Annotated in this window: 52 protein-coding genes, 1 tRNA gene and 3 pseudogenes (1 of these 56 running past the window's edge); 27 read left to right on the top strand and 29 right to left on the bottom strand. The window is 66.2% G+C overall.

What is annotated here, in order from left to right; translation table 11 throughout:
• The 3 genes from ACP69S_RS12635 to ACP69S_RS12625 all read right to left on the bottom strand — a co-directional run.
• On the bottom strand, positions 1 to 720 hold the 5' portion of the coding sequence (locus ACP69S_RS12635; RefSeq protein WP_425997703.1) for a DMT family transporter. Its footprint begins 159 nt before the window's first position; only the first 720 of its 879 coding nucleotides appear in the window; it begins with the start codon at positions 718 to 720; the stop codon falls past the left edge of the window.
• 191 nt (positions 721 to 911) lie between these two features.
• Positions 912 to 2111 carry a sensor histidine kinase gene (locus ACP69S_RS12630; RefSeq protein WP_425997701.1) on the bottom strand — a complete coding sequence of 400 codons (1200 nt, stop codon included), beginning with the start codon at positions 2109 to 2111 and terminating at the stop codon, positions 912 to 914.
• A 103-nt stretch (positions 2112 to 2214) separates the two neighbouring features.
• Entirely contained in the window at positions 2215 to 2493 is a 279-nt protein-coding gene (locus ACP69S_RS12625; RefSeq protein ID WP_425997699.1) for a hypothetical protein, read from the bottom strand.
• A gap of 494 nt (positions 2494 to 2987) precedes the next feature.
• Between ACP69S_RS12625 and ACP69S_RS12620 the strand changes: the two genes are divergently transcribed.
• Positions 2988 to 3500 carry a Crp/Fnr family transcriptional regulator gene (locus ACP69S_RS12620; protein WP_425997697.1) on the top strand — a complete coding sequence of 171 codons (513 nt, stop codon included), beginning with the start codon at positions 2988 to 2990 and terminating at the stop codon, positions 3498 to 3500.
• 36 nt (positions 3501 to 3536) lie between these two features.
• On the opposite strand, the gene ACP69S_RS12615 is transcribed toward ACP69S_RS12620, so the two are convergent.
• Together ACP69S_RS12615 and ACP69S_RS12610 are read right to left on the bottom strand one after the other, a co-directional pair.
• The gene (locus tag ACP69S_RS12615) at positions 3537 to 4190 is read right to left on the bottom strand and encodes a DUF3052 domain-containing protein (protein WP_425997695.1); all 654 of its coding nucleotides are present in this window, start codon (positions 4188 to 4190) and stop codon (positions 3537 to 3539) included.
• 4 nt (positions 4191 to 4194) lie between these two features.
• Positions 4195 to 5019, bottom strand: a complete 825-nt coding sequence (locus ACP69S_RS12610) for a crotonase/enoyl-CoA hydratase family protein (protein ID WP_425997694.1) — start codon at positions 5017 to 5019, stop codon at positions 4195 to 4197.
• Between the two features lie 358 nt (positions 5020 to 5377).
• On the opposite strand from ACP69S_RS12610, the gene ACP69S_RS12605 reads away from it, so the two are divergent.
• Positions 5378 to 5740 carry a response regulator gene (locus ACP69S_RS12605; RefSeq protein ID WP_425997692.1) on the top strand — a complete coding sequence of 121 codons (363 nt, stop codon included), beginning with the start codon at positions 5378 to 5380 and terminating at the stop codon, positions 5738 to 5740.
• Positions 5741 to 5797: 57 nt separating this feature from the next.
• On the top strand, positions 5798 to 6412 hold the full coding sequence (locus tag ACP69S_RS12600) for a pyridoxamine 5'-phosphate oxidase family protein (RefSeq protein ID WP_425997691.1): 615 nt from the start codon (positions 5798 to 5800) through the stop codon (positions 6410 to 6412).
• An 85-nt stretch (positions 6413 to 6497) separates the two neighbouring features.
• Here the strand turns inward: ACP69S_RS12600 and ACP69S_RS12595 are convergent, their stop codons facing one another.
• The 3 genes from ACP69S_RS12595 to ACP69S_RS12585 form a co-directional block, all read right to left on the bottom strand.
• The gene (locus ACP69S_RS12595) at positions 6498 to 6932 is read right to left on the bottom strand and encodes a hypothetical protein (RefSeq protein WP_425997689.1); all 435 of its coding nucleotides are present in this window, start codon (positions 6930 to 6932) and stop codon (positions 6498 to 6500) included.
• Positions 6933 to 7202: 270 nt separating this feature from the next.
• The gene (dksA, locus tag ACP69S_RS12590) at positions 7203 to 7631 is read right to left on the bottom strand and encodes an RNA polymerase-binding protein DksA (protein ID WP_425997789.1); all 429 of its coding nucleotides are present in this window, start codon (positions 7629 to 7631) and stop codon (positions 7203 to 7205) included.
• Positions 7632 to 7866: 235 nt separating this feature from the next.
• Entirely contained in the window at positions 7867 to 8295 is a 429-nt protein-coding gene (locus ACP69S_RS12585; protein ID WP_425997687.1) for a flagellar assembly protein FliX, read from the bottom strand.
• Positions 8296 to 8515: 220 nt separating this feature from the next.
• On the opposite strand from ACP69S_RS12585, the gene ACP69S_RS12580 reads away from it, so the two are divergent.
• Genes ACP69S_RS12580 through ACP69S_RS12570 form a run of 3 tightly spaced genes read left to right on the top strand, consistent with a single transcriptional unit; the run spans position 8516 to position 10403 of the window.
• On the top strand, positions 8516 to 9628 hold the full coding sequence (locus ACP69S_RS12580; RefSeq protein ID WP_425997685.1) for a flagellar basal body P-ring protein FlgI: 1113 nt from the start codon (positions 8516 to 8518) through the stop codon (positions 9626 to 9628).
• A complete protein-coding gene (locus ACP69S_RS12575; protein ID WP_425997683.1) occupies positions 9628 to 9954 on the top strand; it encodes a rod-binding protein in 327 nt (108 codons plus the stop codon). The genes ACP69S_RS12580 and ACP69S_RS12575 overlap by 1 nt, the downstream gene beginning before the upstream one ends.
• A gap of 2 nt (positions 9955 to 9956) precedes the next feature.
• Positions 9957 to 10403, top strand: coding sequence for a flagellar basal body protein (locus ACP69S_RS12570; RefSeq protein WP_425997681.1), 447 nt, complete (start codon positions 9957 to 9959; stop codon positions 10401 to 10403).
• Here ACP69S_RS12570 and ACP69S_RS12565 read toward each other — a convergent pair.
• Positions 10400 to 10786, bottom strand: a complete 387-nt coding sequence (locus tag ACP69S_RS12565) for a DUF1801 domain-containing protein (RefSeq protein WP_425997680.1) — start codon at positions 10784 to 10786, stop codon at positions 10400 to 10402. The genes ACP69S_RS12570 and ACP69S_RS12565 overlap by 4 nt on opposite strands.
• An 84-nt stretch (positions 10787 to 10870) precedes the next feature.
• Here ACP69S_RS12565 and ACP69S_RS12560 point away from each other — a divergent pair, with 84 nt between their 5' ends.
• Positions 10871 to 11455, top strand: coding sequence for an HD domain-containing protein (locus ACP69S_RS12560; RefSeq protein WP_425997678.1), 585 nt, complete (start codon positions 10871 to 10873; stop codon positions 11453 to 11455).
• On the opposite strand, the gene ACP69S_RS12555 is transcribed toward ACP69S_RS12560, so the two are convergent.
• The 4 genes from ACP69S_RS12555 to ACP69S_RS12540 all read right to left on the bottom strand — a co-directional run bounded on the left by ACP69S_RS12555 (position 11452) and on the right by ACP69S_RS12540 (position 15694).
• Positions 11452 to 12717 (bottom strand): DUF3422 domain-containing protein, encoded by a 1266-nt coding sequence (locus ACP69S_RS12555; protein WP_425997676.1) that lies wholly within the window; start codon positions 12715 to 12717, stop codon positions 11452 to 11454. The two genes, ACP69S_RS12560 and ACP69S_RS12555, sit on opposite strands and share 4 nt — an antisense overlap.
• A 122-nt stretch (positions 12718 to 12839) precedes the next feature.
• A complete protein-coding gene (locus tag ACP69S_RS12550; protein ID WP_425997674.1) occupies positions 12840 to 13706 on the bottom strand; it encodes an SDR family NAD(P)-dependent oxidoreductase in 867 nt (288 codons plus the stop codon).
• Between the two features lie 93 nt (positions 13707 to 13799).
• On the bottom strand, positions 13800 to 15380 hold the full coding sequence (locus tag ACP69S_RS12545) for an ABC-F family ATP-binding cassette domain-containing protein (protein WP_425997672.1): 1581 nt from the start codon (positions 15378 to 15380) through the stop codon (positions 13800 to 13802).
• Between the two features lie 134 nt (positions 15381 to 15514).
• Positions 15515 to 15694, bottom strand: a complete 180-nt coding sequence (locus tag ACP69S_RS12540; RefSeq protein WP_425997670.1) for a hypothetical protein — start codon at positions 15692 to 15694, stop codon at positions 15515 to 15517.
• Positions 15695 to 15933: 239 nt separating this feature from the next.
• On the opposite strand from ACP69S_RS12540, the gene uvrA reads away from it, so the two are divergent.
• Complete coding sequence (gene uvrA, locus ACP69S_RS12535; protein ID WP_425997668.1) at positions 15934 to 18843, top strand: excinuclease ABC subunit UvrA; 2910 nt, start codon at positions 15934 to 15936, stop codon at positions 18841 to 18843.
• Positions 18844 to 19020: 177 nt separating this feature from the next.
• Here the strand turns inward: uvrA and ACP69S_RS12530 are convergent, their stop codons facing one another.
• Complete coding sequence (locus tag ACP69S_RS12530) at positions 19021 to 19938, bottom strand: hypothetical protein (RefSeq protein WP_425997667.1); 918 nt, start codon at positions 19936 to 19938, stop codon at positions 19021 to 19023.
• Between the two features lie 175 nt (positions 19939 to 20113).
• Here ACP69S_RS12530 and ACP69S_RS12525 point away from each other — a divergent pair, with 175 nt between their 5' ends.
• Positions 20114 to 20728, top strand: coding sequence for a glutathione S-transferase family protein (locus ACP69S_RS12525; protein WP_425997665.1), 615 nt, complete (start codon positions 20114 to 20116; stop codon positions 20726 to 20728).
• Here the strand turns inward: ACP69S_RS12525 and ACP69S_RS12520 are convergent.
• The 3 genes from ACP69S_RS12520 to ACP69S_RS12510 all read right to left on the bottom strand — a co-directional run bounded on the left by ACP69S_RS12520 (position 20725) and on the right by ACP69S_RS12510 (position 23482).
• A complete protein-coding gene (locus ACP69S_RS12520; RefSeq protein ID WP_425997663.1) occupies positions 20725 to 21600 on the bottom strand; it encodes a hypothetical protein in 876 nt (291 codons plus the stop codon). The genes ACP69S_RS12525 and ACP69S_RS12520 overlap by 4 nt on opposite strands.
• Positions 21601 to 22401 (bottom strand): hypothetical protein, encoded by an 801-nt coding sequence (locus tag ACP69S_RS12515; protein ID WP_425997661.1) that lies wholly within the window; start codon positions 22399 to 22401, stop codon positions 21601 to 21603.
• 142 nt (positions 22402 to 22543) lie between these two features.
• Positions 22544 to 23482 (bottom strand): hypothetical protein, encoded by a 939-nt coding sequence (locus ACP69S_RS12510; RefSeq protein WP_425997659.1) that lies wholly within the window; start codon positions 23480 to 23482, stop codon positions 22544 to 22546.
• A gap of 99 nt (positions 23483 to 23581) precedes the next feature.
• On the opposite strand from ACP69S_RS12510, the gene trmFO reads away from it, so the two are divergent.
• From trmFO to ACP69S_RS12495, 3 genes are all read left to right on the top strand, one after another.
• The gene (gene trmFO, locus ACP69S_RS12505) at positions 23582 to 24988 is read left to right on the top strand and encodes a methylenetetrahydrofolate--tRNA-(uracil(54)-C(5))-methyltransferase (FADH(2)-oxidizing) TrmFO (protein ID WP_425997657.1); all 1407 of its coding nucleotides are present in this window, start codon (positions 23582 to 23584) and stop codon (positions 24986 to 24988) included.
• Positions 24989 to 25203: 215 nt separating this feature from the next.
• Entirely contained in the window at positions 25204 to 25962 is a 759-nt protein-coding gene (locus ACP69S_RS12500) for a TonB-dependent receptor plug domain-containing protein (protein ID WP_425997655.1), read from the top strand.
• A gap of 300 nt (positions 25963 to 26262) precedes the next feature.
• The gene (locus ACP69S_RS12495) at positions 26263 to 28662 is read left to right on the top strand and encodes a TonB-dependent receptor (RefSeq protein WP_425997653.1); all 2400 of its coding nucleotides are present in this window, start codon (positions 26263 to 26265) and stop codon (positions 28660 to 28662) included.
• A 51-nt stretch (positions 28663 to 28713) separates the two neighbouring features.
• On the opposite strand, the gene ACP69S_RS12490 is transcribed toward ACP69S_RS12495, so the two are convergent.
• Both ACP69S_RS12490 and ACP69S_RS12485 read right to left on the bottom strand, forming a co-directional pair.
• Complete coding sequence (locus tag ACP69S_RS12490; RefSeq protein WP_425997651.1) at positions 28714 to 29499, bottom strand: DUF1365 domain-containing protein; 786 nt, start codon at positions 29497 to 29499, stop codon at positions 28714 to 28716.
• The gene (locus tag ACP69S_RS12485; protein WP_425997787.1) at positions 29496 to 30875 is read right to left on the bottom strand and encodes an NAD(P)/FAD-dependent oxidoreductase; all 1380 of its coding nucleotides are present in this window, start codon (positions 30873 to 30875) and stop codon (positions 29496 to 29498) included. Before ACP69S_RS12485 ends, ACP69S_RS12490 begins: the two co-directional genes overlap by 4 nt.
• A gap of 95 nt (positions 30876 to 30970) precedes the next feature.
• On the opposite strand from ACP69S_RS12485, the gene ACP69S_RS12480 reads away from it, so the two are divergent.
• The 10 genes and pseudogenes from ACP69S_RS12480 (at position 30971) to ACP69S_RS12435 (ending at position 40136) form a co-directional block, all read left to right on the top strand.
• Complete coding sequence (locus ACP69S_RS12480) at positions 30971 to 32008, top strand: SAM-dependent methyltransferase (protein ID WP_425997648.1); 1038 nt, start codon at positions 30971 to 30973, stop codon at positions 32006 to 32008.
• Between the two features lies 1 nt (position 32009).
• The gene (locus tag ACP69S_RS12475) at positions 32010 to 32411 is read left to right on the top strand and encodes a DUF2177 family protein (protein ID WP_425997646.1); all 402 of its coding nucleotides are present in this window, start codon (positions 32010 to 32012) and stop codon (positions 32409 to 32411) included.
• 72 nt (positions 32412 to 32483) lie between these two features.
• Entirely contained in the window at positions 32484 to 33038 is a 555-nt protein-coding gene (locus tag ACP69S_RS12470) for a sigma-70 family RNA polymerase sigma factor (protein ID WP_425997644.1), read from the top strand.
• Complete coding sequence (locus ACP69S_RS12465; RefSeq protein WP_425997642.1) at positions 33035 to 33754, top strand: anti-sigma factor; 720 nt, start codon at positions 33035 to 33037, stop codon at positions 33752 to 33754. The genes ACP69S_RS12470 and ACP69S_RS12465 overlap by 4 nt, the downstream gene beginning before the upstream one ends.
• A 176-nt stretch (positions 33755 to 33930) precedes the next feature.
• Positions 33931 to 35169, top strand: a pseudogene (locus ACP69S_RS12460) (allantoate amidohydrolase); the annotation flags it as partial.
• A 131-nt stretch (positions 35170 to 35300) separates the two neighbouring features.
• Positions 35301 to 36524, top strand: a complete 1224-nt coding sequence (locus ACP69S_RS12455; RefSeq protein ID WP_425997785.1) for a pyridoxal-phosphate-dependent aminotransferase family protein — start codon at positions 35301 to 35303, stop codon at positions 36522 to 36524.
• 139 nt (positions 36525 to 36663) lie between these two features.
• Complete coding sequence (gene puuE / locus ACP69S_RS12450; protein ID WP_425997640.1) at positions 36664 to 37578, top strand: allantoinase PuuE; 915 nt, start codon at positions 36664 to 36666, stop codon at positions 37576 to 37578.
• A 163-nt stretch (positions 37579 to 37741) separates the two neighbouring features.
• A complete protein-coding gene (uraD, locus tag ACP69S_RS12445; RefSeq protein WP_425997638.1) occupies positions 37742 to 38266 on the top strand; it encodes a 2-oxo-4-hydroxy-4-carboxy-5-ureidoimidazoline decarboxylase in 525 nt (174 codons plus the stop codon).
• Positions 38266 to 39453, top strand: coding sequence for a urate hydroxylase PuuD (locus ACP69S_RS12440; RefSeq protein WP_425997636.1), 1188 nt, complete (start codon positions 38266 to 38268; stop codon positions 39451 to 39453). The genes uraD and ACP69S_RS12440 overlap by 1 nt, the downstream gene beginning before the upstream one ends.
• Positions 39450 to 40136: a TetR/AcrR family transcriptional regulator gene (locus ACP69S_RS12435; protein WP_425997635.1), complete on the top strand. Its 687-nt coding sequence runs from the start codon at positions 39450 to 39452 to the stop codon at positions 40134 to 40136. The genes ACP69S_RS12440 and ACP69S_RS12435 overlap by 4 nt, the downstream gene beginning before the upstream one ends.
• Before the next feature lies 1 nt (position 40137).
• On the opposite strand, the gene ACP69S_RS12430 is transcribed toward ACP69S_RS12435, so the two are convergent.
• Both ACP69S_RS12430 and ACP69S_RS12425 read right to left on the bottom strand, forming a co-directional pair.
• Positions 40138 to 40824 carry a YceI family protein gene (locus ACP69S_RS12430; protein ID WP_425997633.1) on the bottom strand — a complete coding sequence of 229 codons (687 nt, stop codon included), beginning with the start codon at positions 40822 to 40824 and terminating at the stop codon, positions 40138 to 40140.
• A gap of 93 nt (positions 40825 to 40917) precedes the next feature.
• Positions 40918 to 41735 (bottom strand): annotated as a pseudogene (locus ACP69S_RS12425) (acetamidase/formamidase family protein).
• Positions 41736 to 42105: 370 nt separating this feature from the next.
• On the opposite strand from ACP69S_RS12425, the gene ACP69S_RS12420 reads away from it, so the two are divergent.
• From ACP69S_RS12420 to ACP69S_RS12405, 4 genes are read left to right on the top strand one after another with little or no spacing between them, the layout of a single operon-like run.
• Positions 42106 to 42324, top strand: a complete 219-nt coding sequence (locus ACP69S_RS12420) for a hypothetical protein (protein WP_425997632.1) — start codon at positions 42106 to 42108, stop codon at positions 42322 to 42324.
• Positions 42321 to 43715, top strand: a complete 1395-nt coding sequence (locus ACP69S_RS12415) for an AtzE family amidohydrolase (RefSeq protein ID WP_425997630.1) — start codon at positions 42321 to 42323, stop codon at positions 43713 to 43715. Before ACP69S_RS12420 ends, ACP69S_RS12415 begins: the two co-directional genes overlap by 4 nt.
• A complete protein-coding gene (gene hpxZ, locus ACP69S_RS12410) occupies positions 43712 to 44128 on the top strand; it encodes an oxalurate catabolism protein HpxZ (RefSeq protein WP_425997629.1) in 417 nt (138 codons plus the stop codon). Before ACP69S_RS12415 ends, hpxZ begins: the two co-directional genes overlap by 4 nt.
• Before the next feature lie 9 nt (positions 44129 to 44137).
• Entirely contained in the window at positions 44138 to 45094 is a 957-nt protein-coding gene (locus ACP69S_RS12405) for a nucleoside hydrolase (RefSeq protein ID WP_425997627.1), read from the top strand.
• 15 nt (positions 45095 to 45109) lie between these two features.
• On the opposite strand, the gene guaD is transcribed toward ACP69S_RS12405, so the two are convergent.
• From guaD to uraH, 5 genes are read right to left on the bottom strand one after another with little or no spacing between them, the layout of a single operon-like run.
• Positions 45110 to 46393, bottom strand: coding sequence for a guanine deaminase (gene guaD, locus ACP69S_RS12400; RefSeq protein WP_425997625.1), 1284 nt, complete (start codon positions 46391 to 46393; stop codon positions 45110 to 45112).
• Positions 46380 to 47393: a xanthine dehydrogenase accessory protein XdhC gene (gene xdhC / locus ACP69S_RS12395; RefSeq protein WP_425997622.1), complete on the bottom strand. Its 1014-nt coding sequence runs from the start codon at positions 47391 to 47393 to the stop codon at positions 46380 to 46382. The genes guaD and xdhC overlap by 14 nt, the downstream gene beginning before the upstream one ends.
• Positions 47386 to 49728 (bottom strand): xanthine dehydrogenase molybdopterin binding subunit, encoded by a 2343-nt coding sequence (xdhB, locus tag ACP69S_RS12390; protein ID WP_425997620.1) that lies wholly within the window; start codon positions 49726 to 49728, stop codon positions 47386 to 47388. The genes xdhC and xdhB overlap by 8 nt, the downstream gene beginning before the upstream one ends.
• Positions 49721 to 51193, bottom strand: coding sequence for a xanthine dehydrogenase small subunit (gene xdhA, locus ACP69S_RS12385; protein WP_425997618.1), 1473 nt, complete (start codon positions 51191 to 51193; stop codon positions 49721 to 49723). Before xdhA ends, xdhB begins: the two co-directional genes overlap by 8 nt.
• A complete protein-coding gene (gene uraH / locus ACP69S_RS12380; protein ID WP_425997616.1) occupies positions 51193 to 51540 on the bottom strand; it encodes a hydroxyisourate hydrolase in 348 nt (115 codons plus the stop codon). The genes xdhA and uraH overlap by 1 nt, the downstream gene beginning before the upstream one ends.
• Positions 51541 to 51860: 320 nt before the next feature.
• Between uraH and ACP69S_RS12375 the strand changes: the two genes are divergently transcribed.
• The gene (locus ACP69S_RS12375) at positions 51861 to 54158 is read left to right on the top strand and encodes an NADP-dependent malic enzyme (RefSeq protein WP_425997614.1); all 2298 of its coding nucleotides are present in this window, start codon (positions 51861 to 51863) and stop codon (positions 54156 to 54158) included.
• A gap of 132 nt (positions 54159 to 54290) precedes the next feature.
• On the opposite strand, the gene ACP69S_RS12370 is transcribed toward ACP69S_RS12375, so the two are convergent.
• From ACP69S_RS12370 to ACP69S_RS12360, 3 genes and pseudogenes are all read right to left on the bottom strand, one after another.
• Positions 54291 to 54485 carry a cold-shock protein gene (locus tag ACP69S_RS12370; RefSeq protein WP_419255879.1) on the bottom strand — a complete coding sequence of 65 codons (195 nt, stop codon included), beginning with the start codon at positions 54483 to 54485 and terminating at the stop codon, positions 54291 to 54293.
• A 180-nt stretch (positions 54486 to 54665) separates the two neighbouring features.
• A pseudogene (locus ACP69S_RS12365) lies at positions 54666 to 54869 on the bottom strand (cold-shock protein); the annotation flags it as partial.
• A gap of 231 nt (positions 54870 to 55100) precedes the next feature.
• A tRNA-Met gene (locus tag ACP69S_RS12360) sits at positions 55101 to 55177 on the bottom strand.
• Between the last annotated feature and the right edge of the window lie 40 nt (positions 55178 to 55217).

The raw sequence follows: 55217 nt of genomic DNA, 5'->3' as shown, positions 1-55217 counted from the left end.
GATGAACACCCCGGCGCTGGCCGCCCCGACCCGGGCCGAACCGTACTGCCAGGCGGCCGTGGCCAGCAGGGTTGCCACCACGCCTTGCCCCACAATGCTGGCCCAGGCGACGGGGCTGAGGTCGAGCTTCGGCGGGCCGTGCATGAGGAAGGCAATGGGAAGGATGGTCGCCGCCGCCACGATCACCGTCACTGCCGGAATGGCCATCGTCGCCTCGACCTTGGGCGCGCGGCGCAGCACGATCAGCCAGGCCAAGAAGACAAGCAGCGAGGCCAGCGACAGGGCCACGCCCAGCGGCGAGCCGGCGCCATCCGGCTTGCCGGCGATCAGGGCCGCCCCCAGGGTGGCGGCGATCACGCCCGCCCACGAAGCGCGGCTGACCTTCTCGCCGAAGAACCGGGCGCTGATGGCGATCAGGGCGGGCATGGCTCCGACCAGCAGGGCGGCAAGGGTGACGCTCACATGGGCCAGCCCCTCGAACTGCACCATGAACGCAATCCCGTAGAGCGCTCCGGCCAGCAGCACCACCGGCGAGCAGAATAGCGCCCGCGCCTCGGCCGTCATCAGGGCGAACGGCGCCGCGACGATCGCCGCCGTGGCGAAGCGCAGCAGCACCATGTGGGCGGCGTCGGTCTCGCGCAGGACCAGCTTGCCCAGCGGAAAGCCCAGACCCCAGGAAACACCGGCGAGAACAAGAGCGAAAAAGGCAAAGCGGTTCATGGCCGCTTCCTGCCGCATTCGGTAGAGCTTGGCGAGAGCCGGACGCCCGCTCGAAAAAATGGCGCCTGCCGAACTCCCTAGAGCCCTTTCCGACCTGATGGCTTCATCAGGGTCGGGCGAAAAGGGCTCTAAATCAGAAGTTTAGAGCATTTTTCGATCCGATAACCGTTTCACACTTATCGGAAAATGCTCTAGTGGACAAGTTTCTCCAAGGGAATCTGGATCGAGACGCGCAGGCCGTCTTGCAGCCACTCGCGCTGCAGGGCCCCCTTGAGCAATCTGACGACCGAATGCTCCAACAAGGTCGTCCCGAAGCCCGTCGACACATCCGGCCGGCGCATCTCGACTATCTCGACGGTTTCCCGCCAGACCAGCGAAACAGTGCCGTCGACTTGCGTGATGCTCAGCGAGATATGCCCCGTCGATGACCGCAGAGCCCCGTATTTCAAGGCGTTGGTCGCCAGCTCGTTGATCACCAGTGCTATTGCGGTCGTGGCCGATTGCCCAACGGGACAGTCGGCGCCCGCGATCATCAGCTGGCGCGCCGGCCCATTGAGGGCGCCATAGGGCTCCAGAAGCGTTTGAAGCAGGCCGTGCAGCGTCGGAATGACGGGCAGATCCCCCCTGCCTACGTCCGACGGCGAGACGTAAGAGGTCGCCCGCCCAAGAGCATTGATACGTTTGCGCAGCTTCTCGGCGAACTCCGCCGATTGTGGTTCCGACCGCGCCGAAAGCGCAATCACCCCGTCCACGACCGCAAACACGTTCTTGATCCGATGCGATAGCTCAAGGCTCATCAGGGCGGTCTGCTCCTGCGCCCGTCGCTGTTCTGTGATGTCCTGGGAAATGGAGACAATCTGGCTCGGACGCCCGCTCGCGTCATAGACAGGCGACACGATGACGTCCCAGACCTTGAGCTGTCCCTTAAGCGTCGCGGACTCGGCTGTGAAGCGGGCCACTTTCCCACCGGCCGCCTGGTTTACCGCGTCGCCGATCAGGGTGCGGCTCTGCTCGGGCCACAAGGTTTCCCACGCCAACCCTTTCAAGGGCGCAAAGTCGTCGATTTCCATCAGGCACAGGCCATTGACGTTCATCGCCAGAAGCCGACCGTCCAGATCGAGCAGTTTGACGCAGTCCTGGCTGGCCTCGAAAAGGCTGGCGCCGAGCGGATCGCCAAGCTGGTCACCCCTAAGATCAGTGGGCGTAATCGATCCTTCGGGTCGTGCCAGCCCTGGCTTCCTGCTGTTCACGCTTGCGCCCCGATCACCGCCCGGCGAGGCTATCGCCTCGCCAATGCCCGCCGTCGTCGCACCCCCGTCGCCAGCTAGACCCGGCTTTGAATAACGCTGGTGAGTCCATGGCGGCTGCCCCGGCTTCGAAAAGAGCTTCACGCTCGATCTCCGATCTCTATTCGAGACATATTCGCAGGTTTGCAACATGGGTCAATATTTCGGGGATACAGTCCGGTGAAAATATTTATAGGAAGAGTCTCCATTACCCTATGTCGTGTTTCAGACTTTGGGCGATGGCGCTTAGAAGTGTGAAGGATTTACCGGCGGTCGCGTCCGAACCCTCCTCATCAATGGCGATCTCCGATGTCACATCGGCGGCTACTTCGATAATTTCCACGGCTTCCGTCACGCTGAGCACCGACTTGGAAATCAAGCCATGGGTCAGGCTTTCGACCAGCAGGATGGCGGCTTGACCGTTGGCCTCCGCCGCGCCCGCAAGCGTATCCACGCGGGCGTCGTCGTTGCATGCGTCTTCGGCCATGGCACCACTCCGTCAGGCGAGAGCTACAAATCTCTCCGCCGCCGGAGCCTGTTGGAGGGCCGACGATCCGTTGGATGTAACGCACCACGAACGGCAAACCATCACATACATCAACATTCGATTATAACTTTGGACAATATCATAAACATGGACCCCGTGCATGTTGGCGGATGGAAAACCGCTTCGTCGAAAAGTTGCGCGGGCTTAACCCGCTGAACTCGGCCGATGTGGCTGCCTTGCGGGCGGCGACCTTAGCGCCGCGCACGGCGGCGGCTAGAGCCCTTTCCGACCTGATGGCTTCATCAGGATCGGGCGAAAAGGGCCCTAAATCAGAAGTTTAGAGCATTTTTCGATCCGATAACCGTTTCACACTTATCGGAAAATGCTCTAGGCGCGATCTTATCCGCGAGGGCGACCGCCCAGGTCCGGTCTTTGTTGTGCTGGAAGGCTGGGCGTGCCGTTACTAGATCCTGCCAAACGGCACACGGCAGGTCTTGGCCTTCCTGATGCCGGGCGATTCCTGCGACCTGCACGTCGGCCTGCTGGCCGAGATGGACCACAGCATTCAGACAATCACCCCGGCCTCGGTCGCCACGATCGACAGGGAGGCGATGGACGCCATCAGGGACACGCACAGAGGCGTGGCCAAGGCGATGTACTCCGCGCAGCTGATCGACGAAGGCGCCATGCGAGCCTGGATCACCAGCATGGGACGGCGGGCGAGCATCGAGCGCGTCGCTCATTTGATGTGCGAACTCTACCTCAGGGCCCGCAACATCGGCCTCGTGTCCGAGCCGTCGCTGGCTCTGCCCCTATCACAGCTGCTGTTGGCGGACGCACTTGGCATGACCCCCGTCCATCTGAACCGCGTTCTCAAGGAGCTGAGGATCGCTGGCGCCATGAGCCTTCAACGTGGCAGCCTGCTCATCACCGATCCAGAAAAGCTCGTCCAGATCGCCGGCTTCGACGAGAACTATCTGCACCGTCGCTTGCGAAGGGCCTCTTAGGCCGCGAGTGCAAGCAGACCTGCCAACGCCCGCCGTTCAAACCTCATCGTCGTAGTCGTCCGTCTCGTCCTCGATCGGTTTGGACGCCGCCAGCGGACCGGCCTTGCGCTTGATGAACCGCAGGGCGCTGTGGGTCTTGGAGAAGCTGCAGACCTTGGTGTCGACCAGGCTGTGACCGCGCGCGGCGGCCAGGATCTCGGTATCCTTCAGCGGCGCGCCCTTGCCCTTTTCGGCGACGATCCAGATCGCGCCCTTGGGGCCCAGTCCGCCGACCAGGTCTTCCAGCTGGTCGAAATCGGCCAGGTCCTCGACGCCCAGGAACAGCAGATCTATGTCTTCCTCGGCCTCGACGGGCTCGACGCGGTCTGAGAGTTCGGTGAAGAACTCTTCGTCCTCCAAACCAAGCACCACCACCGTCTGGCCGGGCTTTACGCCCAGCTTGTCCAGCCGCCCAGGCGGGTTGAGGATGGCGTGCAGCCACTTGTCGGCCTCGCCCGGCTCCAGCTCGAACCGCGTGCCGTCATTGAGCATCAGGTCGTTTCCGTCGACCTTGATGTAGCGCAGGGCGTGGCCTTGATAAATGCCGCGATGGGCCCCGCGGAAGATCAGCTTGGGATGCTCCCACAGCAGCTTGCCCTCGCAGTCTCCGTCCGCCAGATGACCCCAGACGCCGCGCGCTTCCTTGCTCATGACCTCAGGCGCCCTTGAACACGGGGGCGCGCTTTTCGAGGATCGCATCGACGCCTTCCATGTGGTCCTCGGTGTGGTGGGCGATGGCCTGGGCCGCCGCGCTCATCTCCATCAGGGTGTCGTAGCTGGCCGTCGTGCCGTGCTTAAGCAGGCTCTTGGCCATACGCAGGGCGTACGGGGGCTGCTGCGCGATGCGGGTCGCGAGTTCCATGGCTTCGTCCATCAGTTTGTCGGCCGGCACGGCCTTGCTGATCAGGCCCCACTCGGCCGCCTTGGCCGCGTCGATGACATCGCCGGTGAACAGCAGTTCCGCCGCGCGGCTCATGCCCACGGTGCGCGGCATCAGCCAGGCGCCGCCGTCGCCGGGGATCAAGCCCAGCTTCAGGAAGGTGACGCCGAACTTGGCGGTGTCGGCCCCGATGCGGATATCGGTCATGCAGGCCACGTCGCAGCCCAGGCCGATGGCCGCGCCGTTGACGGCCGCGATCGACGGAACTTCCAGGCCGTAGATGGCCCGGACGATGCGGTGGATGTTCTTGCGATATCCGTCGCGGACCTTGACGCCGTTGCCGCCGAACGCGCCCTCGCGGGCCTTCATCGCCTTGACGTCGCCGCCGGCCGAGAAGGCCCGGCCCGCGCCGGTCAGGATCACACAGCGGATCTCCTGGTCGTCGTTGATAGCCTCACAGGCGGCCGCCACCTGATCGCCGTCGCCGGGCGCGCCCAGGGCGTTCATCGCGTCAGGGCGGTTGAGGGTCAGGATGGCGATGTGACCGCGCTTTTCGGTCAAAACAAGGGGGGGCAGAATCAGGGGGGCGTCTTGCGACATGGGCGGCTCCTGCGGGATTTTCGCCTGCATAGCGCGGATCGCACCGCTTCGTCGCGCTTTTGAGACGCGAAGCCCCCGACGGCGCATGGACCCCTTGGCCTCCAGCACAGGACCCCATGCGCCCAACGGCCCGGGTCGCGGCGGACCGCGCTCCTGGACCGGTTGCCCCACAGGGCGACTGTCATTTCAAACGCCCCAGCAGCCGATTTTTCCCTCGGCGCCAATTTTTTTCGGCCTCGCCTTCGGCGTGCGCACGCCCAGCGTAACTAAGCTCACGCTACATCACGAAAACGCGACTGGCGTACACCCTCGCGCGAGCGTTGAAATCTCTACGGGACGATAAAGAAGGCAGCGGCAAATGACCGTGCACATGAAGGCCCGACACGCGCTGATTATCGAGGACGAGATTTTGATCGCCTTCGAGGTGGAAGCCTTGCTGGCCGAGCAGGGTTTCACCAGTTTCGACATCGCCGATAGCCCGCAAGACGCCCTGGCCATGGCCATAGCTCGGCCTCCCGACCTGATCACGGCCGACTACCGCATTGTCGGCGGCACCGGTGTCGAGGCGGTGGAAGCCATTCAGAAACTGCTGGGCGCCATCCCCGTGGTCTATGTCACCGGCAATTCGGACCTGCTGCTGGGACGCGAACCCCCGGTGGTCGGCAAGCCGATTTCGCCCCGTCGCCTGGCCGAGGCTTGCGCGCGAGCCTGCGCGGCCTGAAGGCTTTCGCCCGCGCGCTCGCACCCCTAGACTCGCCGCGCGACGCGGGAGAGCCGGATGACCATGATCGACAGCCTGGAAGCGCTGGAAGCCATCTATGACGCCACGCCCGCTGCAGCGTCGATGGTCAAGGTGGCCGACAGGATCACGCCGCACTATCGGGCGCTGATCGAGGCCTCGCCCTTCGTCGCCCTGGCCACCATCGGTCCCGAGGGCCTCGACTGCAGCCCGCGCGGCGACAGGCCGGGCTTCGTGCGGGTAGCCGATCCCCGCACGCTGATCCTGCCGGACCGGCGGGGCAACAACCGCATCGACAGCTTGCGCAACGTGGTGCGTGACCCCAGGGTCGCGCTGCTGTTCCTGATCCCGGGCTCCGGCACGACCTTTCGGGTCAATGGCCGAGCGGTGATCAGCGCCGATCCCGACCTGCTGGATAGCTTCGCGATCGACGGCAAAGCGCCGCGCACCGCGATGGTGATCACCGTCGAGGAGGCCTATTTCCAGTGCGCCCGCGCGATCGTCCGCTCGGGTCTGTGGAACGCCGAGAGCCAGATCGACGCCAGCGCCCTACCCTCGCCCGGCGCGATGCTGGCGGCGGTCACAGCCGGCGAGGTCGGCGGCGAGGCCTATGACCGCGAATGGCCGGAGCGGGCGGCCAGGACGATGTGGTGAGCTGGCATGCCGCCTTCGCGGCTTGGCAAGCCCCCAGACAACAGGCGCATCGACAGTCCGTACGGGCGGTTGGTGGATCAAGGTCTTAAGCGAAGGCCAGTGGCCACGCCTCTGGGTCTTTTTGAACTGCGCTCCGGCGCCTACGCTTTGGCTGATGCTGGCGTGGGCGAGAAGCCGGTCGGAACGGCCGGCTTGCGAGAAGTATCGGCTGCTTCAATACATAAAAGCGCGCAACACGCGACCAGCCGCCAGCGCGCGCCACAAACACAAGGGCCGCAAGTTCAACAGCAAGCGCAAAATCGACCGCCACCGCCAAAGGAATGAGTTCGGGCGCAACGACCGCGAAGCCAGCAAGCATTAATGTCGTGACCAAATACGCAGCTAAGGCGATCGGGCCCCGGTTTAGGCTCTCCGCAGGCTTCTCCACCAAGGCCTTATGAAGCGCATCGCCAAGCCATGTGCCCCTGCAGGACAGGACAAGGCCGAACGCCATCGCGAAAACTAACGTCAGAATGATCATCGCCTAGCTCCCTTAGTGGGAGGTGGTGATAAAGCTGTGCGTTGCAAGGCTGGGGTATTTTCATCCCTACCACAGCTGTGGTGCGCCCTGCGCCGCACCGCGAACCGGCTGAACGCGAAAGGGGGCGAAAGCTTTCGGCAGTGGCCACTCCGCGTCTTCCAACGTCCGCTCAAGATCGAACGCGACCCTACCCCCGCCAGCCCAAACGAGAAGCGGCCCCGGGCTTTCGCCCGGAGCCGCTTGAAACACAGTGGTCGCCGTTAGGGGCGATCAGTCGTCGCGGTGCACGCGTTCGCGGCGCTCGTGACGTTCCTGGGCTTCCAGGCTGAGGGTCGCCGTGGGGCGAGCATCCAGCCGGGCCAGGCCAATCGGTTCGCCCGTTTCCTCGCAGTAGCCATAAGACCCGTCCTCGATGCGGCGCAGGGCTTGGTCGATTTTCGAGATCAGCTTGCGTTGGCGATCACGGGTGCGCAATTCAAGCGCCCGATCAGTTTCCGAAGACGCGCGATCAGCCAGATCGGCGTGATTTTCGGTTTCTTTCTGGAGGTGAGCGACCGTTTCGCGAGATTCGCGAAGGATCTCATCCTTCCATTCGTTCAGCTTGCCCTTGAAATACTCAAGCTGACGCTCGTTCATGAACGCCTCGCCCTCGGAAGGGCGATAGGTACTCTTATCGACTAGAACAGTGGCCGTTTGCATTAACGCCTCACGCCCCAATGAACTCCGCCTTGGTCAGGCCGGGTGCTTATACCAAAAGAATAGCCACGTTCAATGAACCTCGCGTGAGTAGCGCGTTCAGCGGCGAGATACTCGCCTGGTTCGCCATGTACGCGACCCGCGACAGCTTGAGAAACGCGCGAAGCCTCAGCGCGCAACATCTTGATTTCGCTAAGAGCGCGACCGTAACCAGAGCCTCTGGCCGCCGCGCCGGTCATCAGGCCCCTCGGGCCTGTTCGAGCTTGGCTTTTTCGACTGCGGCCCGGGTTTCGATCTCGTTGAGCACGCCTTCGAGCCTCGGATCGTCGGTCGATTCGCGTTGCTCGCGGATCGCGCGGGTGAGTCGGTCGAGGGTGGCGGTCGAGACGTCGCCATCGAGCAAGGCGATCTTCACCTCGCCCAGAATGTCGAGAAGGCCGTCGGCGCGTTTGACCGCGCGCTTGCGGCGCTCCAGCGGATCGCCCATCGCCTGCAGGGCTAGAAGCGCGTCCAGCGAGCCGATCCCGGCCACGCCGCCGGTCTGGGCGACGCTGACCGCGCCGCTCGCGCCGCCGACTGAGGGCAGGGCAAAACTGGAACCGCTGCCCGAGGCCTTTGCTCGCGACGCGCCGCTCGCGCCTACGCCCCCCGTGCTCGAAACCTTCATGGCGAACGCCGCTCCATAGTGCCGGTAGCGAGTCACTTCTCTCGCCGCCTCATCATAATCAGTCCAGCCGCTTGAAGTATGGTTAATGCCGGGCAGATTCTGCCGAAGGGCGCCGGCGGGCCTGCGTCAAAACGCACAAAGCCTTACGACTCAAGCCTTTGAGATTGGCCCGCTTTTGGCATGGAGCCGGCTGGGAATGTCTTCCCGCAGCAGGATAGCCATGTCGCGTTCATTCTTCCGCACCGTTCTCGCCGTCGCCGTGACGGCCTGCGCCCTGGTTTCGGGCCCGGCTTTCGCCAAGTCGCGGATCAAGGACATCGTCTCGTTCGAAGGCGTGCGCGACAACCAGCTGATCGGCTACGGCATCGTGGTTGGCCTCAACGGTTCGGGCGACAGCCTGCGCAACGCGCCGATGACCAAGCAGAGCCTCGAGGCGATGCTCGAGCGTCAGGGTGTCAATGTGCGCGACGCCAACCTCAACACCAAGAACGTGGCCTCGGTGATGGTCACCGCCAACCTGCCGGCCTTCTCGGCCCCCGGCGCTCGGATCGACGTGACGGTTTCCACACTCGGCGACGCCAAGAGCCTGCTGGGCGGCTCCCTGCTGGTCACCAGCCTGCAAGGCGCCGACGGTCAGACCTATGCGGTGGCGCAAGGCAGCGTGCAGACCGGATCGGTGTCGGCCGGCGGCGCCTCGGGTAGTTCAGTCACCAAAGGTGTTCCGACCGCGGGTCGGATCGCCGCCGGCGGCATCATCGAAAAGGAGACCGGCTTCCAGATGGTGAACATGGGCGAGCTGCGCATGACCCTGCGCAACCCCGACTTCACCACCTCGCGCCGCATCGCCGACGCCATAAACGGCCGGTTCGCCCACAGCGCCCAGGCCCAGAACCCGACCATCGTCGCCGTCCGCCCCCCGGCCGGCATGGACATGATCAGCTTCATCACCGCCATCGAAAACCTGGAAGTCGAGCCCGACGGGCCGGCCAAGGTGATCATCGATGAGGTGGCCGGCGTCATCGTCATGGGCGACGACGTCCGCATCAGCCAGGTGGCCATCGCCCAGGGCAACCTGACCATCTCGGTCCAGGAGAGCCCGGCCGTCAGCCAGCCTGCTCCGTTCAGCCAGGGCCAGACCCGGGTGATCCCGCAAACGGCCGTCAATATCGAAGAGGAAAAGGGCAAGCAGCTGATCACTCTCAGCGCTGGCGCTTCGCTCAAGAGCCTGGTCGGCGGCCTCAACGCCTTGGGGGTCACCCCGCGCGACATGATCTCGATCCTGCAGGCCGTGAAGGCCGCCGGCGCCCTGCAAGCCGACATCGAGGTGATGTGATGAGCTCGCCCTACGCCCTTACCGGACCTCCGATCACCGGCCTGACGGCCACGGCCACCCCGCCCGCCTCGGCGGCCGAGCTGCTTAAGCGCGGCCAGATCAAGGAAACGGCCGAGAAGTTCGAAGCCTCGTTCATGTCGGTGATGATGCAATCGATGTTCGCCGGCGTGAAAACCTCCGAACCGTTCGGCGGCGGTCAGGGCGAGGAGATGTTCAAGTCGCTGCTGACCGAGTCCATGGCCAAGGAAGTCTCCAAGGCCGGCGGCGTCGGTCTGGCCGACACCATCCAACGTGAAATGCTCAAGCTTCAAGGGTTGAAGGACTAGTCATGGCCCTCGCTGCACACGATCCCAACGACCGCGTCGACCAACTGGTCATACTGACCGAGCGTCTGACCGACCTTATCGCCAAGGAGGCCACCGCCTTCGAGAACCGCCGCCCCCAGGACGCGGCGCAATATGTCGAGGAGACGGCCAAGCTGGCCAATCTCTACCGGCATGAGTCCGCCCGGGTGCGCGCCAATATCGCTCTGATCTCCAGCGCCGACGCCGAGCTGCGCCAACGCCTGATCCGCGCCACCGAAGCCTTCGACGCCGTGCTCGCTCGCCAGGCCCGCGCCCTCAACGCCGCCCGCGTCGTAACCGAAGGCCTGGTGAAGGCCGTGGCCGAAGAGATCGCCAATCAGCGCGCTCCGGCATCCGGCTACGGCGCAGGCGCGCGGATGAACAATCCGGCCTCCAGCGGCACGGCGATCACGCTGAACAAGAAGGCCTAGCGGGCCGCCTCGATCCAGCGCCCGATAAGGCGGCCAACCTCCGCCGCCTCCGCCTCGATAGCCGCCCGGTCTCGCAGAGCGATGAGGCCACGGTCGGGCGCGGGCCAGACGGCCAATTTCGCCTCATCGTCGAAATGGAAGCCGGCGGCGTCCAGCGGCTTGGCGCCGCGGTGGAGCACGATCCGGTAGCCGCCCTTCCTGTCGAAGCCCAGCGTCACGCGATCCTCGCCATCATGGGCGAAGCTGGGCGCATTCCACTTGATCTCCTCGGTCAGGCCCGGATGGGCGCCCAGGACGACCGCGCGCAAAGCGTCGATATCCGCGCGAACCGACGGCTCCAACGCCGCCAGATAGTCTTCGACGGATACGAATTTCTTCGCCACGTCTCGCCCCTCCCGCCGTGATGAGCGAGCCTAAATCGCGATCGCCCGCTATAACAAGCCGCACTTGGATGGACGGAAATCGCGATGCTCGACGAAGCGCTGATGGAAAAGATCCGAAATCTCCATTCCGGTCCTGATCGCGGCTATCACGGCTGGAGCCATCCGCTGGCCCTGCTGGACCTCTACGCCAACGTCGAGCTCGAGTTGCGCGACCCGCTGGCTGTCTATTGCGCCATCGTGCTGCACGACGCGATCTACGAACCCCGGCGCACCGACAACGAGACCCGCAGCGCTGTCCTGGCCAAAGAGATGCTGCGCGGTGTGGTCCCGCTCGACAGCCTGGGTCGCGCCCTTCGCCTAATCGAAGCCACCGCGCGCCACGCCATTCCGAGCAACCTTCCCGCCGAGGAAGCGGAGGACATGGCGCGGTTCCTTGATATGGACCTGTCGATCCTCGCCGCCCCGACGGAGGTGTTCGTCGCCTACGAAGCCGGCGTGCGGCACGAGTATCGCGAAGTTCCCGACGACGCGTTCCGCCAGGGCCGCGCCGTCATCCTGGAAAGCTTCCTGGCCCGCGACGCGCTCTACATGTCCGATTGGGGTCGCGAGCGCTTCGAAGCCACGGCGCGCTCGAACCTCAAGCGGTCCATCACCCAACTGCGAGCCTAGCTCCCAACGATCCGCTTCTTGCGACGGTGCAGCCCGACCGCAACGCCCGCCAGCACCAGCGGAACCAGCAGCGACAGCGCGGCATCGGCCGCGCCGGGCAAGTCGTGCAGCCAAGGCTTCAGCAGATAGCCAGCCAAGCCGACGACGTAGTAGCTGACGGCGAACACCGACAGGCCCTCGACCAGTCCCTGCAGCTTGGTTTGCAAGGCCACCCGCTCGTTCATGCTGTGCAGCAAGGCCTGGTTCTGGCGGTCGAGCGCTATGCCCAGCTTGGCGCGCAGCAGGTCGCTGGACCGGCCGATCCGCGCCGACAGGTCGTCCAGCCGCCGGTCGGCGGCCTCACAGGTTCGCATGGCCGGCAGCAGGCGGCGGGCGATGAACTCGCGCATGGTCGAATGGCCGGCGATGCGGCCTTCACGCAAGGCCTCCAGCCGGTCCAGGGTCAGCTGGTGGTAGGACTCGGTCGCCCCGCGCCGGAAACGGGTGCTGGCCGCGCGCAGCTCGACCTCGGCCGAGAGGGCCAGCAGCTGGTCGAGCACCGACTGGCTATCACCGCCGACCCGGGCCAGTTCGCCGGTGATCCCGGCCAGCCGCGCCTCGGCCCCGTCCAGCCAGCCCAGCAGTTCGCGAGCGGGCGGAAAGCCCATCAGGGCCAGCTTCCGATAGTTGCCGATCTCCAGCAGGGTCTGGACCAGCCGCGAGACCTCGTCATTGGCCAGTCCGCGATTGTGCACATAAATGCGCCCTGCACCGCCCTCGCCCAGCCGGAAGTCGGTCCAGATCCGCGCTGCGCCGTCGAAGGCATCGCAGCTGACGCAGCGGGCCAGGTCGATGTTCCGCCCGATGGCCGCCAGGTCCGGCGCGGTGTCGCTCGCTGCCGAGACGGTGATCTCCACGCCTCGAAACACCGCCCCCGGCGCGCCCTCCAGCCAGGGGAAGGTTGCCTCGCGTGGCTCAAAACCGAGTTGCTCGCCCAGAGGCCCGTGGTCGTAGGCTGTCCAGGTCGAGAACTCCTGGTGTCGCTCCCACAGCCACCCCCCCTGCTCGGTCGGGACCAGTAGGCGTCCCGCCGCGATCGCCTCGGCGTGGTCGGGGTGCAGCAGACCCAGGAACGTCGCCTCGCCCTCGCGCTCGGCGGGCGAGACCAGCATCAGCCATTGTCGCAGCCGCACCGGGGCGCGCTCCAGCGGCAGGGAGCGCAGGTGCATCAGCTCGCTCAGCGTCACGCGCAGCGGATGGTCGCTCGCAGCAGCCTTGGTCATGCTCGTCCTCGTCCCGCGTCGCCGGGCCTTTGCCTAAAGGACAATGTTACCGGTCACATTTGAAACTAACCCGAACAGCTCGTCCCGTCACGCCCTTCAGGCTCGATCCACGCGGCCTCGAGCTACGCTCCGGTCTGAGCCACCAGCTTCTCGCTTTCGCTCCACAGCCGGTCGACATTGGCGTCGACTTCCGCGAACGGGTTGGGCGGCATTGGCTTGCACTGGTGGAAGTAACCACCCGTGGTCTGGCCGGGTTCTTCCGCTGTCGCCAGCCAGACCAGCGCCTGCGCGCCCTCTTCCGACGACATCGCCTTGAGGGTTCGGATATGGGCCTGGGTCGATTCCTCGGCATGGGTGATGAAGTTGGAGTCGATGGTCCCCGGATGCACCGCGTGGGCGACGACGCCGTCGGCGGCCAGACGCTGGGCCAGCCCCCGCGCGAACAGCACATTGGCCAGCTTGGCCTGGCAATAGGCGTGACCGGGCGTGAACCGTTCCAGGAGCTGCAGATCGCTCCACAACAGGCCCGGGATCATTTCACCGCCGTCGGACGAGGTGTTGACGATCCGAACACTGCCACGCGGCGCGTCGACGGCGGCGCGGCGGATCAGCGGCAGCAGGCGATCGGTCAGCAGGAAGGGACCCAGGTGATTGCCGGCGAAATTCTCCTCCAGCCCCTCGGGCGTGATCACCCTGGCTCTGGCCATGCCGCCGGCGTTGTTGATCAGCACGTGGACCCGGTCGGTCAGGGCCGCGATCTCGCGCGCCGCCCGGGCCGCGTCGGCCATGAGCGACAGATCGGCCTGGATGATGTCGACCCGGCCGCCCTGGTTGGCCGCGCGGATCTCGGCCTCGGCCGCCGCCGTTCGCCCCGGATCACGCCCCAGCGCGATCACATGCCAGCCGCGCGCCGCCAGCGCCTTGGCCGCTTCCTTGCCGATCCCCGAGCTTGCGCCGGTGACAACGGCAATCTGTTCGGCGTCAGCCATGGCTGTTCCTCCTCCTCGTCAGTCCAGACAGTTTCGAGCCAAAGCCCGACGAGGGCCATCGACGCGCCGCCATGATCGTGCGGGCGATGGCGCTCAGAGCGCGATGCGTCGCTCCACCCCGATGGCCTCCAGGAAATCGGCGTCATGGCTGACCGCCAGCAACGCCCCGTCATAGCCGGCCAGCGCGCCCTCAATGGCCTCGATGGAGGCGAGGTCCAGATGGTTGGTCGGCTCGTCCAGGATCAGCAGTTGCGGCGGCGTCGCGGCGCATAGCACGCAGGCCAGGGCCGCACGCAGGCGCTCGCCGCCGCTGAGGGTTCCGGCCAGCTGGTGGGCGGCGGTGTTGCGGAACAGGAACCGGGCCAGGGCGGCATGGGCGTCATTGACCGAAGTCGCAGGATTGAGCCGCCGGAAGTTCTCCAGAATCGTCTGGTCGTCCTGCAGCAACGCCGCCCGCTGGTCGAGTAGAGCCGTCGTCACGCCGCGCCGGATCTCGCCACCCGTGGGCGACAGGTCGCCAACCGCCAGCCGGATCAGGGTGGTCTTGCCCGCACCGTTAGGGCCCGTCGCCGCCACGCGCTCTGGACCGATGATCTGGAACGTCAGATCCGTCAGCACGGCCGTCCCGTCCGGCCAGGCGAAAGACACCGCGTCGAAATCCAGCACCGTTTTGCCCGGCGGCAGGTTGGTGGGCGGCAGGTCGAAGGCCAGGGTCTTCAGTCGCTCCACGCGCGCCGACGCCTCGACCTTAGCGTCCGCGGCGTCGGCGGCCAGGCGCTGGGCCAGCTTGCCCTCCCTCGCGCCGGACAGCTCGGCTCGCTCGGCCATCATGCCCAGCAGGATCTTCGGTGTGCCTCCCTTAGCCGCAAAACGCTTGCCCGCGGCGTCGCGGCGGTCCTTGCGTTCGCGGGCCAGCTGGGCTTCGCGGGCCACGCGCCTGGTCTCGCGCTCGGCATGGTCGAGGTCGCGTTCGGCGGCGGCGGCCTCCTGCACCTTGCGCTCGACATAGAGATCGTAGCCGCCGCCATACGACCGCGCGCCCAGCGACGACAGCTCGACGATCCGGTCCATGCCCCGCAGCAGGGTTCGGTCGTGACTGACCACCACCACCCCGCCCTTCCAGCGCGCCAGCACCCGAGCGACCAGATCGCGGGCCTCGGCGTCCAGATTGTTGGTCGGCTCGTCCAGCAGCAGAACGTCGGGCCGGGCGATCAGCAGCCGCGCCAGAGCGGCGCGTGTCGCTTGCCCCCCCGACAGCGACCGCGCGGGCCGCTCGGGGTCGAGGTCGGGCAGACCGACATCGCCGAGGGCCTGAGCGATGCGACCCGGCAGGTCCCAGTCGGCTTCGGAGAGGTCGGTCTCGTCGCCCTCCCCGGCCTCGATCCGAGACAGGCGGTCCCAGCCGGTCGCGACGCCGAGCAGCGAGACCAGCCGGCCGTCGGTCGAAAGGTCCGGCGTCTGGTCCAGCATAGCGACCGAACCGGCGCGCCCCACCGTCCCGGCGGCGGGCGCGCGCTCGCCAGCCATGATGGCCAGCAGGCTCGACTTGCCCACGCCATTGCGGCCGACGAGGCCGGCGCGCTCGGCCCCGATGGAAAGGGTCAGGTTTTCGAAGAGGCGGCGGCCGTCAGGCGTAGCGGCGGCGACGGATTCCAGTGTGATGAAGGCAGACATCGAAGCTCACGGTCAGGGGAACGGGAAGGACGAACAGGTCTTCCGTTGCGCTGATCATGGGAGCCTCCATCATGGATCGAAGGTTGCCGATTTACGCTGACAAGCAGCGTTCGGCAAGCTAGGCCGGAACGCGTCTAGTTCGGCGCGATGGTATTGAACACATAGACCAGCGAGCTCACCCCGCCGATGAACACCATGAAATCGACAACCGGGTTGCGCGGCTTCAGACTATGGGCGTCGCGGATCGCCTGCTTGCCCTGCGCCTGTTTTTCGCTCGTCTTGCCCGCTTTCGCCGGCTTGGCCGCCTTGCTCATCGCATACTCCTTTGCTGGAGCCACTAAGCCAGACACAGCTGAAGATGGCGCTTTCAAAGGCGGTTAAGGGTCGGAAACTAAGACCGCGCGTCATCTGCTGACATCTACTGTCAGCAGATGACGGCGCTTTCACGCCGCGACATTTGTTCGCATCCTGTTCTTGTGTTAATTCCCGCGTCGAGCCCTACATATAGCCGCCGCGCTGCACCCTCCTGGCGGCTCTCTGCGTTCCGGAAAACATGGCCGAACAACTGAACTTCATCCGCGTTCGCGGCGCCCGCGAGCACAATCTGAAGAACGTCAGCGTCGATATCCCGCGCGGCGAACTGGTGGTGCTCACCGGCCTGTCGGGCTCGGGCAAGAGCTCGCTGGCGTTCGACACGATCTATGCCGAAGGCCAGCGCCGCTATGTGGAGTCGCTGTCGGCCTATGCGCGCCAGTTCCTGGAGCTGATGAGCAAGCCGGACGTCGACCTGATCGAGGGTCTGTCGCCGGCCATCTCCATCGAGCAGAAGACCACCTCGCGCAATCCGCGCTCGACCGTCGGCACGGTCACCGAGATCCACGACTATATGCGCCTGCTGTGGGCGCGGGTCGGCATTCCCTATTCGCCCGCCACTGGCCTGCCCATCGAGAGCCAGACCGTCAGCCAGATGGTCGACAAGATCACCGTCCTGCCCGAAGGCACGCGTCTCTACCTGCTGGCCCCCGTCGTTCGCGACCGCAAGGGCGAGTACAAGAAGGAGATCGCCGAGTGGCAGAAGGCCGGCTTCCAGCGGCTGAAGATCGACGGCGAATACTACCCCATCGAGGACGCCCCGGCCCTCGACAAGAAGTTCAAGCACGACATCGACGTGGTCGTGGACCGCATCGTCACCAAGCCCGACATGGAGCAGCGGCTGGCCGACTCCATCGAACAGGCCCTGCGCTTGGCCGACGGTCTGGCCGTGGCCGAATGGGCGACGATCGACGAGGGCGAGAATGAGCCCAAGCGGCTGCTGTTCTCGGAACGCTTCGCCTGCCCGGTCAGTGGCTTCACCATTGCCGAGATCGAGCCGCGGCTGTTCTCGTTCAACAATCCGGCGGGCGCCTGTCCGGCCTGCGACGGCCTGGGCGCGAAGCTGGCCTTCGACGCCGACATGGTGATCCCCGACAAGGACAAGAGCCTGCACAAGGGCGCCGTCGCGCCCTGGGCCAAGGGTCCCTCGCCGCTCTATACCCAGACCCTGCAGGCCCTGGCCCGCCACTACGGCTTCTCGATGGACGAGCCCTGGCACAAGCTGGCCGACAGCGCCCGCGACATCGTGCTGTTCGGGTCGAAGGGCGAGAAGATCAAGTTCGTCTATGACGACAACGCCCGGAAGTACGAGGTCGCCAAGCCCTTCGAGGGCGTGCTGCCCAACCTCGAACGCCGCTGGCGCGAAACCGATAGCAGCTGGGTTCGCGAGGAACTGGGCCGCTACCAGTCCGACACCCCCTGCGAGGTCTGCCATGGCAAGCGCCTGAAGCCCGAGGCCCTGGCGGTGAAGATCGCCGGCATGGATATCTCGGCCGTCTCGATGCTGGCCATCCGCCCGGCCCGCGACTGGTTCACGGCGCTGGAGACCAGCCTCTCCGACAAGCAGATGGAGATCGCCCGGCGGATCCTGAAGGAGATCAACGACCGCCTGCGATTCCTGGTCGATGTGGGTCTGGACTACCTCAACCTCTCGCGCGGCTCGGGTACCCTGTCGGGCGGCGAGAGCCAGCGCATTCGCCTGGCCAGCCAGATCGGCTCGGGCCTGACGGGGGTTCTCTACGTGCTGGACGAGCCGTCGATCGGCCTGCACCAGCGCGACAATACCCGCCTGCTGACCTCGCTGCAGGGCCTGCGCGATCTTGGCAATTCGGTGCTGGTCGTCGAGCATGACGAGGAAGCCATTCTCACCGCCGACTATGTGATCGACATGGGTCCGGCCGCGGGCGTGCACGGCGGCGAGATCGTCGCCGAGGGCAAGCCGGCCGATATCATGGCAAATCCCAACAGCATCACCGGCCAGTATCTGACCGGCGTCCGCGAGATCGAGGTCCCCGAAGAGCGCCGGCCGATCAACAAGAAGAAGATGCTGACGGTCGTCGGCGCTACCGGCAACAATCTGAAGGGCGTCACCGGGTCGATCCCGGTCGGCGCCTTCACCTGCATCACCGGTGTGTCCGGTGGCGGCAAGTCGACCTTCACCATTGAAACCCTCTACAAGGCCGCCGCCCGTCGCCTGAACAATGCGTCCGACGCCCCGGCCCATCACGAGCGCATCGAGGGCCTGGAGAACTTCGACAAGGTCATCGACATCGACCAGAGCCCGATCGGCCGCACCCCGCGCTCGAACCCGGCCACCTATACGGGCGCCTTTGGCCCGATCCGCGACTGGTTCGCCCAGCTGCCGGAGAGCAAGGCGCGCGGTTACGGCCCCGGCCGCTTCAGCTTCAACGTCAAGGGCGGGCGCTGCGAGGCCTGCCAAGGCGATGGCCTGATCAAGATCGAGATGCACTTCCTGCCCGATGTCTACGTCACTTGCGACGTCTGCAAGGGCAAGCGCTACAACCGCGAGACCCTCGACATCCTGTTCAAGGGCAAGACCATCGCCGAGGTCCTCGAGATGACCGTCGAGGAGGCCGCCGACTTCTTCAAGGCAGTGCCGCCAATCCGCGACAAGATGGAGACGCTGAAGCGCGTGGGCCTGACCTATATCAAGGTCGGCCAGCCGGCCACGACGCTGTCGGGTGGCGAAGCGCAACGCGTGAAGCTGTCCAAGGAGCTCTCAAAGCGCGCCACAGGCCGAACGCTCTATATCCTCGACGAGCCGACCACCGGCCTGCATTTCGAGGACACCAAGAAGCTGCTGGAAGTGCTCCACGAGCTAGTCGATCAGGGCAATACCGTGGTCGTCATCGAGCATAATCTCGACGTCGTGAAGACCGCCGACTGGCTGCTGGACTTCGGCCCCGAAGGCGGCGACGGCGGCGGCGAAATCGTCGCCGTGGGCTCGCCCCAGGACGTGGCCAAGGTCGAGGCCTCGTGGACGGGGCGCTATCTGAAGGATGTGCTGGCTCGCCACGAGGACCGCCGCAAGGCGCGGGTTGCGGAGCTGAAGAAGGCCAAGCGGGCTTAGCTGCGGTGATAGGTGGTGGCTGAAGCAATCACTAAAAACCCGCTCTCCCCGGCGAAGGCCGGGGTCCAGATTCAACCTGAGCGTCTGAGGATAACGCGCCTTAGCGCAGAGCCAGAATGACACACGCCCTGGGTTCGACCTGGGCCCCGGCTTTCGCCGGGGAGAGCGGAGAGGGTGTCAGACGCCGGTCTCGACCGGCGCCGCCCCGCCCGCCTTCAGGATCCGGTAAATTTCCGGGGCGGGCGAGAAGACGATCAGCGAGGTCAGCACCGAGATCACGCCCGCAAATACCGCCCGGGCCACTCCGATGGGGGTGAAGAAGGTTTCCAGCGAGGTCATGTCCGGCTCGAACAGGCCGCCGAGACCAGTGATGCCACCCGAGGCGATCACGCCCACAGCCGCCACGATGGTCATCACAAGCAGATAAACGATCACCGCCATCACCGTCGCCAGCACATAGGCCCCCAGCATCGCGCCGACATGGCCCTTGGTCATCGTCCACGAGCTCTTGATGGCGATCCGACCGGTATCGAAGGTCATGGTCGAGGCGAAGGATAGCCGCACCGCGAAATAGATCATCAGGCAGGCGACGCCGACGAAGCCTATCAGGCCCGCCAGACCCGCTATGGCCCCGCCGCCGGCCGCGATGCCGATCCCCAACAGGATGGCCGACACCAGGATGGCCGCGAAATAGACCGCCAGCAGGATCAGGTTCACCAGGATCAGCGCCCCGGCCTGTCGCACCTCGTCTGGGCCAAAGCGCAGATAGGCCGAACGGTTATCGCCCGGTTGCAGGACCATGCGGTTCACCGCAGCCAGTATCACCGAATAGAGCGCCAGGCTGTAGATCAACGACACACCCATCAGCGGCGCCAGCCCGCCCATGACCGCCAGCATCGTTTCGGGAGACGCGTCCTTGTCGGCGCTGATCGCCATGAACTCGGTCAGTTGCGGACCCGCCAGCTTGATGGTGATGGTGCTGGAGATCAACGACAGCACCGTCATCAGCACGGCCCACACCGCCACGGTCCGGGGATGCTCCCGCACGAGCCGGAAGCCGACGAAGGCGGCGTCGGAGGCGGAGAACTTGGACATGCGGCCCTCGGGGACGGAACGGAGAGAGCGCTACGCCTAACAAGGTTCGCGGCGTTTCGACAGGGCGCGGACGCCGAAATCGACCGTCAGGCGAATGCTGCTTGCCGGGTGCGCCTCGCGAACTCTAACATCTGTTTGAAAGCGTCCGTCAGCGTCGCTGATCCGGGAGGTCCTGATGAAGCTCTATGGCGAAGCCAACCCCGCGCCCAATCCGCGCCGTGTCCGCATCTTCCTGGCCGAAAAGGGTGTCGACCTGCCGGAAATCCGCGTCGGCATGCGCCAGGGCGGCCACAAATCGCCCGAGCACAAGGCGCGCAACAGCCTGGGGCAGGTTCCGACCCTGGAACTCGACGATGGCACGATGATCAGCGAGAGCGTCGCGATCTGCCGCTATCTGGAGGCGCTGCATCCCGACCCGCCGATGTTCGGGACCACGCCGCTGGAACAGGCCCAGATCGACATGTGGGTGCGGCGCATGGAGTTCCAGCTGCTGATCCCGGTCGGCATGTTCTGGCGTCACGCCCATCCGCTGACCGCATCCTTGCTCAAGCAGAACAACGAGTTCGGCGAATCCAACCGCGAGATCGTCACCCGGACGCTGAAATGGCTGGATCGCGAACTGGCGGACGGTCGCGCATTTATCGCCGGCGAGACCTATTCCATCGCCGACATCGTCGCCCAGACCACCCTCGACTTCGCCAGCTTCATCGGCCTGGAAACGCCCGCCGACGCCCCGCACCTGACAGCCTGGCGCCAGCGGGTCGGATCGCGGCCCAGCGCGGCGGCTTAAGCCGGATCCGCCGTCAGCTGCCGCAAGGCGGCGGCGGGGGCGGAGGTGACGATCACCGCCTGCAGGGTGAGGAACACAGGGGCCAGCAGCAGGTTGGCCAGCAGCGCCAGGATCAGCCGCGGATGGCTGGTCGCCGCGCCGCCCGCGATGGGGTCCTCGAGGCCCCCGGCGAGCACCGCGCCGACGATGCTGGACAGGGTGGCGCCCAGGATCGAGACGATCACGCACATCACGATGACCATCGCGATCATGCCCAGCAACCGCCAGAACTGGCCGTGGGTGACCAGCCAGGCCGCGCGCGGGTCGATGTGTCCGCTCAGGAAGGCGTGCGGAGCCAGCAGCGACAGCCGCACGGCTACCCAAGTGGACAGGCCGAGCACGGTCAGGCCGCCGAGGAAGGTGAACCAGCCGGCGGCCGGCGTGCCGGCCAGCAGCGCTGTTCCGAGGGCCAGAACGCCGCCGGGAATGATCGTCACCATCAGCGCCGCGGCCCAGGTGATCAGCGACACCCCCAGCAGGCGCAACTCCTCGCGACCCAGACGCAGATAGGCGAACCGCTTTTCGTCTGGGTGCAGAACCGAGCGCATGATCGCCCCCGACAAAATGGCACCCAGCACCAGGGCCAGCATGATCAGCAGCACCATCACCCCGCCCAGGCGCGAGACGAAGTCGAGGATCTCGCGCGGGTCGGCCGACGACTGGCGCAGCGCCAGGTTCATGCGGTCCTGCTCGCTGAGCACGATCTTGGCCAGCAGGCCCAGCAGCGGCAGCATCACCAGCGAGAACGCGGCCCAGGCCAGCACCACGGCGGGATGCCGGCGCATGGTCCGCAGGCCTTCGAGGGCGGCGTCGACGGGCGAAAGCGCGGTCATCTAGACTTCCTGAGAGGGCAACGCGGCGGGGCCATGGCGGCGTCGATAGACGTGAACGAGCGCGCCGGTCCAGACCGGCGCCAGATAGACATAGCCAAAGATCGCGCCCAGCGCCGCCAGCGCCCCGTCGAAGCCCGGGCCTGCCCAGCGGCCGACCAGACTGGAGAGCGCCACCAGCGCCACGACCGGCGCAGCCAGCAGCGTGCAGGCGGCCAGAACCTGCAGGGTGACGCCGCGCGTCAGCGGAAAGGCGCTCAACACCCGCACGCCCGACTGGTCCACCGAAGCCGCCCCCGCCAGCGACAGGCGCACGGCCAGCCAGATCAGCACAGCCAGACCCAGCAGCGGCGAGGCCCCGGCCACGATGGCGCCCGGACCCGAGCCGGCCAGCGCATCCTTCCACGCCTGGGACGAGGTTGCATCGAAACCGGGCGCATTGGCCCGCGCCACGCCCAGGGCGATGGCCCCGACCACCAGGATCAGCACCGCGGCTACCACGAACAAAAAGACCGCGATCAAGGCCTGCACGCCCAGCAGCCGCCACTCGTCCGGGCCCCAGCGCAGGCCGGCCAGCCCCGCGGGCTTGCCAAAGGCGCGGCGATAGAGCGCTCCGCAGACGAGGGCGATGGCGGCGATTTCAGCCAGCAAGGCCAGACCGCCCAAGGCCGGCGGCAGGGCCCGGGTCAGGATGCTGAGCACGACGGCTGCCAGCAGGGCGGCCCAGCAGGCGCGGACCGACGGACCAAGGCCCGAGACCCCCGCCCGAACGGTCGCCCCGATCGCGACCGATCCATCCGTCATCGCACGCCCCTCTTGAACCTGCTCGCGCGAGTCGCGCGGGCTGGCCTCTTTACGATGCGTCGCGCCGGGTTGCGACGCATCGCGCCTGTCCGGGGACGAATTTAGGCCGGACGTGGCGCCGGCGCCGCGTCCCGCGTCCCTGCTACCGGGTCAGATCCCTGTAGGCCGCGGCCCAGGGCGCGCAGAACAGGGTGACCAGGCCGGCGCCGAGCAAGGTCCAAGCCACGCCCACCACCGCCAGCCACGGCCACAGCATCCGCAGCAGATCGAGGGGCGGCCGGGCGAAGAACGCCTGGATCGCCATGGGATCGTTCAGCCAGACCGGCGGGCCGCCGGCCGCGAACACCGCGCCCAGCACCACGCCCGCCACGACCAGCTCGATAGCAAACACCATCAGCAGGCTTAGCAGCGCCACGCCCAGCAGCCGCCAGGCCGAGCCCCGCGTCAGCGACCACGACTCGAACAGGCGAAACTGGCGGTCGGCGAAGGTCATGGGCGCGGCCAGCGACAGGCGAAGCCCCAGCCAGATCAGCACGGCCATAGCGATCAGCGCCAGCCCGAACCCGGTGAGGACACCCGACAGTGTGCCCTGGCCCTGCGATCCACTCGCCAGTCCGACAATGAAGGCCGGAATCATCACCCCGATAGAGGCGATGACGACGACGATATAGCCCAGCACGCTCGCCACCAGGAACAGCAGGGTGAGCCACAGTTCCTGGGCCCCCAGGCGCAGGAAGGCGCCGCGCGACTGGTCCGGCTCCAGCACGGCGCGGAACACCGCCGAGCAGATCAGCCCCTTGATGAAGGTGCTCCACAGCCAGCCGCCGATCTGCACCAGCATCATGCCCGATTGCATCTGCATCAGCTGGCGCATGGCCTCCTGATCGACGGGTCCGTCCCTGTGCTGCATCACAGCCGCCATGGTCTTCAGGATCTCCGGCCCCATGAACGCGATGAGCGCCAGCACTGGCGCCACCGACAGGACCAGCATCGCCACACCCCAGGTCAGGACTGCCCCCGGATGGCGCGCGATCACGCCAAAGCCCGCGAACGCCGAACCCGTCACCGAGATCTTGGCCATCAGCTTCCCCCCATGCTTGCCGCGCGCGAAAGGCGCCGGAATTCCCGCCAGCCTACACTCAGGTTTCGCTCGGCGACAGCCGGGGGTATGAGGGCGCCCATGAGCACCCAGACCTCCCCTCTCGCCCCGGTTCACGTCATTGGCGGCGGCCTCGCCGGTTCCGAAGCCGCCTGGCAGATCGCCAGCGCCGGCGTGCCCGTCGTGCTGCACGAGATGCGCCCTGTCCGTGGAACGGATGCGCACCATACCGACGGCCTGGCCGAGATGGTCTGCTCCAACTCATTCCGCTCGGACGACTGGCAGTTCAACGCCGTCGGCCTGCTGCACGCAGAGATGCGCAGGTTGGACTCGCTGATCATGTCGGCCGCCGACCAGCATCAGGTGCCCGCCGGCGGCGCCCTCGCCGTCGATCGTGACGGCTTTTCGGCCGAGGTCACGCGTCGCCTGGAAGCCCACCCGCTGGTCACGATCCAGCGCGAAGAGGTGGCAGGCCTGCCGCCAAAGGATTGGGACAGCGTGGTCGTCGCCACCGGCCCCCTCACCTCGCCTGCCCTGGCCGACGCGATCCTGGAACTGTCGGGCGAAGGTCAGCTGAGCTTCTTCGACGCCATCGCTCCGATCATCCACGTCGAGTCCATCGACATGGACCTCGCCTGGCGCCAGTCGCGCTACGACAAGGAAGGCCCCGGCGGCGACGCGGCCGCCTATATCAACCTGCCCATGAACAAGGCCGAGTACGAGGCCTTCATCGACGCCCTGCTCGACGGCCCAAAGGCCGAGTTCAAGGAGTGGGAGCACGTTCCCTATTTCGATGGTTGCCTGCCGATCGAGGTGATGGCCGAGCGCGGCCGCGAGACCCTGCGCCACGGCCCGATGAAGCCCGTCGGCTTGACCAATCCGCGCGACCCGCTGGTCAAGTCCTACGCCATCGTCCAGCTGCGCCAGGATAATGCCCTGGGCACGTTGTGGAACATGGTCGGCTTCCAGACCAAGCTGAAGCATGGCGCCCAGGCCGACGTCTTCCGGATGATCCCGGGGCTGAAGGGCGCCCAGTTCGCCCGCCTGGGCGGCCTGCACCGCAACACCTTCATCAACAGCCCGCGCCTGCTGGATCGCAGCCTGCGCATGAAGGTCGAGCCGCGCCTGCGCTTTGCCGGCCAGATGACGGGCGTCGAGGGCTATGTCGAAAGCGCCGCCACGGGCCTGCTCGCCGGCCGCTTCGCCGCCGCCGAACGCCTGGGCAAGACGCTGGAGGCGCCACCCGCCACCACCGCCTTGGGCGCCCTGGTCGATCACGTTACCGGCGGCCACATCGCCGGCGACGCGGAGGCTGGCAAGACCTCGTTCCAGCCGATGAACATCAACTACGGCCTGCTGCCGCCGATGGAGACGCCGAAGATGGGCGACGACGGCGTGAAAATCCCGCTCAAGGAACGCGGCCGGGCCAAGAAGCGGCTGATGAGCCTGCGCGCCCTAGCTGACCTTGAGGCTTGGCTGCACGGCTGATCCAGGGCCCTGCGGGCGCCATTCGCGGACACGGGCGCCACGCTCACGCCTGTGTCCTGAATGCGTCTGGGTCCATGAGCCAGATCGATGAGAATCCGAAATGACACCGGTTTCTGTTGCCAATGACACCGGTAACCGTTAGCGCTATCACCACTAATCTGAGGCGTGACCGACCCAAAAGAGTCTCGCCTATCGCGAACTTTCGGGAGGGAACTATGCAGGATCAATCCGCACATCAGCGCGTCCGCGCGCTTCTCGGCCAAGCGTCCATCGGCGCGCTAGTCATCGCCTCAGCCCTGGCCATCGGCTCGACCGCCTTCGCCCAGACCGCCGCCGCGCCGGCCGCGTCGGCCGCCGAACCGGAAGAAGTCGAAGCCACCGTCGTCACCGGCTATCGCGCCGCGCTGCAAAGCGCCCTGAACCTCAAGCGCTCCTCGAACGTGATGGTCGACGCCATCAATGCAGAAGACATCGCCGACTTCCCCGACGCCAACCTCGCCGAGTCCCTGCAGCGCCTGCCCGGCGTCTCGATCGACCGCGACAACGGCGAAGGCCGCACCATCACCGTTCGCGGCCTGGGCGCCGACTTCACCCGCGTTCGCCTGAACGGCCTGGAAGCCCTGTCGACCGCCGGTTCCAACGATTCCGGCACCAGCGGTAACCGCACGCGCGGCTTCGACTTCAGCGTCTTCGCCTCGGAGCTGTTCAGCTCGCTGCGCGTCCAGAAGACCGCCTCGGCCGAGACCGACGAAGGCTCGCTGGGCGCCACGGTCGATCTGATCACCGGCCGGCCGCTGGACTTTAAGAACCGCCGCATCGCCCTGTCGGTGCAGGACGCCTATTACGAATCCGGCGGGAGCCACAATCCGCGCATCGCCGCCCTGATCTCTGACCGTTGGGACACCAAGTGGGGCCAGTTCGGCGCCCTGTTCTCGGTGGCCTATAACGAGCGCAACAGCACCATCGACAGCTAAGGTCGTCAGGCCGGCCAGTCGGACTACGCCTATCGCGGCGCCACCTTCGCCGGCACCACCCTGACCACCAATGGCACGAGCATCATGCAGCGCCAGGGCTTCGCCGCCCCGACCGGTGCGTCGTGCAATGGCTCGGTTGTTCCGGGCGTCAACATCACCAACGCCGCGTTGTGCTCGGCCCTGACGGGTTAAAACCCGACGGCCTATGCTCTGGTCAACAATCCCATCGGCTCGACCCTGACCCGCGGCAACGGGGTCACCACCACCACTGCGCCCGGCTCGCTGGTCCGCATCCCCGCCTTGCCGACCATCAACCAGCAAGAGCTGGAGCAGGAGCGCCTGGGCATCACCGGCTCGCTGCAGTGGCAGCCGACCGACCGCACCAAGGTCACTTTCGACGGCGTCTATTCGCGTTTCTACAACAACTCGACCAACTACCAGATCAGCGCCGTTGGCCTGAACCGCAACAACACCACCGCCAACTACAACACCGCCGGCTCCACGGCCGCCACCAGCACGGACGCCTACAAGCGCGCCCTGTACAATGGCTGTAACTTCAACGCCGGCAGCGCCATCGTGCAGGCGGTCGACTGTGGACAGTCGCTGAACGCCACGACCCCGGTCGCGGGCTATACCTACAGCTTCAACCCCAACAACCTTGACCCCTTCGAGTACTACAACAACCCGCTGTCGGTGGGTTACGCGGCCAGCGCCGACGGCCTGGCGATGCGCGACAAGTTCATCGGCCGCCCCAGCGCCAAGCTGGTTGACGCCGCCCTCAGCGAGTCCGGCGCCAACGCTGCCTATCTGAAGCTGGGCAATGTCGACATGCGTTCGGCCGCCGACCAGCAGTATTATGTGACCTTCTTCCAGCAGGGCTCACTGAACCTCGAGCACGAGTTCAGCGACCGCCTGAAGATGACGGCGATCTACGGCCAGTCGCGCTCATACAACAAGGGCACCGGCCTGCTGGCCGATTACCTGAAGCTGGACAGCGGCAACGGCACGGCCGGCAACGACTACTTCACCTATGACGAGCGCGGCGACGGCGCGATGCCGATGGTTAATTTCGGCTTCGACGCCACCAACCCGGGCAACTGGGACCTGGTAAAGGGCTACTCGTCGCTGCGGATCTACCGCACCGTCGCCGACAACCGCTACGAAGGCGGCCGGGTCGACTTCTCGTACGACGTCGATGACGACCTGACCGTGAAGTTCGGCTTCTCGCGTCGCAAGTACAGCTTCTACACCACCCGCGAAGGCCGGGCCGGCGGCTCGAACGGCGAGACCCTGATCCCGTCGCTGAAGGAAGCCAATAGTTCGGTGGCGGCCACCAGCCGTCTGATCAGCTGGGGCAATGGACTGGACGTTCCGGCCGGCACCACCACCGCCTTCCTGGCGCCCGACCTGGACAAGTTCGGCGCCCTGTTCGACTTCAACTGCAACTGCATCAACAAGTGGGGCGACTGGCGCACGTCGCGTCTGTCCAACCCAGCCAACACCTTCGGCGTGGATGAGGTCGACACCGGCGCCTTCGTGCAGTTCGACTACCGCACGACGCTGTTCGACCGCGAACTGCGCGGCAACCTCGGCACGCGCTATGCGATCACCGAAGTCGAGTCGAACGGCCTGACCAACACCTCACGTCCGATCTACGGCGAAAACAAATATACCGACCTGTTGCCCTCGCTGAACGCCTCGTACGAGGTGGCCGACAACATGCTGCTGCGCTTCGGCGCGGCCAAGGTCATGGCCCGTCCGCTGCTGGGCAACCTGGCGCCCAGCATCACCGCCTTCACCGCCCCCAACGGCGCCGGCGCCACCACAGGCGGTACGATCACAGTCGGCAATCCAAAGCTGGAGCCCTTCCGCGCCATCAACCTCGACCTGAGCCTGGAATGGTACTTCTCGTCGGGTTCGCTGATCTCGGTGGCGGTGTTCGACAAGGACGTCAGCAGCTTCCCGCAGACCGTGGTCAATTCGGGTACGCTGAGCAGCATTCTGGACCAGGCCTCGATCAACGACTTGATCAGCGGCGCCACCGGCACGGGCACCCCCGCCCAGATCGCCGCCGTGACCGCCTATATCAACAGCCAGTCGTTCGACATCCGCCAGTTCCGCGATGCGCCGGGCGGTTACATCCGCGGCTTCGAGATCGGTTACCAGCAGAACCTGACCTTCCTGCCGGGCTTCCTCGACAAGCTGGGCGTCCAGGCCAACTACACCCACCTGGAATCCGAGCTGCAATACATCATCGATCCGGGCCAGCTGGAGGTGAAGAACGCTGCCGGCGTCGTTACCACCCCGGGCCGCGCCCAGTCGGTGGCTCCGGGTCCGTTCACGGGCGCCTCGCCGGACTCGTTCAATTTCACGGTCTATTACGACACCGAGAAGTGGACCGCCCGCGTCTCGACCGCCTATCGCTCGGAGTACTACACCCAGTACCCGATCGCTTCGGGCAGCTGTAACCCCGGCTTCTGCGACTCGCCGTTGGTCAACGACTTCCTGGGCAGCCAGTCCACGACCAATGTCGACGCCTCGTTCAGCTACAAGTTCAACAAGAACATGTCGCTCAGCGTCGAGGCCCTGAACCTGACCAAGGAAACCAGCAACCGCTTCGGCTATGCCGACGACCCCGTCGTCACGCAGTACGCTGCCCCGGGCCGCCAGTTCTTCGTCGGCTTCCGGATGACCTACTAGACTTTCAAGGCTTTCTTCCTCCCCAAAGATTGAAACTCAGGGCGGCGCCGGTTATCCGGCGCCGCCTTTTTCTTGCGGCAAGGTCGAGATGCAGGACGGAGACGGCGGACCGAACAGGCCAAAGCCCTTCAGCACCATCTTCAGCGCCTCCCAGTGGATGCCGGCCAGTACGCCAAGAACCTGCAGGGGATGGCCCAGCACCGCGCGGGTCAGCGCCTTGTCAGTCATCTCGACGCGGCGACCGACGAAGCTGGTCGACAGCATGAGCCCCCCGGCGTCGAGCACGTCGATCCCTACATGCACAGCCTGGCCGGGTGGCGCGATCTCGAAGACGTAGCGCAGGTCCATAGGCATGAACGGCGAGACGTGGAAGACCTTGGTGCTAGCCTGGCGCACCCATCCGCCCTGTTGGCGGCGCGCCGGCAGGACATAGTCATGACGCTGCCCGAAGGTGTTGCGGACCGCGTGCACGATGGCCACCAGGCGTCCCTCGCCGTCATGGCAGAAATAGACGCTGAGCGGATTGAAGCCGTGACCCAGTACGCGCGGCATGCAGAGCAGTGAGATCCGGGCGTCCGGCAGGTCGATTCCCTGGGCGGTCAGCTTGGCCAGCACACTGCTCTTGAGGCTTTGGCCCTCGGCGGCCCCGTGATCCTGTTCGTGGAAGGACAGCAGATTGATCCGACCAAGCGAGAACCGCTTCAGCCGCCGATCCAGCGCCTCCAGCTCGTCGAGGTCCAGCAGGAGCATGAAGACGCGATAGCGCAAGCGATGGCGCCGGGGTCGCACACGTTCATGCGCGACTTCGCCGACATAGATCGCCGAGACCTGGGTCACGCCACCAGCTCGCGCATCGAATCGGCTTTTGTCTCATCGACGAAGATCCGGCCTGATGGGTTGGGGGTGAGCCAAGGCCGTTTTCCGCCGCCCAGCTGTTCGGCCACTGCGAGGCCCGCCTGCAATCCGTCTTCGTGGAAGCCCGAGCCGAAATAGGCGCCGCAGAACCAAACCCTGTCGCACCCCTGCAGCGACCACAGCTTGCGCTGGGCCAGCATGGCCGGACCGTCAAACAGGGGATGCTCATAAACTTGGTCGCACAGGACCTCATTGGCCTTGGGCGTGCGTTCGGGGTTGAGCGACAGGAAAAACGGATCGGCGCTGTCTAGAGGCTGCAGCTTGTTCATCCAGTAGGTCACCCCGCCTTCGCCGCCGCTGGCGCGACGGCCTACGTGGTTCCAGCTGGCCCAGGCGGCCTTGCGGCGCGGCATCAGGCCGGGATCGCGGTGCAGGACGGCGCGGTTGCGACTGTAGCGGAAGGCGCCCAGCACCTCGGTTTCCTCAGCCGTTGGCAGCAGCAGCATGCGCAAGGCCTGGTCGGCATGGGCGCCGATCACCACTTGGTCGAACCGCTGGCGCTGGCCCGTCAGGTCCTCGACGGTCACCCCGTCGGACGTTCGCACCAGGTGCTGCACCGGGCGGCGCAGCAGGATCTCGCCGTCGAAATCGGCCGCAAGTCGCGAGACATAGGCCCGGCTGCCGCCCGCCACCGTGCGCCAGGTCGGACGCTTGTCGATGGGCAGCATCAGGCCGTGGTTGTCAAAGAACCGCAGCAGGGCGGCGGCCGGAAACTCGCGGATGTCGCGCATCGAGGCCGACCAGATGGCGGCGGCCTGCGGCAGCAGATGATCCTCGGCGAACGCCCGGCCAAAACCTTGCTGGCGCAGATAGTCGTCGAGACGGCAGAGACCGCCCTTTTCCAGCTCCAGCACATCGCGCGTACCGGCCTTGTAGAAGCGTGTGACGTCCAGAAGCATCTTCAGGAAGCGCGGGTTCAAGGCGTTGCGCTTCTGGGCCAGCAGGTTGTTGCTGCTGTACTCCAGCGCGCCATTGTCCAACGAGACGCCAAACGACATGTCGCTGTCGACAGTCGGCACGTTCAGGTGAGCAAACAGCGCCGTCAGGTTGGGATAGTTGGGCTCGTTATAGACGATGAAGCCTGTGTCGACTGGCACACCCTCGACCTCCACCGTATTGGCGTGGCCGCCCAGCCGGTCGTCGGCCTCATAGAGGGTGACGTCATGGCGCTTGGATAGCAGCCAGGCAGCTGAGAGCCCCGAAATTCCGGAGCCGACGACGGCGATCTTCAGGCGCGGGGTCGAGTGAGACGCGGACAATTGAAGTTTTCCTTGGAGGCGTCCCTGCGACGCTGCCATCCAGCTACGGAGCACGCTAAGATTTAGACGCGCGCGCATCCGGCGCAGGCGCAGTCACGTACCTACACTAGTTTAATCCCGCGCAAGGAACCCGCATGAGCCTGGTAAAGGCCGCCATCCACGCCTTCGAGGATACGCCCATGCCGGACGTGGTCTCACGGGCCGCGATCCATTTCCTGGTCGGTGACGCGCGCCGCCGACTGGCTGGAGCGCCCGCCGACGCCAGCGCGGCCTTTGCGCGGACCATGGGCGAGCATCCAATCGCCGCCCACACCGACGCGGCCAACGCCCAGCACTACGAACTGCCCGCGGATTTCTTCGAAGTCGTGCTGGGCCCGAACCTGAAATATTCCAGCGGCCTCTATCCGGCCGGCGCTCGCACCCTAGCCGATGGCGAGGCCGCCGCCCTGCGAGAGACCGAACTCCACGCCGATCTGCAGGACGGCCAGGCGGTCCTGGAACTGGGCTGTGGCTGGGGTTCGCTGTCGCTCTGGATGGCCGAGCGCTTCCCGGCCTCATCGATTACCTCGGTCTCAAACTCGGCCTCGCAGCGCGCCTTCATCGAAGCCCGCGCCGCCGCGCGGGGACTGACCAACCTGACGGTAATCACCGCCGACATGAACGACTTCCAGGCCGACCAGCGCTTTGACCGCGTGGTCTCGGTGGAGATGTTCGAGCACATGTCCAACTGGCGCGCCCTGCTGACCCGGGTGAACAGCTGGTTGAAACCGGAAGGCCTGCTGTTCATCCACATCTTCACGCACCGGAACGCACCCTACCGGTTCGACGTCGACGATCCGGCCGACTGGATCGCCCAGTACTTCTTTACCGGCGGCGTCATGCCCAGCCACGACCTGCCCCGTCAGTTCCCCGATCTCTTCGCCGTCGAACAGGACTGGCGCTGGAGCGGCGCTCACTATGCTCGCACCGCCGAGCAGTGGCTTGAGAACTTCGACGCCAACCGCGCCCGGATCGATCCGGTGCTGGAGCGGGTTTATGGCCAGCACGCCGCCGTCTGGCGCCGCCGGTGGCGCCTGTTCTTCCTGGCGACCTCGGGCCTGTTCGGCCACCGCGGCGGCGAGGAATGGGGCGTAAGCCACTATCGGATGCGGCCGGTCGCCCAGGGACATTGAGATGAAGCGCTACATCTACGGATACCTCGCCACCGGCGCGGCCTTTCTGGTGCTGGACATGATCTGGCTGACCCTGACAGCCTCGCGCCTTTACCGGCCGCGCATCGGCGAGATCATGGCCGACACGGTCCAGATCGCGCCGGCCGTGGCCTTCTATCTGATCTACCTGACCGGCGTCTTCGTGCTGGCGATCCTGCCAGCGGCGGACGCCAACAGCTGGAAGCGCCTGCTGGTCCACGCCGCCGTGTTCGGCTTCTGCGCCTATGCGACCTATGATCTGACCAATCAGGCGACGCTGAAGGTGTGGTCCACCACCATCACCCTGATCGACCTGGCCTGGGGGACGTTCGTCACGACCGCCGCCGCTTCGGTCGGGTTCCTGGTCATGCGCGCGGCTCGCTGACCAACACCGATTGCGCGCTTGCCTATGCCATGCCACCGTCGTGCGACAATGCACCGCGGGGACGACTGATCTATGGACGCCGATACCAGCCGCGCCTTGCTTTCGCGCGCCATAGCGCGCGTGGCCAACCGTGATTCCGACGCGCTGAAATACGTGTATCGCCAAACCTCGGCGAAACTGTTTGGCGTCTGCCTCCGTATCTTGAATGACCGCGAGGAGGCGGAGGATGTGCTTCAGGATGTATATCTCAACGTCTGGAACAAGGCCGACCGGTTCGATCCGGAGAAGGCCAGTCCGATCACCTGGCTGGTCGCCATGGCCCGCAACCGGTCCATCGACAAGCTGCGCTCGCGCGGCGGCCGCGTGATGGCCGGGGTCGAGGAGGCCGAGGCCGTCCCCGACGCCTCGCCTCTCGCCTCCAGCGCAATCGAGACCGACGAGGACCGTCTGCGCCTCAATGACTGCTTGGACCAGTTGGACCCCAAGCACGCCGGCGCGGTGCGCACCGCCTTCTTCGAAGGCGTGACCTATGACGCCCTGGCCCAGATGATCGGCGTACCGCTGGGCACCATGAAAAGCTGGATCCGGCGCAGTCTGCTCAGCCTTCGCGCGTGTCTCGAAGCATGACCGACATCACCGCCCCCGAAGAAGAACGTCCCCTGGCCGGCGAATATGTTCTAGGCGTCCTCGACGCTGCCGAGCGCGTCCAAGTCCAGGCCCGCATCGCCGCCGAACCGGGCTTTGCCCGCGCCGTGCAGTGGTGGGAGAACCATCTCACCCCGCTGGCCGCCGACATCAAGGGTGTCGAGCCCTCGGCCGGCCTATGGCCCCGCATCGCCAATCTGATCGGCGAGGCAACCAAGCCTTCGCTGTGGAACAATACCCGCGTATGGCGCGGCGTCTCGGTGGGCGCTGTGGCCTTGGCCGCCGCCAGTGTCGCCGCCCTGGTTATGACGCCGCGCGCGCCGCCGGTTCCGGCCGTCGCCCCGACGCCGACGCCGGCCGCCGCCGAGGTGGCGCTGATCAACGACCCAACCACCAGCCAGACCGCGCTGGTCGCCACCCTCGACCACGCGACAAACCAGCTGATCCTGACGCCAGTGTCGATGAAGATGCCGAGCCAGCGCGACGCCGAACTGTGGATCATTCCTGAGGGTCAGAAGCCGATCTCCCTGGGCGTGATCCCGCAGGACGCGCCCGCCCGCATCGTCGTACCCGCAGGCCTGAGAGGCGTCGGAACCTACACCGCCACCTTGGCCGTCACCGACGAACCCCTGGGCGGCTCGCCATCCGGCGATCCGACCGGCTCGGTCCGCGCGGCGGGCAAGTTCGCCAAGGCGTAGCCGCCGCTAAGTAAGTGGTTTATGACTTGTCTGCAGGCGCCAACCGCAAGGTCTGGCGCCTGTCGGGGCATTGGCACGTGGTTGAGGTCGCTGCTGACTTTGGGCCGCGCGGGCAAGCCATACCTGCGCTACCAAGAGTGTCACGACAAGCCTAGCTGCGGACGAGGCCAGGACGGGTGACGGGGGAATTCACGATCGGCGCGAGGGCCAAGGCTCGCTGCGACCTGCTGGGCGTCCCGCCCTATAGCGAGGTCGAGGGCCAACTGACGCGCCGGTTCCTGACCCCCGCCCATGACGCCTCGCTCGACACCCTGGCCCTGTGGATAATTTCGGCCGGCATGACCGTCCGCCGCGACGCCGCCGGCAGTCTGGTGGGGCGCTATGAGGGCAAAACGCTGGGCGCTCCGGCCCTGCTGATCGGCTCGCATATCGACAGCGTCCGCAATGGTGGGCGCTATGACGGTCCGCTGGGGATCATGCTGGGAATCGACGTGGTCGAAGCCTTGCGCGACGCCGGCCGCCGCCTGCCCTTCGCCATCGAAGTCATCGCCTTTGGCGACGAGGAAGGCTCGCGCTTCGCTGCCTCGATGAGCTGCAGCCGCGCCATCGCCGGGACACTGGACCCCACCGCCGTGCTCGACATGCGCGATAGCGACGGGACCAGCCTGGCCGAAGCCTTCACTGCCTTCGGGCTGGATCCGACGAAAATCACAGATGCCCGCCGTCAGCCCGGCGAGGCTCTGGCTTTTCTCGAAGCCCATATCGAGCAAGGCCCGGTGCTGGAGGCCGAGGGCCTGGCTCTGGGCGTTGTCACCGCCATCGCCGCTCAGAAGCGGTTGATGGTGCGGATCGTCGGCATGGCCGGTCACGCGGGCACCACGCCGATGAACCTGCGCAAGGACCCCGGCCCTGCCGCCGCCGAAGGCATGCTGGCCCTGGAGCGCATCTGTCAGGTCGGGACCGACAACCTGGTCGGCACCGTCGGACGGATGACCGCCGTGCCCGGCGCGTTCAACGTCATTCCTGGCGCTGTCGAGTTCTCCATGGACATCCGCGCCGAGACCTCGGCCACGCGCGACAGGGCGATGGAGGCGATCACGGCCGAGATCCACACCATCGCCGAGCGCCGCGGGCTGACGGCGACGGTCACCCTGATGCAGGCGCTGGACGAAAGCCCGTGCGATCCTGCACTCACCGACTTGCTGAATGAGGCTATTGCCGACCTCGGCATCCCGCCACGCCGCCTCCCTAGCGGCGCCGGCCACGACGCGATGGTGATGGCCGATCTCTGCCCGACAGCCATGCTGTTCATTCGCTGCGAAGGCGGGATCAGCCACAACCCGGCCGAGTCCGTCACCGAAGCCGACTGCGCCCTGGCGGCGAGGGCGATGATGGGTTTCGTGGAAAAGCTCTCCAACCAATTTCCCCTGTCATCCCGGACGAGCGTGCAGCGCGAAGATCCGGGACCGCAGGAAGCGCCTGCGCTCTGGGGCGGTCCCGGCTCTGCGCTACGCTCCGGCCGGGATGACAAATCTTGAGTGACAAGATGACCACCACCTTCGGCGAACTCGACCACCCCCCCCGGTTGCTGATGGGCCCCGGCCCGATCAACGTGCACCCGCGCGTACTACGGGCCATGTCGGTCCAGCTGCTGGGCCAGTTCGACCCGGAATTCACCGGCTACATGAACGAGACCATGGCGCTGTACCGTCAGGTCTTTCAGACCCAGAACCGCTGGACCTTCCTTATCGACGGCACTTCGCGGGCCGGGATCGAGGCGGCGCTGGTTTCGGTGCTGGCGCCGGGCGACGACGTGGTGATCCTCAACGCTGGGCGCTTCGGCCTGCTGCTGTCCGAGATCGCCGAGCGCTGCGACGCCAGGGTCACTCTGGTCGAGGGCGCGTGGGGCAAGGTGATCGATCCGCAAACCGTCGAGGATGCGGTCAAGCGCGTGAAGCCGCGCCTCGTGGCCTGCGTGCATGGCGACACTTCCACTACCATGGCCCAGCCGATCGAAGCCATCGGCGAGATCTGCCGCCGCCACGACGCCCTGCTCTATGTCGACGCCACCGCCACCCTGGCCGGCATGAGCGTGCCGGTCGACGCCTGGCAAGCCGATATCGTCACTGCCGGTCTGCAGAAGTGCCTGGGCGGCCCTTCCGGCTCAGCGCCCATCACGATCTCTGACCGCGCCGCCGAGCACATCGCCGGCCGCAAGCATGTCGAGCGCGGCATCGCCACCGCAGGCGCCGTCAACGGCAATGGCCGCCGCATCGCCTCCAACTATTTCGACCTGGCGATGATCATGGACTACTGGTCCGACAAGCGCCTGAACCACCACACCGAAGCGGCCAGCATGCTCTACGCCGCCCGAGAATGCGCCCGTGTGGTGCTGGAGGAAGGCCTGGAGGCCCGCTTCGCCCGCCACGCCGCGGCCGGCGCGGCCGTCGTCGCCGGGATCGAGGCGATGGGCCTCAGGGTGTACGGCGACAAGGCCCACAAGATGACCAACGTCACCGGCATCTGGATCCCGGATGGCATCGATGGCGACCGGGTGAGGGCGCGGATGCGCACCGAGTTCGAGATCGAGATCGGCGCGGCTTTCGGGCCGCTGACCGGCAAGATCTGGCGGATCGGCGCGATGGGGGTCAATGCGCGCAAGCATGCGGTGCTCACGACCTTGGCGGCGCTGGAGGCGGTGCTGCGGTGGGAAGGCTACGGCGCGACGCCGGGGGCCGGAGTGGATGCGGCGGCGAAGGTGTTCGGATGAGCGGCCCTGCACTCAAGATCCTCCCCCTGGCGGGGGAGGGGGTCGCGAAGCGACCGGAGGGGAAACTCATCCCGCACCGGCCAACTTCCCCCTCCGTCGCCTGCGGCGACACCTCCCCCGCAAGGGGGAGGATCTAATCATGACGACGACCTACCCCCGCGACCTCGTCGGCTACGGCGAACATCCTCCACATCCGCAATGGCCGAACGGCGCCCGTATCGCCGTGCAGTTCGTCCTCAACTATGAGGAGGGCGCCGAGCGCTCGATCTTGCATGGCGACGAGGTCAGCGAATATTTCCTGTCGGAGATGGTCGGCGCCCAGCCCATTCAGGGCATGCGCAACATGTCGATGGAGAGCCTCTACGAATACGGCTCGCGCGCCGGGTTCTGGCGCCTCCGCCGGCTGTTCGACGACCTGGGCCTGCCGCTCACCGTGTTCGGTGTCGCCCAGGCCATGGAGCGCCATCCCGACGCCGTCGAGGCGATGATGACGTCCGGCTGGGAGATCGCCAGCCACGGCTATCGCTGGATCGACTATCAGCACTTCACGCCTGATCAGGAGCTGGAGCACATCCAGAAGGCTATCGAGGTCCAGGCCCGTCTGACGGGAACGCGCCCGCTGGGCTGGTATCAAGGCCGCACCAGCCCCGACACCGCACGGCTGATCGCCGAGGAAGGCGGTTTTCTTTATGACGCCGACAGCTATGCCGACGACCTGCCCTATTACGACGACCAGCACGGCAAGCCGCAACTGATCGTGCCCTACACCCTGGAAGCCAACGACATGCGCTTCACGGCGGCGCAGGGCTTCAACACCGGCGAGCACTTTTTCACCTATCTGCGCGACGCCTTTGACGCCCTCTATGTCGAGGGCGAGACCGCGCCAAAGATGATGAGTATCGGCCTGCACTGCCGCGTGGTCGGCAAGCCCGGCCGCATCGGCGCGTTGAAGCGGTTCCTCGAGCACGTCATGGCCCACGACAAGGTTTGGGTGGCGCGGCGGATCGACATCGCCCGACATTGGCTGGCGACGCATCCGTATGAGGTGAAGTGATGGGTCCTTTCTTCACTTCCCCGTCATCCCGGGGCTTGTCCCCGGGACCCATCTATCCGCCGCAAGGGCCGCGATCATTCTGCAAAGACAGATCAGTTGAACCATGGGTCCCGGGGACAAGCCCCGGGATGACGGTGATTTTAGGTTTTGCTGGAGGTATCGCGTGAGTTCAGCTCCTCCCCTGTCGCTGAAAATCCTCAACAGCATGAACGAGACAGGCTTCACCACCGCCCTGGGTTTCGCCTTCGAGCTGTCGCCGTGGGTGGTAAAGCGCGCCTGGGACGAGCGGCCGTTCGCCACGGTCGAGGGTATGCACCGATCCATGATGGCGGTGCTCGAGGCCTCGACCACCGCCGACAAGCTGGCCCTGATCCGCGCCCACCCAGAACTGGCCGGCAAGGCCGCCATCGCCAAGACCCTGACCGCCGAGAGCAACGCCGAACAGGCAAGCGCCGGTCTCGACAGGCTGACGCGGGAAGAGTTCGAGCGCTTCCACGCCTTGAACGCCGCCTATGCCACGCGCTTCGGTTTCCCGTTCATCATCGCCGTGCGGCTGAACGACAAGACCTCGATCCTGGCGGCCATGCAGGTTCGGCTGGAGAACGACGAGACCCAGGAGGTCGCCGAGGCGCTTGCCCAGATCGGCCACATCTCCCGACTACGCCTTCTCGACGTGGTGAGCGCCTGATGGACTACGATTTCGCCACTTGGGGCAGCTTGGTCCTGCGCTGGTTGCACGTGATCACCGGCGTCGCCTGGATCGGCGCGTCGTTTTACTTCGTCTGGCTGGACAACAATCTGCGCCCACCGGTTCCCGAAAAAGACGGCGTGAAGGGCGAGCTTTGGGCCGTGCACGGCGGCGGCTTCTACCATTCGCAGAAATACATGACGGCCCCGCCGCACATGCCCGAGCACTTGCACTGGTTCAAGTGGGAGGCCTACACCACGTGGCTTTCGGGCTTCGCCTTGCTGATCGTGCTCTATTACGTCGGCGCGCCGATCTATCTGATCGACACCGCAAAGCACGCCTTCAACCAGAGCGGCGCCATCGCGACCGGCCTGGCCTTCATCTTCGGCGGCCTGCTGGTCTATGAGGCCCTGTGCCGCTCCCCACTGGGCCAGCGCCCACGCCTGTTCGGCATCGCCTGGTTCGCCGCCCTGACTGCCGCCACCTGGGCCCTGACCCAGATCTTCACCGACCGCGGCGCCTTCATCCATGTCGGCGCGATCATCGGCACCTGCATGGTCGGCAACGTGTTCCTGATCATCATCCCCAACCAGCGCAAGATCGCCACCGACATGCTGGCCGGCCGCCCCGTCGATCCGCGCCTGGGCGCGATGGGCAAGCAGCGCTCGGTGCACAACACCCACATGACCCTGCCGGTCGTCTTCATCATGATCAGCAACCACTATCCGGTGGTGACGGGCCATCCGCTTGCGTGGTTGCTGCTGGCCCTGATCAGCGCCGGCGGGGTGTCGATCCGGTACTTCTTCATCCTCAAGCACCACGGGATCATCCGGCACGACTTCCTGGCCTATGGCGTCCTGCTGATCTTTTCGGTCAGCGTGATCGCCAGCGGCAAGCCTAAAGCCGACGCCGCCAGCCTCTCGCCGGTGCCATTCGCCACGGCCGAAGCCATCGTCGACAAGCATTGCACGACCTGTCACCGCGCCACGCCCACCCACAGGGGCTTCGCCGCCCCGCCGCTGGGCGCCGCCTTCGACACACCCGAACACATTCAGAAATACGCGCCGAAAATTTACGAACGTGCGGTAGCCACGAGGAGCATGCCGCTGGGCGACGAGACCGGCATGACCGACGACGAACGCGCCCGACTGGGCGCCTGGATCAAGCAGGGGGCCAAGATTCCGTGACCGACGTTCCCGTTCTGGAAGCCCCCGCCTTCGAGGGCGACGCCGCCCCAACGCCCCGCAAGCGCGACGCCGAGCGCACCCGCAAGGCGATCCTCGCCGCAGCCCTGAAGGAGTTCTCGCAAGCCGGCTTCGCCGGAGCCCGGATCGAGAAGATCGTCAAGGCCGCCAAGTGCAATATCCGCATGCTCTACCACTATTTCGGCGACAAGAAGGGCCTTTACCTGGCCGTCCTCGAGGCCGCCTATGTGGATCTGCGCGCCCGCGAGGCCGAGCTGAAGATAGACTTCGACAAGCCACTGGAAGGCTTCCTCGAGCTGCAGCGTTTCACCTTCGACTACTTCGAAAAGCACCCGAAGTTTGAGGGTCTGCTGCGCAACGAAAACCTCATGCACGGCAAGTTCGCGGCCCAGTCGCGGGTGGTCACCGAGACCGCCTTCCCGCTACGCCGGACCATCGAGGGGCTGATCGAAAGCGGCCAGAAGCAGGGCCTCTTTGGCCCCAACCTCGACCCCGTGCAGATCTACGTCACCATCGCGGCGATGAGCCGGTTTCACCTGGCCAACGGCTATTCGCTGTCGGCCACCCTGGACACCGACATGAGCACCGCCGAGTGGCGAAGGGCGCGGCTGGTCCACGCCCTGGCCCTGCTCGAAGGCTATCTGACGGCCGGCGTGCGGCGCTGAACTAGGCGGGCTTCTGAACCAGCGGCGGGCCGCTGAACTCGGTCTCTATGGCTACGGACACCTCATCGCCGACGCCCATGGTCGAGCCAGGGGCCGGGACGCCATAGGCGATCCCGAAGTCCGATCGTTTGAACACGCCGGTCGCCGAGAAACCCGTCCGCGCGTTCGGGTCCATCGGGTGGCCCTCATAGCCACCGTTGAAAATCACATCCAGCACCACGGGCTTGGTGACGCCATGCAAGGTGAAGTCGCCGGTGACCTTGGCGGTATTGGCGCCGGTGACCTCGACCTTGGTCGACTTGAAAGTGATGGCCGGATACTGCGCGGCGTTCAGCCACTGCGGCCCGACCAGCTCGTCCTTGAACCCAGCCGGCGGGGCCGGCAGCGTCAGGGAGCGCGGATCGATCGTCGCCTCCAGCGTGGTCAATTCCGGCTTAGCCGGATCGAAGTTCAGCTTGGCGTCAAACTGGGCGAAGGCGGCCGTGTAGTTGGAAAAGCCCAAGTGGTTGACCCGGAACACCACGGTCGAATGCATCTTGTCCAGCGTGTAGGCGCCAGCCGGCACATTGACCGGCGCGGGCTTGGCCGCGGCGGCGGGCGCAGCAGGCGCCTCGGCCTTCTTGGCGGCGGGCTGGGGCGAGCATGCGGTGAAAGCCAGCAGAAGCGTTGCAGCGATTAGCTTGTTCATGGCGGTTCCCTGATGCGACGCTTCCAGAATGCGCCGTCTTGGTGAGGCGATACCCTAAGGACGCGCCGCTAAACTACGTCCCGACAATGGTCGTCAGAAAAGCAGGCCCTTCTCCAACATTCCATGCACGCCCTTCTCGCCATTTACGGTCTGGGTGACGCGGAAATCCACAGCCAAAGAGCAGAACTGGTAGACGTGCACCCGCGTCAGGGCCGAGCGGGCGACGATGAAGTCGATCATGCCGCGTAGGGCCTGTTTCATGGCCGGGTCCAGATCCTCGTTGAAGCCCATGATGATGAAGTGGGTGGGCGTCTCGGCGCGCGGCCAGGTTGCTGCGCCCAGATCGGCGGCCTTGTGCAGGATGAAGATGAAGGTCCCCGTCAGGCCCATTTCCAGCGCGTTGACGCAGACCTCGCCGTCGCCCTGCCGGCCATGACCGTCGCCGACAGAGAAGTTCGCGCCGGGAACCCAGGCCGGCGCGAACAGGGTCGCGCCCGCGCTTAGCTCCTTGTTGTCCATGTTGCCGCCGTGCTCTCGCGGTTCGCGGCTTGAGAGGCGGCCGTACTTGGCCTGCGGCGCGAGGCACCCATGGTGCCGAAGAAGGGCTTCAGCGGCAGGGTCGGTCCCCAGGCGGGCTTGCAGGTCCCCACCGCGCGGTCGACGGCGATGTGGCTGACATAGCGCTCAGGAAAATCCTCCGGCAGGGTTCCGGCCAGCGGGCGCACCACGCAGTAGCCCCAGTCGTTGTTAGGCTCGACAGCCTCGATCCGCACCTCCAGCGTGTCGCCCGGCTCGGCTCCGGCGATGGCCACCGGGCCGGTCAGGATGTGGGGTCCAATCCGTTCAAGCCTGGCGTCGTGAATGGCCTGAAGGGCTGGCGGAATGACCAGGCCGCTATCTGGACCCGGCATCACCTCCACGCCGCCCGACACACAGTCGAAAGTGACGCTGTCGCCGGACGCAATGGTCAAGACCGGATCGAAGGCGGCGTCGAACATGCCGAAACGGATGGTGTCCGGGGTCGAGGCGAGGTGGTGGCGCATCAAGTAAGCCTTCTCTTACAAAAGGCCACTTCGACTCTCATTGGGCGCGCGACCCAAGCTCTGGCCCCTGCCCGGCGAAACGATTGCCGCTAGGCGCCCATCCAGCGAGCGTTTGGCGGCGCGGCTGTGCTCCAGGCGAGCGCGCCAGTCCAGCCGGACGGCAAAGCGCGGCCGCACTAGCCTCACGCGGCGACGCGGGTATATGAATAAATTTCTTACTTATGGAGACCGTCCAGCGATGGCCATCGATCCGGCGCTCAAGGCCTTTCTCGACCTCACCGATGGCGATGTCGCGGCCTATGCCGACGCCCGGTCGTCGGAGATCGGCCTGACCCTGCCCGAGGCCACACTGCCCGCCGTCCGCGAGAACCTGGCCCTGCTGCGCACCCAGACCGCCCTCTTCGTCGCCGCCCTTGGCGAGCGCGCTGGCGAGGCCGCCGAGACCTTCGAGCCATGAGTTTTCCCAGCGTCGTCGAGATCGCCGGCGAGGTCCGCGCCGGCCGCGTCACCGCCCGCGCCGTAACCGAGGCGACCCTGTCGCGCATCGCCCGTCGCAATCCAGCGCTCAACGCCTTCACCGCCGTGCTGACCGAACGAGCCCTTGCCAGGGCCGAGAAGGTGGACGCCGCCCTCACCGCTGGTCAGCCGGTTGGCCCGCTGGCCGGCGTTCCGTTCGCGGTGAAGAACCTGTTCGACATCGAGGGCCTGCCCACCTTGGCCGGCTCCAGTATCCGGCGAAGCGCGGCTCCGCCCTCGCGCGACGCCACCCTGATCCAGCGGCTCGAAGCCGCCGGCGCCATCCTGGTCGGCGCCCTGAACATGGACGAGTTCGCCTATGGCTTCGTCACCGAGAACGCCCATGACGGCCCGACCCACAATCCTCACGACCTGAGCCGCATCGCCGGCGGCTCGTCCGGCGGCTCGGCAGCGGCGGTGGCCGCGGGCCTGACGCCCCTGACCCTGGGCTCGGACACCAACGGCTCGATCCGCATTCCCGCCAGCCTGTGCGGCGTGTATGGCCTCAAACCCACCTATGGCCGCCTGTCGCGGCAGGGCGTGTTCCCGTTCGTCGAGAGCCTGGACCACGCCGGCGCCTTCGCCCGCTCGGTCGAGGATCTGGCCTTGGCCTATGACGTGATGCAGGGGCAGGACACCGAGGGCGACGCGATTTGCATACGCGCGGCCGAACCGGTTTCAGACAAGCTCTCCGCCCTGGCCGCTACCCCTCTGCGGGTCGGCGTTCTGGGCGGTTGGTTCGCTCAAGGGGCCTTTCCCGAAGTGCTCGAAGCGCTCGACGCCGTGGCCAAGGCGCTGGACGCCAGGGACGGGGTGATCCTGCCGGGCGCCCAGGCCGCCCGCGCCGCCGCCTTCTGCCTGACGCCCGTCGAGGCGGCCCATCTCCACCTGTCAAACTTGAAGACCTGGGCAATGGACTACGACCCCGCGGTGCGTGACCGCCTGCTGGCCGGGGCCCTGTTGCCGCCCGGCATCGCCGAGGCCGCCCAACGCTATCGCACGATCTTCCGCGACGAGGTTCGCCGCGCCTTCGAACGGTTCGACATCCTGTTGGCCCCGTCGTCGGTCTGTCCTGCCCCCGGCATCGGCCAGGCGACCATGGAGATGGGCGGAGAGCAGGTTTCGGTGCGCAAGAACCTGGGCGCCTTCACCCAGCCGATCAGCTATATCGGCCTGCCGGTGCTGGCCGCGCCTGTGAACCGTCCCGGCCGGCTGCCGATCGGCGTGCAGATTATCGCCCCCGCTTGGCGCGAGGATCTGGCCCTAGCTGCGGGCCTGAGGCTGCAGCGGTTGGGCGTGGTCGCCGCCCATGAGCCCGAGAGCTTCCAATGATCCTCAACGATCCGATCGTCCTGGCCGAGGTCACCGCCGCCGTCGACGCCTATGAGACGGCCCTGATGGACAATGACATCGAGGCCCTGGACGGCGCATTCTGGAACTCGCCCCACACGGTGCGACTGGGCGTCGCCGAGAACCTCTACGGCTTCGACGAAATTGCAGCCTTCCGCATTGGCCGGGCCGGCGGCTCCCCGCCCCGCACGCGCCTGCGCACCGAAATCACCACCTTCGGGTCCGACTTCGCCATCGCCAATGTCGAGTTTCGGCGTGATGGCGCAGGCAAGATCGGCCGCCAGAGCCAGACCTGGATTCGCACCGCCGAGGGTTGGAAAGTCGCCTCCGCCCACGTCTCTTTGATGCAGGCCGGGGCCGACCAACGCCTCGCGCCGCCATCCGAAAACCGCTAGAGCCCGCCCATGACGCACAAGATCATTTTCGACACAGATCCCGGCATCGACGACGCCATGGCCCTGCTGTTCATCGAGGCCAGCTCCGCCCTCGACCTGTTGGCCATCACCACGATCTTCGGCAATTCCGACATCGAGACCACCACCCGCAACGCGCTTTATTTGAAGCGGCGCTTCGGCGTGTCGGCGCCCGTCTACAAGGGAACAGACGAGCCCCTGACCCGGGCGCGCAACCCCTCGCCCACCTTCGTGCACGGCGAGAACGGCCTGGGCGACGTCGAACTGACCGGTCTGGTTCCCGCCCTGCCGGAGGCCAAGCCGGCCCACCAAGCGATCATCGACATCGCGCGGGAACATCCCGGCGAGGTGACCTTGGTCGCCGTCGGCCCTTTGACCAACCTGGCCCTGGCCCTGAAGGCCGATCCCGAGGTCTCCACGCTTCTGAAGGCCGTGGTGATCATGGGCGGCGCATTTGGCATCGCTGGCAAGCCGGGCAATGTCACGCCCGTTGCCGAGGCCAATATCTGGAACGATCCGGAAGCCGCCGACTTGGTCTTCACCGCGCCGTGGAAACTGACCGCTGTCAGCCTGGACGTCACCACCCAGGTGGTCATGTCGCCAGCCTATATGGACGCCCTGGAAGCCTCGGCCGGCCCAGCCGGGGCATTTCTGAACGCGATCTCAAAGCCCTATGCGACGTTCTATGGCGGTCGCGACGGCATCAGCGGCTGCTGCGTCCACGACGCGGCGGCGGTGGCGTTCGTGATCGATCCGTCGCTGTTTACGGTGCGTCGCGGTTCGGTGCGCGTGATCACCGACGGCGTCGCCTTGGGTCAGACCTGCCTGAAGGCCGAGGGCGAGCTGTTCGGCCCCTCGGCCTGGGACGACCAGCCCATCCAGGCAGTGACCGTGGCGGTGGATGAGGCGGGATTGTTGAAGCTGTATGCCGAGACGATGAGGGTCTAGCGGCGCGTCATCCGACTACCGTCGATGCCGCTCTACCCCGGCCAGATACGTCCGCTCGACCACCCGGTCGTCCGCCAGCACCGTCAGCGCGAACAGCCGGTTCTCCAGGCTCCGATCTTCACCCAGACGCCGTGCCAGCAACGGCGTAGCGGCCAGGTCCAACACCAGGAAGTCGGCCTCCTTGCCCGGCGCGAGATTGCCGATCCGGTCGCCTAGGTCCAGCGCCCTCGCTCCGCCTAGCGTAGCGAGATAAAGCGCATGGAACGGGTCCAGCGCCGTTCCGCGCAGTTGGCCGACCTTGTAGGCCTCGCCCAGGGTGTGAAGGATTGAGAAGGTGGTGCCGGCCCCGACATCGGTGCCGATTCCGACTTTGGCGCCGTGCGCGCAGGCAATCTCCAGCGGGAACAGGCCCGAGCCGAGGAACAGGTTCGAGGTCGGACAGAACGCCACCGCCGAACCCGCCGCCGCTAGCCGCTCGAACGCGCCACCGCTAAGGTGGACGCAGTGAGCAAAGACCGAACGTGGGCCGACCAGGCCGAAACGGTCGTAGACGTCCAGATAGTCGCTCGCCTCCGGGAACAGCGCCGCCGTCTGGTCGATCTCGCGCTGGTTCTCCGACAGGTGGGTCTGCATCCAGACGCCAGGGTTCTGGGCCAGCACTTCGCCCGCCATGGCCAGCTGCTGGTCGCTGCAACTGATGGCGAAGCGCGGGGTGACCGCGTAGCCCAGTCGACCCTTGCCGTGCCACTCGGCGATCAGGCTCTGCATATCGGCGCGGCTGGTCTCCACCGTGTCGGTAAGGCCCTCGGGCGCATTGCGGTCCATCAGCGACTTGCCGGCGATCAGCCGCATGTCGCGGGCCAGGGCGGCGCGGAACAGGGCCTCGACCGAGCGCTTGTGCACCGAGCCGAACACCAGCGCCGTGGTGGTGCCATTGCGCAGCAGCTCCTCGACGAAGAACTCGGCGGCCTCGGCGGCGTGATCCGGATCGGCGAAAGCGGCCTCGGCGGGGAAGGTGTGCTGCTCCAGCCAGTCCAGCAGCTGGGCGCCATGGGCGGCGATGATGTCGACCTGGGGGAAGTGGATGTGGGTGTCGATGAAGCCCGAGGTAATCAGCCTGCCAGGCAGCTCCTCGACCGACGCCTCGCCGACCAGCCCCAAAAGTTCGGTCCAGTTGCCGCAGGCCACGACATGGCCGTCCTCGACCAGCAGCAAGCCGTCCTCGTGAAAGGCGACGGCCTCCGCGTTCCTGGTCGGATCGTCCAGCAGGTGGAGGATCGACGCCCTATAGGCTTGCAACAGCCAGGTCCTTGTCATTGGAAATACGCGCCGCTTCCAGGCGCATCAGCAGGTCGGCGGCTACCGAGACGGCGATCACCTCGGGGGCCTTGCTCTTCAGGTGCGGCAGGCCGATGGGGCAGGTCAGGCGGGTCAGGGCAACCTCCGAAAAGCCGTTGTCGCGCAGCCGGCTCATGAACCGGGCGCGCTTGGTCCTAGAGCCGATCAGACCCAGATAGGCAAAGCCTCCACCCGCCAGTCCGGCCGAGGCCAGGGCGTAATCCAGGCTGTGGTCGTGGGTGAAGATCAGGCCATAGGCGTCGCCGCCAGCCCCCACTGCGGCGGCGGCCATCCCGGCCGGCTCGGCCACGGTGACCCCGGGGATATCAGCGGTCTCGGGACGGCTGTCATACCAGGACAGCTTGAAGGGTAACGGCGCGAAGGCCCGCGCCACGGCCTGGCCGACATGGCCAGCGCCGAACAACAGCAGCGGCGGACGCGGCGCGTCGTTGCGCTCCACCAGCTCGTCGCCCAGCTCGGGACGCGCGCCTCGCGCGGCGGCCTGGGCGCCGGACAAGGTGACCGGCGGCGCATCCGAACTGCCGGCGATCGGCACGATGGTCTTGGTCAGCAGGCCCGGATCGAAGCGAGTGCGGACCTCGAAGGGCTGGTCGGCGTCCATCCGGCGGGCGGCATCGGTCAGCCAATCCCGGCTGGCGGCCTCGACCCGCTCGATCAGCAGCCGCACCCGGCCGCCGCAGCACTGGGCCAGCAGCGGACCCAAGGGATAGTCCTGGATAGCGAAACTGGCCTGCGAGCCGCTCAGCATTTTGCGCGCCTGACTGGTCGCCTGGTGCTCCAGATTGCCCCCGCCGATGGTGCCGAACTGGCCGCCTTCCCAAACCACCATCTTCGTCCCGGCCTCGCGAGGGGCCGAACCCTCGGTGGCAAGGACCGTGACCAGGGCGGCGGGTTGGCTCTCGTTGACCCGAGCCAGGGCGGAGCGAGCCCAGTTAGCCATAAGCGACTGCCCTCCGCCGCACATCCTCGACCGCCATCAGGATACGTTCCGGCGTGGCCGGCGCATCTAGCATCGGCATGACCCGACGGTCGGCGACACTCGCCACCGCCCAGGTAATCGCCGAGAATACCGAGATCGCCAGCATCAGCGGCGGTTCGCCCACTGCCTTGGAGCGGTGGACTGTAGCCTCGACATTGCGGCCGCCCTCCCATAGCCGCACGTCCAGATGGGCCGGACGGTCGCCGATGGTCGGGATCTTGTAGGTCGAGGGGGCGTGGGTGCGCAGGCGGCCCTCGCTGTCGAACACCAGCTCCTCGGTCGTCAGCCAGCCCATACCCTGGATGAATCCGCCTTCGATCTGGCCCAGGTCGATGGCCGGATTCAGCGACTTGCCGACGTCGTGCAGGATATCGGCGCGGACGACCTTCATCTCGCCGCTGAGGGTGTCGATGATCACCTCGCTGCAGGCAGCTCCATAGGCGAAATAGTAAAACGGCCGGCCGCTGTGGCTGGCGCGGTCGTAGTGGATTTTCGGCGTGGCGTAGAAGCCGGTCGAGGACAGCGACACCCGGCCCAGATGCGCCTGACGACACAGGTCGTTGAATGGGACCAGCGTCTCGCCAGCCTTCAGGCCCTGGGGCGTGAACACGACCTCGGCTTCCGCGCAGCCCCACTTCTTTGCGGCGAACTCGACCAGCCGCGCCTTGATAGTGTTGGCAGCGTTCAGCGCCGCCATGCCGTTCAGGTCGGTGCCGGACGAGGCTGCGGTGGCCGAGGTGTTGGGCACCTTGTCGGTAACGGTCGAGGTCGCCTTGACCCGCGAGACGTCGACCTGGAAGGCTTCGGCGACGATCTGGGCGACCTTGGTGAACAGCCCCTGCCCCATCTCGGTGCCGCCGTGGTTCAGCAGAATCGAGCCGTCGGCATAGAGATGGATCAGGGCGCCGGCCTGATTGAGGTGCGTGGTGGTGAAGGAGATTCCGAACTTTACCGGCGTCAGGGCGATGCCCTTCTTGAGGATCGGGCTGGTCGCGTTGAAGGCGTCGATCTCCCGCCGGCGGGCCTCGTAGTCGCAGGAGGCGGCCAGTTCGGCCAGCAGCTGCGGGGCGACATTGTCCTCGACGGTCTGATGGAAGGGCGTGAGGTTTCGCCCCTTGTCGCCGTACAGATTGCGACGGCGAACCTCCAGCGGATCGACGCCCGTCGCCTGGGCGACGGCGTCCATCACCCGCTCGATGGCGATCATGCCTTGCGGCCCGCCAAAGCCCCGGAAGGCGGTGTTGGAGACCGTATGGGTGCGGAACCGGTGCGATAGGATCTCGACCGCCGGCAGGAAGTAACAATTGTCGGTGTGGAACATCGCCCGGTCGTTGATGGCCATCGACAGGTCCGTGGTCGCCCCGCAGCGCGAGGCCAGTTCCAGAGCGATCCCGGTCAGGACACCGTCGTCGTCGAAGCCGACGTCATAGCCGATCTCGAAGTCATGCCGCTTGCCGGTCATGACCATGTCTTCGTCGCGGTCGGGCCGGCACTTGGCGGCGCGGCCGGTCTTCACCGCCACCAGGGCTGCGGCGGCCGCGAACAGCGAGGCTTGCGTCTCCTTGCCGCCGAACCCGCCGCCCATCCGGCGAACCTCGACGGTGACCGAGGTGTGCGGGCGATCCAGCACGCGAGCGATCAGGTGCTGCACCTCGCTGGGATGCTGGGTGGAGGACCAGACATGGACGTCGCCGTCCTCCCCCGGGATGGCCAGCGCAATCTGGCCTTCGAGATAGAAGTGGTCCTGACCGCCAATCGCGAACTGGCCCTGCAGGCGTCGGGGCGAGGCCGCCAGGGCGGTGGCCGCATCGCCGCGCGCCATGCGCTGGCTGTTCTCGATCTTCAGATCGGCATCGCGAGCGGCGGCGATGTCGATAGCGGCCGGCAGTTCGGAGTAGGCGACCACGGCCTTGGCGGCGGCGGCGCGGGCGGCGGCGATGGAGGTCGCGGCCACCGCAAACAGGCTCTGGCCGACATAGGTCACGGTGTCGGTGGCGAACAGCTTGTCGTCGTGGATCACCGGGCTGACGTCGTTCTCGCCGGGAATGTCGCCTGCGATCAGCACCAGCACCACGCCGGGTGCGGCGCGTACGGCCGAAAGGTCCATCGCCGTGATCCGGGCATGGGCTTTCGTGCTCAGGCCGAAGTGGACATGCAGCATCCCAACCGGCTCTGGCAGGTCGTCGATATAGACAGCCGAGCCCGCGACATGGCGCTTGGCGCTATCATGCGGCAGCGAGGCGTGCACGCCCTGGAAGGCGTCGGTCGGGGGTGCGGTGGCGGCGGAGTCAGCCATTCATCTTCTCCGGGGCGGCGCTCTCCGGTTCGACCCGGGTCGCACGGCCCGGCTGTGTCATCTCGATGAAGACGCGGCGCAGCATGTTCCGCGCGGCCAACGCCCGGTACGCCGCCGAGGCCCGCATGTCATCGAGTGGGGTATATTCGGTATCGAGCGCGGCCATGGCCGCCTCGACCGTCGCCTCGGTCCAGAGCTGGCCGACCAAGGCTGCCTCGCAGGCGGTCGCCCGCTTCGGTGTACCGGCCATGCCGCCGAAGGCGATCCGCGCCGATGTCACGACGCCCTCGTCAAGGGTCAGGGCGAAGGCGCCGCACACGGCCGAGATGTCCTGGTCGAAACGCTTGGACAGCTTGAAGACCTTGAAGATCAGGTCTGGCTTCGGCGTCGGCACGATCACCGCCTCGACGAACTCCCCCGGTCGGAGGTCCTGCTTTCCATACTCCAGGAAGAAGGCTTCCAGCGGCATCTGACGCCGCATGCCGCCCCTGTTCAGGATCAAGATCGAGCCCGCCGCGATCAGGGCCGGCGGCATGTCGCCGATGGGCGAACCGTTGGCGATATTCCCGCCGATCGTGCCGCTGTTGCGCACCTGGGTCGAACCCAGCCGCCGCATCATGGCGCCCAGATCCGGATAGAGCCCGGTCAGGGTCTGCAGCGCGTCGACATAGCGAACCCCGGCGCCAATGCGGACGCCGTCCTCGACGGTCTCGATGACCTTGAGTTCAGCGACTTGGCCAATATCGATCAGGGTCTTTAACGGCCTGCGGAGCTTGGTTATCCACAGGCCCACATCCGTCGCGCCGGCGACGATGACAGCGTCCGAATGCGCCAGAGCCACCTGAGCGAGTTGCTCCAGAGACCTCGGCGCCAGCCAGCGACGGGTCACGCCCTGAACCGGATCCTCATGCGTCAGGTCCAGCATGGTCTCGTCGCGCAAGGCCGACAGATCCATCTCCGGCGCGGCCTCGGCCTCGACACCCTTGGCGACCTCGATGATCGGACCATAGCCGGTGCAGCGGCACAGGTTTCCCGCCAGCATCTCGGCCGGCGGCGCGTCCGCGCCCTTGGCGCCAACCGCCTTGCCATAGAGCGACATGACGATGCCCGGCGTGCAGAAGCCGCATTGCGAGCCGTGCTTGTCGATCATGGCCTGCTGCACCGGATGCAAGGCGCCATGGCTTGCCAGGCTTTCGACCGTCATCAGAGCCTTGCCGTGCAGCATCGGCAGGAACTGGATGCAGGAATTGACCGCCCGCCACGTCACGCGCTCCCCGTCAGGTTCGCCGACCAGCACGGTGCACGATCCGCAGTCGCCCTCGGCGCAGCCCTCCTTGGTTCCGGTGCGGCGCAGATCGCCGCGCAGGTGCTCCAGCAGAGTTCGGGTCGGGTCGACGCCACGCACCTCTTGCACCTGGCCATCCAGCAGGAAGCGGATCATGCCCTCTTGTTTCGGTTGGGGCATCAACTGCCCCGATAGGTCGAATAGCCGTAGGGCGAGACCAGCAACGGCACATGCCAATGCTGATCGACGTTCGATACGGCGAAGTCGATGACCACCACGTCCAGGAACGGCGGATCGGTCACCACGGCGCCCGTCGCCCTGAAGTGATCACCGATGGAAAATTCCAGGCGATAACCGCCGACCACGATGTCCTCGCCGGCGATCAACCGCGCACGGCCGTCGTCATCCGTACGAAATTCCGCCAACAGGGCCAGGCCTTCGCCCTCATGGCGCGAAACGCGCACCAGGACCCCGGCCGCTGGCCGCCCGACCGCCTGGTCGAGAATATGGGTCGTCAGTCCGCTCATGCCCTGCCCTTCCAACTTGCCAGCCGATGCTCGGCCCGCCCGCGCGCACTGTCCAGAGCCATACGCCGCAACGGATCGCGCCCGCTGGGTGCGCCACCGAACGCGGCGGCCGGCGCCCGCAAGTCAGGCATATATAATATATTTATTACTTGCCAGAGTCCGCACTCACCCATCCAAATGTGACCGCTACCACAAAAAGTATTCCTATTCGGCGCATAGGGTTGGCAATGGCGGCCCTTCCCCGGTAGCTAGACCCCGACGGCCCGCGACCAAGACGGGCCGCGCGACGATGCTCCGCGCAGACGCCCAAGAGGAACACGATGGACGAGGATTTCCGCAAGGCTGCTCTGGACTATCACCGTCTGCCGCGGCCCGGAAAACTGGCGATCGAGGCCACCAAGCGCATGGCCACCCAGCGCGACCTCGGCCTGGCCTATTCTCCCGGCGTCGCCGCCCCTTGCGAAGCCATCGCCGCTGATCCCGAAAAGGCTCGCGACTACACAGCGCGCGGCAATCTGGTGGCCGTAATCTCCAACGGCACCGCCGTGCTTGGCCTGGGTAATATCGGCCCGCTGGCCAGCAAGCCGGTGATGGAAGGCAAGGCTGTTCTCTTCAAGAAGTTCGCAGGCATCGACGTTTTCGACCTCGAAGTCGACGCCGAAGATCCCGACAAGTTCATCGAGGTGGTCGCCGCGCTCGAACCCACCTTCGGCGGCATTAATCTGGAGGATATCAAGGCCCCCGAGTGCTTCATTATCGAGCGCAAACTGCGCGAACGGATGAAAATCCCGGTCTTCCACGACGACCAGCACGGCACCGCCATCGTCTGCGCCGCCGCCGTCCGCAATGCCCTGCTCGTTCAGGGCAAGACCCTGAAAGACGTCAAACTGGTCACTTCTGGCGCCGGCGCGGCGGCCCTGGCCTGCGTCGATCTGCTGGTCTCGATGGGACTGCCCGTCGACAACGTCACCCTGACCGACATCAAGGGCGTCGTTTACGCCGGCCGCGATGACGACATGCTCGACAACATGGCGCGCTACGCCCGCCATACCGACGCTCGCACGCTGTCGGAAGTGCTGGCCGGCGCCGACATCTTCCTGGGCCTGTCGGCCCCGCGCGTGTTCAAGGCCGAATGGCTGCCTTTGCTGGCGCCCAATCCGCTGATCCTGGCCATGGCCAATCCAGAGCCGGAAATCCTGCCCGAGCTGGTGACCGCCGCTCGCCCCGACGCGATCATGGCCACCGGGCGCAGCGACTATCCCAACCAGGTCAACAACGTTCTGTGCTTCCCCTTCATCTTCCGGGGCGCGCTGGATGTTGGGGCCTCCGAAATCAACGAAGCCATGAAGGTGGCAGCCGTTGAGGCCATCGCTGAACTGGCCCGCGCCGAAGCGTCCGAAGTGGTGGCCTCGGCCTATGGCGGAGTCGCGCCGATGTTTGGCGCGCAGTACATCATCCCCAAGCCCTTCGATCCGCGCCTGATCCTGCAGATCGCTCCGGCCGTGGCGCGAGCGGCGATGGAGAGCGGCGTCGCCACCCGGCCGATCGCCGACTTCGACGCCTATCGCCAGGAGCTGGAGCTGTTCGTCTATCGCTCCGGCCAACTGATGCGGCCGCTGTTCGAGCGGGCTCGCAAGGCGACCAAGGCCTCCACCGTCCGCGTGGCCTATGCCGAGGGCGAGGACGAGCGCGTGCTGCGCGCCGTCCAGACCGTGCTCGACGAAGGCCTGGCCAAGCCGGTTCTGATCGGCCGCCGCGAGACGATCATCGCCAAGGCCACGGAGATGGGTCTGCGCCTGGACTTCGACGGCGCCGTCGAGATCCTCGACCCCGCCGCCGACGCCGAGCTCTTCGCGCCGCTGGTGGCGCGCTATCAGGATCTGGTCAGTCGCCGAGGCGTGCCGCCTGCGGCTGCGGCGCGCCGGGTGACCAACCGTCGGACCGTCTCGGCCTCAATGCTGCTGCAGGCCGGTCACGTCGACGCTGCTCTCGTAGGCGGGGCCGGCGACTGGTGGCAGCACATGACCTATGTGCTGCCGATCATTCCCAAGCGCGAGAATGTCGGCCGGATCTATGCCCTGTCGGCCCTGATCCTGGACAACGGCACGCTGTTCTTCTGCGACACGCACGTCAATGTCGACCCGACAGCCGAGCAGGTGGCCGAGATGACGCTGCTCGCCGCGGAGTCGGTGCGTAGGTTCGGCCTGACGCCGAAGGCGGCCCTGCTCTCGCACTCCAGCTTCGGAGCAAGCAACTCGCCGACCGCCCGCAAGATGCGCGACGCCTTGGCGATCGTGCGCGAAAAGGCGCCCGAGCTTGAGGTCGATGGCGAAATGCATGCCGACGCCGCCCTCTCGCAGGCTCTTCGCGACCGCCTCGTGCACGACAGCGCCCTGAAAGGTTCGGCCAACCTGCTGGTCATGCCGACCCTAGATGCGGCCAATATCAGCCTGACCCTGCTAAGCGCCGCGACCGAAGGCCTGCTGGTCGGACCGATCCTGCTGGGCATGAGCCAGCCTCTGCACGTGCTGACGCCCAGCGTCACAGCGCGCGGCATCGTCAATCTGACGGCCCTGGCGGTGAACCAGGCGGCCAGCGAGCGCTCGCTTCAGGCCTGATCCCGAGACGCAAAAAAGCTCCGCGCGGAGTCAGCCGCCATCCTGAGGATAGAAGCCGCTTCACGCGGAGCCTGATCTGTAGGTCGAAAGGCTGGGCGAACGCGTCGCGCGCCCAACCTCTTCTCCCGATCCTTAGAGAACGCGCAGGTTACCCGCCGAGGTTTTGCCCGAGCGTCGATCCTGTTCGAGTTCGTAGCCGACTTGCTGGCCTTCGTTCAAGCCGCGCAGACCGGCGCGCTCGACGGCCGAAATGTGCACGAAGATGTCGCCGCCGCCATTGTCGGGCTGGATGAACCCGAAGCCCTTAGTGGTGTTGAACCACTTCACGACGCCCGTGCCGGCTTCGCCGCCACCGCCACCGCCACGATCGCTGTCGCGATCACCGAAGCCGCCGCCGCCGCCGCCGCCGCCGCCGCCGCGAGGGGCGTCATAGCCGCCACCGCGAGGAGCATCGAAGCCGCGGGCCGGAGGACGACGCGCAGCCGCCGGGGCGGCGCCCTGGCCGGTCACGCGCAGATTGCCGGCCGAGGTCTTGCCCGAGCGACGATCTTCTTCGAGTTCATAGGCGACCTGGTCGCCTTCGTTCAGGCCCGAAAGGCCCGACCGTTCAACCGCGGCGATGTGGACGAACACGTCCTCGCCGCCATTTTCGGGCTGGATAAAGCCAAAGCCCTTGGCCGGGTTGAACCACTTAACGACACCGTTCGCCATCTTATCCTCAAAAACCTATTCCGTGGGCCAGTTGCCGACCCGCGCCTTCCATAGCATCTCATGACGCAAATCAAAGGATCGCGCCATGGGCTTTGAACGGAGATTCTCGAAGAACGATGTGCGAAGTACAGGAAATTTCGCTTCCGGAGCGATTTTAGGCTGGTTGAGCGGACTATTTTACGGGCCGACGATGGCCCGTTCGACTCTCAAACAAAGCGTGTAGCTGAGCCTTGGGTGCGGGGACAGGATTTGAACCTGTGACCTTCAGGTTATGAGCCTGACGAGCTACCGGGCTGCTCCACCCCGCGGCGAAGTTGGTAGTATGGTGATCGTGGGTAGGGTTGGACT

It is taken from the genome of Caulobacter sp. DWR1-3-2b1 (assembly GCF_049895765.1).
Classification (GTDB): domain Bacteria; phylum Pseudomonadota; class Alphaproteobacteria; order Caulobacterales; family Caulobacteraceae; genus Caulobacter.
This window is presented reverse-complemented; position numbering and strand designations above follow the sequence as displayed.

What these genes read in the sequence shown, in the direction of transcription:
- ACP69S_RS12625 (WP_425997699.1), bottom strand. Translation starts at nt 2,493, where the DNA reads ATGGCCGAAGACGCATGCAACGACGACGCCCGCGTGGATACGCTTGCG.
- ACP69S_RS12615 (WP_425997695.1), bottom strand. Translation starts at nt 4,190, where the DNA reads ATGAGCAAGGAAGCGCGCGGCGTCTGGGGTCATCTGGCGGACGGAGAC.
- ACP69S_RS12610 (WP_425997694.1), bottom strand. Translation starts at nt 5,019, where the DNA reads ATGTCGCAAGACGCCCCCCTGATTCTGCCCCCCCTTGTTTTGACCGAA.
- ACP69S_RS12605 (WP_425997692.1), top strand. Translation starts at nt 5,378, where the DNA reads ATGACCGTGCACATGAAGGCCCGACACGCGCTGATTATCGAGGACGAG.
- ACP69S_RS12600 (WP_425997691.1), top strand. Translation starts at nt 5,798, where the DNA reads ATGACCATGATCGACAGCCTGGAAGCGCTGGAAGCCATCTATGACGCC.
- ACP69S_RS12595 (WP_425997689.1), bottom strand. Translation starts at nt 6,932, where the DNA reads ATGATCATTCTGACGTTAGTTTTCGCGATGGCGTTCGGCCTTGTCCTG.
- dksA (WP_425997789.1), bottom strand. Translation starts at nt 7,631, where the DNA reads ATGCAAACGGCCACTGTTCTAGTCGATAAGAGTACCTATCGCCCTTCC.
- ACP69S_RS12585 (WP_425997687.1), bottom strand. Translation starts at nt 8,295, where the DNA reads ATGAAGGTTTCGAGCACGGGGGGCGTAGGCGCGAGCGGCGCGTCGCGA.
- ACP69S_RS12580 (WP_425997685.1), top strand. Translation starts at nt 8,516, where the DNA reads ATGTCGCGTTCATTCTTCCGCACCGTTCTCGCCGTCGCCGTGACGGCC.
- ACP69S_RS12575 (WP_425997683.1), top strand. Translation starts at nt 9,628, where the DNA reads ATGAGCTCGCCCTACGCCCTTACCGGACCTCCGATCACCGGCCTGACG.
- ACP69S_RS12570 (WP_425997681.1), top strand. Translation starts at nt 9,957, where the DNA reads ATGGCCCTCGCTGCACACGATCCCAACGACCGCGTCGACCAACTGGTC.
- ACP69S_RS12560 (WP_425997678.1), top strand. Translation starts at nt 10,871, where the DNA reads ATGCTCGACGAAGCGCTGATGGAAAAGATCCGAAATCTCCATTCCGGT.
- ACP69S_RS12555 (WP_425997676.1), bottom strand. Translation starts at nt 12,717, where the DNA reads ATGACCAAGGCTGCTGCGAGCGACCATCCGCTGCGCGTGACGCTGAGC.
- ACP69S_RS12550 (WP_425997674.1), bottom strand. Translation starts at nt 13,706, where the DNA reads ATGGCTGACGCCGAACAGATTGCCGTTGTCACCGGCGCAAGCTCGGGG.
- ACP69S_RS12545 (WP_425997672.1), bottom strand. Translation starts at nt 15,380, where the DNA reads ATGTCTGCCTTCATCACACTGGAATCCGTCGCCGCCGCTACGCCTGAC.
- ACP69S_RS12540 (WP_425997670.1), bottom strand. Translation starts at nt 15,694, where the DNA reads ATGAGCAAGGCGGCCAAGCCGGCGAAAGCGGGCAAGACGAGCGAAAAA.
- uvrA (WP_425997668.1), top strand. Translation starts at nt 15,934, where the DNA reads ATGGCCGAACAACTGAACTTCATCCGCGTTCGCGGCGCCCGCGAGCAC.
- ACP69S_RS12530 (WP_425997667.1), bottom strand. Translation starts at nt 19,938, where the DNA reads ATGTCCAAGTTCTCCGCCTCCGACGCCGCCTTCGTCGGCTTCCGGCTC.
- ACP69S_RS12525 (WP_425997665.1), top strand. Translation starts at nt 20,114, where the DNA reads ATGAAGCTCTATGGCGAAGCCAACCCCGCGCCCAATCCGCGCCGTGTC.
- ACP69S_RS12520 (WP_425997663.1), bottom strand. Translation starts at nt 21,600, where the DNA reads ATGACCGCGCTTTCGCCCGTCGACGCCGCCCTCGAAGGCCTGCGGACC.
- ACP69S_RS12515 (WP_425997661.1), bottom strand. Translation starts at nt 22,401, where the DNA reads ATGACGGATGGATCGGTCGCGATCGGGGCGACCGTTCGGGCGGGGGTC.
- ACP69S_RS12510 (WP_425997659.1), bottom strand. Translation starts at nt 23,482, where the DNA reads ATGGCCAAGATCTCGGTGACGGGTTCGGCGTTCGCGGGCTTTGGCGTG.
- trmFO (WP_425997657.1), top strand. Translation starts at nt 23,582, where the DNA reads ATGAGCACCCAGACCTCCCCTCTCGCCCCGGTTCACGTCATTGGCGGC.
- ACP69S_RS12500 (WP_425997655.1), top strand. Translation starts at nt 25,204, where the DNA reads ATGCAGGATCAATCCGCACATCAGCGCGTCCGCGCGCTTCTCGGCCAA.
- ACP69S_RS12485 (WP_425997787.1), bottom strand. Translation starts at nt 30,875, where the DNA reads ATGGCAGCGTCGCAGGGACGCCTCCAAGGAAAACTTCAATTGTCCGCG.
- ACP69S_RS12480 (WP_425997648.1), top strand. Translation starts at nt 30,971, where the DNA reads ATGAGCCTGGTAAAGGCCGCCATCCACGCCTTCGAGGATACGCCCATG.
- ACP69S_RS12475 (WP_425997646.1), top strand. Translation starts at nt 32,010, where the DNA reads ATGAAGCGCTACATCTACGGATACCTCGCCACCGGCGCGGCCTTTCTG.
- ACP69S_RS12470 (WP_425997644.1), top strand. Translation starts at nt 32,484, where the DNA reads ATGGACGCCGATACCAGCCGCGCCTTGCTTTCGCGCGCCATAGCGCGC.
- ACP69S_RS12465 (WP_425997642.1), top strand. Translation starts at nt 33,035, where the DNA reads ATGACCGACATCACCGCCCCCGAAGAAGAACGTCCCCTGGCCGGCGAA.
- ACP69S_RS12455 (WP_425997785.1), top strand. Translation starts at nt 35,301, where the DNA reads ATGACCACCACCTTCGGCGAACTCGACCACCCCCCCCGGTTGCTGATG.
- puuE (WP_425997640.1), top strand. Translation starts at nt 36,664, where the DNA reads ATGACGACGACCTACCCCCGCGACCTCGTCGGCTACGGCGAACATCCT.
- ACP69S_RS12440 (WP_425997636.1), top strand. Translation starts at nt 38,266, where the DNA reads ATGGACTACGATTTCGCCACTTGGGGCAGCTTGGTCCTGCGCTGGTTG.
- ACP69S_RS12430 (WP_425997633.1), bottom strand. Translation starts at nt 40,824, where the DNA reads ATGAACAAGCTAATCGCTGCAACGCTTCTGCTGGCTTTCACCGCATGC.
- ACP69S_RS12420 (WP_425997632.1), top strand. Translation starts at nt 42,106, where the DNA reads ATGGCCATCGATCCGGCGCTCAAGGCCTTTCTCGACCTCACCGATGGC.
- ACP69S_RS12415 (WP_425997630.1), top strand. Translation starts at nt 42,321, where the DNA reads ATGAGTTTTCCCAGCGTCGTCGAGATCGCCGGCGAGGTCCGCGCCGGC.
- hpxZ (WP_425997629.1), top strand. Translation starts at nt 43,712, where the DNA reads ATGATCCTCAACGATCCGATCGTCCTGGCCGAGGTCACCGCCGCCGTC.
- ACP69S_RS12405 (WP_425997627.1), top strand. Translation starts at nt 44,138, where the DNA reads ATGACGCACAAGATCATTTTCGACACAGATCCCGGCATCGACGACGCC.
- xdhC (WP_425997622.1), bottom strand. Translation starts at nt 47,393, where the DNA reads ATGGCTAACTGGGCTCGCTCCGCCCTGGCTCGGGTCAACGAGAGCCAA.
- xdhB (WP_425997620.1), bottom strand. Translation starts at nt 49,728, where the DNA reads ATGGCTGACTCCGCCGCCACCGCACCCCCGACCGACGCCTTCCAGGGC.
- xdhA (WP_425997618.1), bottom strand. Translation starts at nt 51,193, where the DNA reads ATGCCCCAACCGAAACAAGAGGGCATGATCCGCTTCCTGCTGGATGGC.
- uraH (WP_425997616.1), bottom strand. Translation starts at nt 51,540, where the DNA reads ATGAGCGGACTGACGACCCATATTCTCGACCAGGCGGTCGGGCGGCCA.
- ACP69S_RS12375 (WP_425997614.1), top strand. Translation starts at nt 51,861, where the DNA reads ATGGACGAGGATTTCCGCAAGGCTGCTCTGGACTATCACCGTCTGCCG.